General features: G+C 61.8%; 48 protein-coding genes and 2 pseudogenes (2 of these 50 only partly in view). 27 read left to right on the top strand and 23 right to left on the bottom strand.

Translation table 11 applies throughout. The features are described from left to right. Together CXY80_RS14970 and CXY80_RS14965 are read left to right on the top strand one after the other, a co-directional pair. Nucleotides 1-927, top strand: partial view of an NAD(P)/FAD-dependent oxidoreductase gene (locus tag CXY80_RS14970; protein WP_092448035.1) — the 3' portion only. It extends 441 nt beyond the left edge of the window; only the last 927 of its 1,368 coding nucleotides appear in the window; the start codon falls outside the window, past its left edge; it ends in the stop codon at nucleotides 925-927. Between the two features lie 9 nt (nucleotides 928-936). Further along, nucleotides 937-2,436, top strand: coding sequence for a class I adenylate-forming enzyme family protein (locus tag CXY80_RS14965; RefSeq protein WP_092448036.1), 1,500 nt, complete (start codon nucleotides 937-939; stop codon nucleotides 2,434-2,436). On the opposite strand, the gene CXY80_RS14960 is transcribed toward CXY80_RS14965, so the two are convergent. Beyond that, on the bottom strand, nucleotides 2,429-4,468 hold the full coding sequence (locus CXY80_RS14960; protein ID WP_255411860.1) for a 3-hydroxyacyl-CoA dehydrogenase NAD-binding domain-containing protein: 2,040 nt from the start codon (nucleotides 4,466-4,468) through the stop codon (nucleotides 2,429-2,431). The two genes, CXY80_RS14965 and CXY80_RS14960, sit on opposite strands and share 8 nt — an antisense overlap. Nucleotides 4,469-4,688: 220 nt before the next feature. Between CXY80_RS14960 and CXY80_RS14955 the strand changes: the two genes are divergently transcribed. Then, complete coding sequence (locus CXY80_RS14955; RefSeq protein WP_092448038.1) at nucleotides 4,689-5,315, top strand: TetR/AcrR family transcriptional regulator; 627 nt, start codon at nucleotides 4,689-4,691, stop codon at nucleotides 5,313-5,315. 69 nt (nucleotides 5,316-5,384) lie between these two features. Here the strand turns inward: CXY80_RS14955 and CXY80_RS14950 are convergent, their stop codons facing one another. From CXY80_RS14950 to CXY80_RS14940, 3 genes are read right to left on the bottom strand one after another with little or no spacing between them, the layout of a single operon-like run. After that, complete coding sequence (locus CXY80_RS14950; protein ID WP_092448039.1) at nucleotides 5,385-5,747, bottom strand: nuclear transport factor 2 family protein; 363 nt, start codon at nucleotides 5,745-5,747, stop codon at nucleotides 5,385-5,387. Nucleotide 5,748: 1 nt separating this feature from the next. Beyond that, nucleotides 5,749-6,408, bottom strand: coding sequence for a 3-oxoacid CoA-transferase subunit B (locus tag CXY80_RS14945; protein ID WP_198415574.1), 660 nt, complete (start codon nucleotides 6,406-6,408; stop codon nucleotides 5,749-5,751). Further along, nucleotides 6,405-7,097, bottom strand: a complete 693-nt coding sequence (locus tag CXY80_RS14940; RefSeq protein WP_092448041.1) for a 3-oxoacid CoA-transferase subunit A — start codon at nucleotides 7,095-7,097, stop codon at nucleotides 6,405-6,407. Before CXY80_RS14940 ends, CXY80_RS14945 begins: the two co-directional genes overlap by 4 nt. 211 nt (nucleotides 7,098-7,308) lie before the next feature. On the opposite strand from CXY80_RS14940, the gene accB reads away from it, so the two are divergent. From accB to CXY80_RS14915, 5 genes are read left to right on the top strand one after another with little or no spacing between them, the layout of a single operon-like run. Next, entirely contained in the window at nucleotides 7,309-7,818 is a 510-nt protein-coding gene (gene accB, locus CXY80_RS14935) for an acetyl-CoA carboxylase biotin carboxyl carrier protein (RefSeq protein ID WP_158251673.1), read from the top strand. 4 nt (nucleotides 7,819-7,822) lie between these two features. Beyond that, nucleotides 7,823-9,181, top strand: a complete 1,359-nt coding sequence (locus tag CXY80_RS14930; RefSeq protein ID WP_092448043.1) for an acetyl/propionyl/methylcrotonyl-CoA carboxylase subunit alpha — start codon at nucleotides 7,823-7,825, stop codon at nucleotides 9,179-9,181. Between the two features lie 60 nt (nucleotides 9,182-9,241). Continuing rightward, nucleotides 9,242-10,714: a carboxyltransferase gene (locus CXY80_RS14925; RefSeq protein ID WP_104132954.1), complete on the top strand. Its 1,473-nt coding sequence runs from the start codon at nucleotides 9,242-9,244 to the stop codon at nucleotides 10,712-10,714. A 4-nt stretch (nucleotides 10,715-10,718) separates the two neighbouring features. Next, nucleotides 10,719-11,546, top strand: a complete 828-nt coding sequence (locus CXY80_RS14920) for an enoyl-CoA hydratase-related protein (RefSeq protein ID WP_092448045.1) — start codon at nucleotides 10,719-10,721, stop codon at nucleotides 11,544-11,546. A 15-nt stretch (nucleotides 11,547-11,561) separates the two neighbouring features. Beyond that, a complete protein-coding gene (locus tag CXY80_RS14915) occupies nucleotides 11,562-12,485 on the top strand; it encodes a cyclase family protein (protein WP_092448046.1) in 924 nt (307 codons plus the stop codon). A gap of 216 nt (nucleotides 12,486-12,701) precedes the next feature. Here CXY80_RS14915 and CXY80_RS14910 read toward each other — a convergent pair whose 3' ends face one another. Continuing rightward, nucleotides 12,702-14,906: a hydantoinase B/oxoprolinase family protein gene (locus tag CXY80_RS14910; protein WP_092448047.1), complete on the bottom strand. Its 2,205-nt coding sequence runs from the start codon at nucleotides 14,904-14,906 to the stop codon at nucleotides 12,702-12,704. Between the two features lie 21 nt (nucleotides 14,907-14,927). After that, nucleotides 14,928-17,021 carry a hydantoinase/oxoprolinase family protein gene (locus tag CXY80_RS14905; RefSeq protein ID WP_158251672.1) on the bottom strand — a complete coding sequence of 698 codons (2,094 nt, stop codon included), beginning with the start codon at nucleotides 17,019-17,021 and terminating at the stop codon, nucleotides 14,928-14,930. 380 nt (nucleotides 17,022-17,401) lie between these two features. Here CXY80_RS14905 and CXY80_RS14900 point away from each other — a divergent pair, with 380 nt between their 5' ends. The 3 genes from CXY80_RS14900 (at nucleotide 17,402) to CXY80_RS14890 (ending at nucleotide 22,114) form a co-directional block, all read left to right on the top strand. Beyond that, entirely contained in the window at nucleotides 17,402-20,113 is a 2,712-nt protein-coding gene (locus CXY80_RS14900) for a branched-chain amino acid ABC transporter permease/ATP-binding protein (RefSeq protein ID WP_104132953.1), read from the top strand. Next, nucleotides 20,110-20,793 (top strand): ABC transporter ATP-binding protein, encoded by a 684-nt coding sequence (locus CXY80_RS14895; protein WP_092448050.1) that lies wholly within the window; start codon nucleotides 20,110-20,112, stop codon nucleotides 20,791-20,793. The genes CXY80_RS14900 and CXY80_RS14895 overlap by 4 nt, the downstream gene beginning before the upstream one ends. Nucleotides 20,794-20,929: 136 nt before the next feature. Continuing rightward, on the top strand, nucleotides 20,930-22,114 hold the full coding sequence (locus CXY80_RS14890; RefSeq protein ID WP_104132952.1) for an acetyl-CoA C-acyltransferase: 1,185 nt from the start codon (nucleotides 20,930-20,932) through the stop codon (nucleotides 22,112-22,114). Between the two features lie 392 nt (nucleotides 22,115-22,506). Here CXY80_RS14890 and CXY80_RS14885 read toward each other — a convergent pair whose 3' ends face one another. The 8 genes from CXY80_RS14885 to CXY80_RS14850 form a co-directional block, all read right to left on the bottom strand. Next, complete coding sequence (locus tag CXY80_RS14885) at nucleotides 22,507-23,439, bottom strand: hypothetical protein (protein ID WP_104132951.1); 933 nt, start codon at nucleotides 23,437-23,439, stop codon at nucleotides 22,507-22,509. Further along, a complete protein-coding gene (locus tag CXY80_RS14880; RefSeq protein ID WP_233195406.1) occupies nucleotides 23,436-24,410 on the bottom strand; it encodes an electron transfer flavoprotein subunit alpha/FixB family protein in 975 nt (324 codons plus the stop codon). The genes CXY80_RS14885 and CXY80_RS14880 overlap by 4 nt, the downstream gene beginning before the upstream one ends. Before the next feature lie 37 nt (nucleotides 24,411-24,447). Further along, nucleotides 24,448-25,227, bottom strand: coding sequence for an electron transfer flavoprotein subunit beta/FixA family protein (locus tag CXY80_RS14875; RefSeq protein ID WP_092448054.1), 780 nt, complete (start codon nucleotides 25,225-25,227; stop codon nucleotides 24,448-24,450). Between the two features lie 143 nt (nucleotides 25,228-25,370). Next, nucleotides 25,371-26,564 (bottom strand): acetyl-CoA C-acetyltransferase, encoded by a 1,194-nt coding sequence (locus CXY80_RS14870; protein WP_104132949.1) that lies wholly within the window; start codon nucleotides 26,562-26,564, stop codon nucleotides 25,371-25,373. Next, the gene (locus tag CXY80_RS14865; RefSeq protein ID WP_104132948.1) at nucleotides 26,557-27,450 is read right to left on the bottom strand and encodes an acyl-CoA dehydrogenase family protein; all 894 of its coding nucleotides are present in this window, start codon (nucleotides 27,448-27,450) and stop codon (nucleotides 26,557-26,559) included. The genes CXY80_RS14870 and CXY80_RS14865 overlap by 8 nt, the downstream gene beginning before the upstream one ends. Further along, nucleotides 27,447-28,574, bottom strand: coding sequence for an acyl-CoA dehydrogenase family protein (locus CXY80_RS14860; RefSeq protein WP_092448057.1), 1,128 nt, complete (start codon nucleotides 28,572-28,574; stop codon nucleotides 27,447-27,449). Before CXY80_RS14860 ends, CXY80_RS14865 begins: the two co-directional genes overlap by 4 nt. Before the next feature lie 113 nt (nucleotides 28,575-28,687). Further along, complete coding sequence (locus tag CXY80_RS14855; protein WP_104132947.1) at nucleotides 28,688-29,518, bottom strand: cyclase family protein; 831 nt, start codon at nucleotides 29,516-29,518, stop codon at nucleotides 28,688-28,690. Next, nucleotides 29,515-30,603, bottom strand: a complete 1,089-nt coding sequence (locus CXY80_RS14850) for an MBL fold metallo-hydrolase (RefSeq protein WP_158251671.1) — start codon at nucleotides 30,601-30,603, stop codon at nucleotides 29,515-29,517. The genes CXY80_RS14855 and CXY80_RS14850 overlap by 4 nt, the downstream gene beginning before the upstream one ends. A gap of 298 nt (nucleotides 30,604-30,901) precedes the next feature. Here CXY80_RS14850 and CXY80_RS14845 point away from each other — a divergent pair, with 298 nt between their 5' ends. The 3 genes from CXY80_RS14845 to CXY80_RS14835 all read left to right on the top strand — a co-directional run bounded on the left by CXY80_RS14845 (nucleotide 30,902) and on the right by CXY80_RS14835 (nucleotide 33,894). Then, nucleotides 30,902-32,152, top strand: a complete 1,251-nt coding sequence (locus CXY80_RS14845) for an ABC transporter substrate-binding protein (RefSeq protein WP_158251670.1) — start codon at nucleotides 30,902-30,904, stop codon at nucleotides 32,150-32,152. Nucleotides 32,153-32,310: 158 nt separating this feature from the next. Then, nucleotides 32,311-33,069, top strand: a complete 759-nt coding sequence (locus CXY80_RS14840; RefSeq protein WP_092448061.1) for a glucose 1-dehydrogenase — start codon at nucleotides 32,311-32,313, stop codon at nucleotides 33,067-33,069. 66 nt (nucleotides 33,070-33,135) lie between these two features. Beyond that, the gene (locus CXY80_RS14835; protein WP_092448062.1) at nucleotides 33,136-33,894 is read left to right on the top strand and encodes a glucose 1-dehydrogenase; all 759 of its coding nucleotides are present in this window, start codon (nucleotides 33,136-33,138) and stop codon (nucleotides 33,892-33,894) included. A 294-nt stretch (nucleotides 33,895-34,188) separates the two neighbouring features. Here the strand turns inward: CXY80_RS14835 and CXY80_RS14830 are convergent, their stop codons facing one another. Both CXY80_RS14830 and CXY80_RS14825 read right to left on the bottom strand, forming a co-directional pair. After that, a complete protein-coding gene (locus tag CXY80_RS14830; protein WP_092448197.1) occupies nucleotides 34,189-35,340 on the bottom strand; it encodes a glycerol dehydrogenase in 1,152 nt (383 codons plus the stop codon). A 391-nt stretch (nucleotides 35,341-35,731) separates the two neighbouring features. Then, on the bottom strand, nucleotides 35,732-37,168 hold the full coding sequence (locus CXY80_RS14825; RefSeq protein WP_233195405.1) for a GAF domain-containing protein: 1,437 nt from the start codon (nucleotides 37,166-37,168) through the stop codon (nucleotides 35,732-35,734). A gap of 194 nt (nucleotides 37,169-37,362) precedes the next feature. On the opposite strand from CXY80_RS14825, the gene CXY80_RS14820 reads away from it, so the two are divergent. The 10 genes and pseudogenes from CXY80_RS14820 (at nucleotide 37,363) to CXY80_RS14780 (ending at nucleotide 46,604) form a co-directional block, all read left to right on the top strand. Continuing rightward, nucleotides 37,363-38,406 (top strand): amidohydrolase family protein, encoded by a 1,044-nt coding sequence (locus CXY80_RS14820; RefSeq protein WP_104132945.1) that lies wholly within the window; start codon nucleotides 37,363-37,365, stop codon nucleotides 38,404-38,406. Continuing rightward, nucleotides 38,406-39,230, top strand: coding sequence for an iron-sulfur cluster assembly protein (locus CXY80_RS14815; protein WP_233195404.1), 825 nt, complete (start codon nucleotides 38,406-38,408; stop codon nucleotides 39,228-39,230). The genes CXY80_RS14820 and CXY80_RS14815 overlap by 1 nt, the downstream gene beginning before the upstream one ends. Next, complete coding sequence (locus CXY80_RS14810) at nucleotides 39,227-40,261, top strand: NAD(P)-dependent alcohol dehydrogenase (protein WP_198415576.1); 1,035 nt, start codon at nucleotides 39,227-39,229, stop codon at nucleotides 40,259-40,261. The genes CXY80_RS14815 and CXY80_RS14810 overlap by 4 nt, the downstream gene beginning before the upstream one ends. 516 nt (nucleotides 40,262-40,777) lie before the next feature. Further along, nucleotides 40,778-41,557, top strand: a complete 780-nt coding sequence (locus tag CXY80_RS14805; RefSeq protein ID WP_104132944.1) for a carbon-nitrogen family hydrolase — start codon at nucleotides 40,778-40,780, stop codon at nucleotides 41,555-41,557. Between the two features lie 107 nt (nucleotides 41,558-41,664). After that, nucleotides 41,665-41,817 (top strand): annotated as a pseudogene (locus CXY80_RS20830) (DUF2848 family protein); the annotation flags it as partial. Next, nucleotides 41,771-42,016, top strand: coding sequence for a DUF2848 family protein (locus CXY80_RS20825; protein ID WP_158251669.1), 246 nt, complete (start codon nucleotides 41,771-41,773; stop codon nucleotides 42,014-42,016). The pseudogene CXY80_RS20830 and the gene CXY80_RS20825, both read left to right, overlap by 47 nt. 242 nt (nucleotides 42,017-42,258) lie before the next feature. Further along, nucleotides 42,259-42,573 (top strand): annotated as a pseudogene (locus CXY80_RS20295) (hypothetical protein); the annotation flags it as partial. A gap of 45 nt (nucleotides 42,574-42,618) precedes the next feature. Continuing rightward, nucleotides 42,619-43,947 carry a M20 family metallopeptidase gene (locus CXY80_RS14790; RefSeq protein ID WP_092448067.1) on the top strand — a complete coding sequence of 443 codons (1,329 nt, stop codon included), beginning with the start codon at nucleotides 42,619-42,621 and terminating at the stop codon, nucleotides 43,945-43,947. 39 nt (nucleotides 43,948-43,986) lie between these two features. Continuing rightward, nucleotides 43,987-45,564: an AbgT family transporter gene (locus tag CXY80_RS14785; protein ID WP_092448068.1), complete on the top strand. Its 1,578-nt coding sequence runs from the start codon at nucleotides 43,987-43,989 to the stop codon at nucleotides 45,562-45,564. Nucleotides 45,565-45,632: 68 nt separating this feature from the next. Beyond that, nucleotides 45,633-46,604: a RimK family alpha-L-glutamate ligase gene (locus CXY80_RS14780; protein WP_092448069.1), complete on the top strand. Its 972-nt coding sequence runs from the start codon at nucleotides 45,633-45,635 to the stop codon at nucleotides 46,602-46,604. Between the two features lie 95 nt (nucleotides 46,605-46,699). Here the strand turns inward: CXY80_RS14780 and CXY80_RS14775 are convergent, their stop codons facing one another. Next, nucleotides 46,700-47,011, bottom strand: a complete 312-nt coding sequence (locus CXY80_RS14775; protein WP_104132943.1) for a glutaredoxin domain-containing protein — start codon at nucleotides 47,009-47,011, stop codon at nucleotides 46,700-46,702. 161 nt (nucleotides 47,012-47,172) lie between these two features. On the opposite strand from CXY80_RS14775, the gene CXY80_RS14770 reads away from it, so the two are divergent. After that, nucleotides 47,173-48,117, top strand: a complete 945-nt coding sequence (locus tag CXY80_RS14770) for a cytochrome b/b6 domain-containing protein (protein ID WP_104132942.1) — start codon at nucleotides 47,173-47,175, stop codon at nucleotides 48,115-48,117. A 10-nt stretch (nucleotides 48,118-48,127) separates the two neighbouring features. On the opposite strand, the gene CXY80_RS14765 is transcribed toward CXY80_RS14770, so the two are convergent. From CXY80_RS14765 to mmsB, 3 genes are all read right to left on the bottom strand, one after another. Then, nucleotides 48,128-48,886, bottom strand: coding sequence for an EI24 domain-containing protein (locus CXY80_RS14765; protein ID WP_104132941.1), 759 nt, complete (start codon nucleotides 48,884-48,886; stop codon nucleotides 48,128-48,130). A gap of 87 nt (nucleotides 48,887-48,973) precedes the next feature. Continuing rightward, on the bottom strand, nucleotides 48,974-50,458 hold the full coding sequence (locus CXY80_RS14760) for a CoA-acylating methylmalonate-semialdehyde dehydrogenase (protein ID WP_092448073.1): 1,485 nt from the start codon (nucleotides 50,456-50,458) through the stop codon (nucleotides 48,974-48,976). A 30-nt stretch (nucleotides 50,459-50,488) separates the two neighbouring features. Beyond that, nucleotides 50,489-51,391 (bottom strand): 3-hydroxyisobutyrate dehydrogenase, encoded by a 903-nt coding sequence (gene mmsB / locus CXY80_RS14755; RefSeq protein ID WP_092448074.1) that lies wholly within the window; start codon nucleotides 51,389-51,391, stop codon nucleotides 50,489-50,491. A gap of 112 nt (nucleotides 51,392-51,503) precedes the next feature. On the opposite strand from mmsB, the gene CXY80_RS14750 reads away from it, so the two are divergent. After that, a complete protein-coding gene (locus CXY80_RS14750) occupies nucleotides 51,504-52,406 on the top strand; it encodes a LysR family transcriptional regulator (protein WP_233195403.1) in 903 nt (300 codons plus the stop codon). Nucleotides 52,407-52,485: 79 nt separating this feature from the next. Here CXY80_RS14750 and CXY80_RS14745 read toward each other — a convergent pair whose 3' ends face one another. Continuing rightward, nucleotides 52,486-53,874 carry an MFS transporter gene (locus tag CXY80_RS14745; protein ID WP_092448076.1) on the bottom strand — a complete coding sequence of 463 codons (1,389 nt, stop codon included), beginning with the start codon at nucleotides 53,872-53,874 and terminating at the stop codon, nucleotides 52,486-52,488. A 180-nt stretch (nucleotides 53,875-54,054) separates the two neighbouring features. On the opposite strand from CXY80_RS14745, the gene CXY80_RS14740 reads away from it, so the two are divergent. After that, nucleotides 54,055-54,708: a hypothetical protein gene (locus CXY80_RS14740; RefSeq protein ID WP_104132939.1), complete on the top strand. Its 654-nt coding sequence runs from the start codon at nucleotides 54,055-54,057 to the stop codon at nucleotides 54,706-54,708. Between the two features lie 65 nt (nucleotides 54,709-54,773). On the opposite strand, the gene CXY80_RS14735 is transcribed toward CXY80_RS14740, so the two are convergent. Further along, entirely contained in the window at nucleotides 54,774-56,231 is a 1,458-nt protein-coding gene (locus tag CXY80_RS14735; protein WP_104132938.1) for an MDR family MFS transporter, read from the bottom strand. A gap of 173 nt (nucleotides 56,232-56,404) precedes the next feature. After that, a protein-coding gene (locus CXY80_RS14730) for an excinuclease ABC subunit UvrA (RefSeq protein ID WP_104132937.1) crosses the window boundary here: on the bottom strand, nucleotides 56,405-57,671 show its 3' portion. 1,202 nt of this gene lie beyond the right edge of the window; only the last 1,267 of its 2,469 coding nucleotides appear in the window; its start codon lies off the right edge, out of view — the gene reads right to left on this strand; its stop codon occupies nucleotides 56,405-56,407.

Genomic DNA, 57,671 nt, shown 5'->3' with positions numbered 1-57,671 from the left:
GTTCCGGTCATTCCCAAGTTCTCCGGGTCCGAACGGTTCACCGGCACCATCATGCACAGTTCGGAGTACGACGACATCGATGTCTTCCGAGGCAAGAAAGTGCTGGTGGTCGGCGCCGGCAATAGCGGCGTTGACATCGCAGCGGACGCGGCGTTCATGGCGGAGAAAGCTGTTCTCTCGACCCGTCGGGGATATTGGTTCCTCCCCAAGCTCGCCTACGGCGTCCCGGTGGGAGACCTCTTGCAGGGAAACATCCCCGATGAGAAACTGCCCGCGGAACTTGTCGGGCTGGATTCAGCGGGAATCATTCAGAAAGTCCTGGACGCTGTCGTGGGTGACGTCACAAACTACGGTCTGCCCGCGCCGGATCACCCATTGGGCGCGACGCACCCCATCACCAACTTCCAGGTACTGCACGCTCTGGCGCACGGCTTGCTCTCCTATCGCCCTAATATTCAGGAGATCACTCCAACCGGGGTGATATTCGAGGACGGCAGCTTCGAAGCGATCGACGTCATCGTCTTTTCAACGGGGTACGACAACAGCATTCCCTGGCTGCCCGAAGGAATGCTCGAGTATGAAGAGGGGCAGCCGAAGTTCCTGCTCGGGGCACTCGTCGACAACGTGGAGGGACTGTACGGCGCGGGAGTGCTGCACTTCGCGGGCAACACCTACCCGGTCTTCGATCAGCTCGTTCAGCTTGCGGCAGCAGACGCGAAGGCACTATTGTCTGGCGAAAATGGAGCTCGTCTCAAGGAATTACGGGCGTCATATCGGCCCAGCTTCAAGCACGACGGTACGTTCCTGGATGTGCGGCGCAACGCGAATCATGTCGATATAGAGGCTGTCAACACCTATCTCAAAGAACTGGAAGAGGACTTCGGGGTTCCCGTCCCGTACTTCAACACTCCTGACTTCTATGTGTAAGTTCGACGGATGGCCCGTCGAACCTGGGCTCTCGAAGGTGGCACGCGCATGAACCGGGCTCTGCCGATTCTCGACTGGGCTTTCTCACAACCGGACAAGGCATGCCTGGTCACCGATGAACGTTCCTACAGCTACCGCGAAGTCAGCCTCGCGATCCAACAGGTCGCGGCCAGCCTCATGAGCGCTGTCGGCATCGGGACGCGCGTGGGCCTGTTCATCGACAGCACGCCGAACTTCATCGTCTATCAACACGCGGTTTTCTATCTTGGTGGAATCGTGATGCCCCTCAATCGGGCGTTGACGGAGCCGGAAGTTGTCGAAGTCGTGACACTCGTCGGTCTGACGATCGTCGTGAGCGATACGCCGTTAGAGCTTCCTGACGGCGCAACAAACATCGTCGTCGCGGGGGAGTTCGATGTGCCGCCGCCGGGCGCCGTGATCCCCACCCCTGCCGTTCTTCACCCTGACGCTGGCGCCTGCCTCCTGCAGACATCGGGGTCGACCGGCCGTCCCAAGGGCGTGCTCCTATCCATGGGAAACCTCAGCTCCAACTATGACGCGACCTATCGTTGGATAGGCATCGGCAAGGAAGATCGCATTCTGCTCACCCTTCCGGTCTTCAACACCTACGCGCTGAACCAGGGCATTAATATGATGGCGATGACCGGTGCCACGCTGCGCTTGGTTCGTCGCTTTTCACCCGAGCGTCTGCAAGAAGTAATGAATGAATTCCTGCCCACATTCATCCCTCTCGTCCCCACCATGGTGACGCGCCTGCATCAAGCCGGCGTGCGCTTTGACGGTGACGTGCGGGTGGGTATCGGCGCCGCTGCGTCGCCGTCTCAAATCTCAGCCGATGCATGGTCGGTGTTTCCCAGAGCCCATATTTACTTCGGCTATGGATTGACGGAGGCCACCGCGATCGTCAGTACGAACCACGTGGGCACGAAAGAGAACAACACCGGGGACTATCTCTCAGCGGGCGCAGTCGTACCGGGCGTGCGGGTCACGATCCGGGACCCATCCGGTGAAGACGCCCGCGGCGAAGTTCTGGTTTGGGGTCGAGCCGTGTTCAGCGACTATGTGGGGACTGCTGAGCCGCGCCCCGTCGAAGATGGATGGTTGCTCACGGGGGATATCGGTCTCTTCGATGAGAAAAGACGATTGCACATCGTCGACCGAAAGCGGGAGTTGATCATTCGCGGTGGACAGAACATCTACCCCGGTGAGATCGAACGCGTCCTGTCGTCCCATCCAGCCGTGAGTGAGGCCGCAGCAGTCGCCCGCGCTGATGCCGACTTCGGCGAAGTCCCTGTTGTGTACGTCGTGCTGCGTCGCGGGGAGAACGTCTCCGGCGCGAAACTCCTGACGTGGGCGGCGGCCCGGCTTGCACCGTTCAAGGTGCCGGAGGATGTCTTCGTCATCGATGTGATGCCGAAGACTCCCACCGGCAAGATTCGCAAATTGGATCTGCGCCGAGGCAGGGAAGTGGAGAACGCCGTCAGCTGAGGGGAGAGCCCACTGCGGCCAGCAGGGCGACAACTTCTGGGGGCATGACGCCCGTGGTCGCAGGCCGGGCCAAGGCGAAGATCAACGGGCAGGACTGGTAGGACGCTGCGAGCCCCTCCATCAGCCAGGTGGGGGACTGCGCGGCGGCGAAGCGGATGGGGCCGCCCAGCGCTTTGGGAAATGCGAAACCTGCTGTCATCACCACGTCGATGTCGCTGGCGCGCTGAGCAACGCCGCTCGCGAGAACTTCTGCGGCTCCGACCAGCATGGAGGAGATGATGCGCTGCTGGATCTCGGCCGATGTGAAAAGGCGAGGCGTGATGCACTGGGCGGCTCGGCTTTCCGCGATGACCTTCGCGGTGTTTTCACTGGGTATTCCCCGTTTCGCTCCATCGGGATAGGCGTACCAGCCCTCGCCCGTCTTGGTGCCCAGATGGCCTTGTTCGCAGAGAGAATCGGCGATGGTCACGTAACGTTCGAGCGGATTTCGAGAGCTACTCAGACGTTTTCTTCGCGCCCAGGCGATGTCGAGGCCGGACATATCCGACACGGCGAAAACGCCGATGGGGAGGCCGAGATCCACCATGGCAGCGTCGACGTCCTGAGGTGTGGCGCCCTCTTCGACAAGGAATTCTGCCTGCGCTCGGTAGTCCGTGTAAATGCGGTTACCGATGAAGCCTTCACCGACCCGCGCCGGAACGCCGGTTTTCCCTAGCTTGCGAATAAGATCCGCCAGGGTGGACGCGGTGGCGTCGTTTGTGAAGCGTGTTCGGATGACTTCGACGAGTGGATTCTTCTCTGCGGGGTTGAAGAAATGAAAACCGGCCAGGCGCTCCGGATAGCGAAGGCTCTGGGAGATTTCATCCAAATTCAGATACGACGTATTGCTGGCCAGAACCACGGTGGACGAAACAACGGTTTCAAGAAGCCCCAGAAGGTCCTTCTTCACCTGCATGTCTTCAAAAACGGCATCGATGATTAGGTCAGCGGTGGCCAGATCCTGGACATTCAACGTCATGGTGATGGTGCCGTTGTTTTTTACGTCGCTGTGGTCCTGTGCCAGCGATGTCATTGCGCGGTCGAGTACCTCTGGGTTGGAGTCGAAGAGCGTGACCGCGAAGCCCGCCGTTCGGCATACCTGAGCGATCGAGGAGCCCATTGTTCCCGCGCCGGCGATTCCGATATGTGACAGTTGTGCGGCGGTCGCAGTTGTGCGGAGGCCTTTTGCGGCGGCTCTCGTGGCGAAGAATAGATACCGGAGGTTGATCGCTTCGGTGCCGGATCGCAGCTCGTTAAACGCTTGACGCTCGAGGGCCAAAGCCTCGGCTGAGTCGCGGGTGAGCGAGCCAATAGTGAGTTCGACCGCCCGGGTGATATTGGGGCGAGCGCGGCCCCGGCCGGAGGCTCTTTCAACGGCACGCTCAATGAGATCGGGCGGGTCAACGGGAGGGATCAGATCGAGGGTCCGTCGTTTGGAGGCCATGGTCCGTGCGGCGAAAATTGCTGAATCAAGGAGGGCCTCTGCGGAGACGATGCTGTCGACCAGCCCCATGCCGAGTGCCTCTCTGGCCGTGATGTGACGCCCGGATGAGATGAGGTCAATCGCCGCCGCGACTCCCACAAGGCGAGGGAGCCTGACGGTGCCGCCGGCGCCGGGGAGAATTCCCAGGGTCACCTCTGGGAGGCCCAGCACCGCCGTGGAGTCGGAGATTCTGGCGTCGCATCCCAGAGCGACCTCCAGGCCGCCGCCGAGAACGAAACCCGTGAGTGCTGCAACTACAGGGCAGGGGAGTGCTTCCAGCGCTGCGATGACGGTCGGGAGTTGGGGTGCCTCTATAGCGTTCTCGAATTCCTTGATGTCAGAACCTGCATAAAAATGTGCGCGCCCGCTGGCCAGGACGACCGCACGGACATCGGACATGGTCGCGACGAGTTCCAGCGCTGCGAGCAGGTGTCGCCGCAACAGGCTGTTGCCCATGTTCATGGGGGGACTGTCCAAGGTAATGATCGCCACACTGGAGCGTACGAGCATTGAGACGACTGTCATGTGGTGATGCCTCATCCTTGAGTTAGTTTCAATTCACCCGATCGATACGCGGTGCACGGATCATATTATCAAACAATCATTTGGTTGTCATCGTATGGAAAAACAAGTTCGAGATACCGACTAAACACCAAACAATCGGTAGTATGTCTTTCTAAGGACTAGAGGTATCGCGGCGCAGTCAGCCCTGGCTGAGAAATGGGTAATCATGAAAAAGAAACCATCTGAACGCCCCTCCGCGGAGGGGCGGAACAGAGACGGGAACGTCATCGCTGCAGCTATTTCCGTCATGTCGGAAAAAGGGTATTCCGGCACCTCAATTCAAGAGGTCGCCGATCGCGTCGGTGTGCTCAAGGGCAGTCTCTACCACTATTTCTCCTCCAAAGAAGAGCTCCTGTTTCGCATCCTCGACGAATCGCACTCGGAGTCAATGGTCATCGCCGACGCGGTTGCCGCTTTGGGCCTGGATCCGATCGACGAGTTGCTGGAATACGTGACGCGACAGAGCGTGTGGTATCTGGCCAACGTTGAACGCGCCAACATCTTCTTCACGGAGTCGCGGAACCTCACGGGGGAGCGGAAGGCGCTGACGAAAGACCGCGGCCTGCAGTTTGAACGGCATGTGCGTGATCTGATCACCGCGGCGCAGGAAAGCGGACAGATTCGCAGTCAGCTGGATGCGAGGCTGCTGACCCGCTTTGTGATCGGCGCGATGAACAACGTTCGTTTCTGGCCATCGCGAAGTGCGGGGAGCTTCTCGGACGAACAGCTCGTTTCCGCCCTTGTCGAGCTGACGTTCAACGGGCTGGAAGCCCAACCGGCCGCGCACGATTAGCGGTCGGCCGCCGGATGAGGGGCTGCCTCACTCTGGCCAGGGCGGCGCGTTCGCCTGACGTAACCCGGCTCAGGCGGAGGTGAGTTCCGCCGTGTCATAGAACGACCGGACGGCGGCGAACTTGCCGCCGATCACCGTCATGCAGTTGATGCCCCGAAGCGGGTATCTGATGCCTGCCGACGTGATGAGGACGGACTGCCACTCAAATGCGGACTCGGCACCCGATGTGGTTTCGTGCACGATAGCGACCTCAAGGCCCGGATAGAGGTCGCTCGCGTTTGCATAGAAGCCACGAATGGCGTCGTGACCCTGGAGGTTCCAACCCGGTGTCACAAAAGTTGCATCGTCTCGGTAGAAGGCCATTATGGCATCGAGATCTCGCGTGATTTCGGCATCCCAGTAGGCACGGGCTATGTCGAAGTTCGTTGACATGTCAGTTCCTTACGGTTGCGGACGTTGTCGCGTCGATGAGGGTGAATCCCACCAGCGTCGAGAGCTGACCCGCATCCAGATCATCGAAGATTTCGAGAATCCGAACGCCGGCAGGAATGACGTCGAACACGGCCACGTCCGTGTATATCCGTTCCACGCACTCGGCGCCGGTGAGCGGGTAGCTGCAGTTCTGCACGAGTTTGCTCTCGCCGGTCTTAGAAAAGAGGTCCATCACGACGTAGACGTGTTTCGCTCCCGCTGCCAGGTCCATCGCCCCGCCAACGCCGGGAATGGACGTGGTCGAGTTCGTGCGCCAGTTGGCAAGGTCGCCCCGCGCCGACACTTGATAGGCACCCATGACGCAGAAGTCGATGTGTCCTCCACGCATCATCGCGAAGGAATCGGCATGATGGAAATACGACGCGCCGATCTCTTCGGTGACGTAGACCTTTCCCGCGTTGGTCAGGTCCGCATCTTCTTGTCCGGGGAGCGCGGCGCCTCCCATTCCCAGCATCCCGTTCTCTGTGTGGAGAATGATCTCCCTGTCCTCGGGTAGATAATCCGCCACGAGTGTCGGTACGCCGATACCGAGGTTCACATAGGCGCCGTCGGGGATGTCTTTCGCCACTCGTGCCGCAATTTGGTGGCGCGAAAGCCTCATGATGTCACTTTCGGGTTGGTCGGGGCGTAGCCCGTGCTTATGAAACGGTCCACATAGATTCCGGGGGTCACGATGATCTCGGGATCCAGTTCGCCGAGTGCCACCACGTGATCGACTTCGGCAATGGTTACCTTGGCTGCGGCAGCCATCACGGGGCCAAAATTTCTCGCCGTCTTGCGGTAGACGAGGTTGCCCCAGCGATCCGCACGGGATGCCCGGATTAGGGCGAAGTCTGCATGCAGGGGTGTCTCGAACACGTAGTGTTCCCCGTCGATGAGGCGCACTTCCTTGTCCGCGGCCAGCTCTGTGCCATAACCGGTCTTGGTGAAGAAACCTCCGATTCCGGCACCCGCAGCACGGATGCGTTCGGCGAGGTTGCCTTGAGGGACGAGCTCGAGCTCAATCTTGCCGGCGAGAAAAAGTTCATCGAAAACAGTGGAACCGATTGCTTTGGGGAAGGAGCAGATCACTTTGCGAACGCGGCCGGCTCCAAAAAGTCGGGAGATGGCGTCCCCGCCCGCCCCGGCATTGTTGTTGATGACCACGAGGTCGCTGACCCCGCGGTTCAGGAGTGCCTCTATCAGCGCGATGGGCTGGCCGGGAGGGCCGAACCCGCCGATCATGATCGTGGCGCCGTTTTCGATTCCCGAAACGGCTTCTCCCGCGTCGTGGACTTCTTTGTCAATCACCGGACACCTTCACTTCGTGTTCTTGGCTGGGTCTTGAGCTAGTCAACCATACGTCTGTTCGATAAACCAGAATCAGTATGTCGAACTTCGTATAGACAACAATGCTTGACCGCCTTGTTCTGGTGACCATATACTAAAACTGCCAACCGATTGTTTGATTCAAGCACGTCGGTCTTAATCCGGCAGACCGAGAATGGCAAAGGAGCCCACAGTGAGTCTTTCGTCCGCTGATATCAATAGCATCGTCGCAGCCCTGCACGAATCGGACTGGGATGAGGCCGTCGTGAGCGTCGGCGACGTAAAGATTTCCGTTGCTCGTAACGGCGCCCACCTTCCCGGCGGATCAACCGCGATGACGACTCCTGCACCGGTCGCGGAGCCGGTCGTCGCCCCTGTTGCGGCCCCCGCAGTGGCGGTTTCCGCTCCGATTCCGTCCTCGCCGGCAGCAACGGCACACGCTCCGGCCAATGCCACGGACTTCGCCATCACGGCACCCAGCATTGGGGTTCTGTGGCGTTCCCCCGAACCCGGCGCCACTCCCTTCATTGAGGTCGGTCAGCGCGTTGAGGTCGGGGACACGGTGTGCATCGTTGAAATCATGAAGCTGATGAACAACGTTGCCTCCACGGTTACCGGGATCGTGACGGCTGTGCATGCCGAAAACGGGGCGACCGTTGAATATGGAACACCCCTGTTCAGCGTTGACGTCACCGCGAACTGACCCCGTGCGCAGCATTCTGATTGCCAATCGCGGTGAAATCGCCGTTCGTATCATCAAGGCTTGCTTCGACGAAAATATCGAGAGTGTCCTCGCCGTCTCGGCCGCCGACGTTGATTCGCTCGGGGCCAAACTCGCAGATCGAATCGTCGTCATCGGGCCGGCAGCAGCGGGGGAAAGCTACCTCTCCGTTGAACGGGTCGTGGCAGCGGCGCGTCACGCGAACTGCGATGCACTCCACCCTGGCTATGGGTTTCTTTCCGAGCGGCCGACTCTTGTTGACGCCTGTGAAGAAAACGGGATCACGTTCATCGGGCCTCCGGCTGAGGTCATGCGTCGCGCGGGCGACAAGCTTCAGGCACGCGCGGTGGCGGAGTCCATTGGTATTCCCACGGGCAAGGGATCTCCGGGGCTGACCAGCGTCGAAGACGCGATCCGGACGGCCGAGCACTTGAACGCATACCCTCTCCTGCTCAAAGCGTCGGCCGGCGGTGGTGGACGTGGAATGACGGTCGTGAGGAATCCCGATGACCTCAGCCAGGGTTTTGTCCGGTCGAGCACCGAGGCACTGCGTGCCTTCGGTGACGGAACCCTCTATCTCGAGCCCTACATCGAGAAGGCTCGACACATTGAGATTCAGATCCTCGCCGACTCCCAGGGGACCGTCTGCCACCTCGGCGAACGTGACTGCTCAGCGCAGCGTCGATACCAGAAGATCATCGAGGAGGCACCCAGTGTCGGTCTTCCGGATGACCTCATCATCCGGATCAGGCAGGCTGCAGTTGACCTGGCGACAGCCCTCAACTATGTCGGGGCAGCAACAGCCGAGTTCCTGGTTGACGTAGAAAGAAACGCCTTCGTCTTTCTGGAGGTGAATGCCCGAGTTCAGGTTGAGCATCCCGTCACTGAGGCAGTATCGGGAATCGACATCGTGCGCGAACAGATTCGTATCGCCCAAGGCTTGCCCCTGTCGTTTTCGCAAGAGGATGTTTCTATTACAGGGCATGCCATCGAGTGCCGGATTAACGCCGAGAATTCTCGCAATAATTTTCTGCCCAACCCCGGCCTGATCGAGGAGTGGACGATGCCTCAGGGCACGGGCATTCGCGTGGATACCTACGCACACAACGGAGCTCACGTACCCCCTTACTATGACTCGCTGATCGCGAAGATAATCGTTCATGCGACCGACCGACAGCAGGCAGTAGACCTGATGGCCCGCGCGCTGGCCAAAGCGACCGTTCGCGGCGTCGACACGACAATCGACCTTCAGCTCGACATTATGCGTAACGAGACTTTCCGCACCCAACCCATCACCACCAAATGGCTCGAAGAATCATTTCTTCCGGCCCGGCCCGCAGCCTAAGCACGTTCCCTTGTCACCGCTCACTATGTGTGCATGCCCCGACGCTTCGAAGGAAATAGCATGAATGTCGAATTTGTAGACCAGACCCTGCGCGATGGAACTCAGAGCCTCTGGGGATTGCGGATGCGTGCCTACGATGCCGCAGATGCCCTGCCGTACCTGGCCAAGACGGGATTCGAGACCATTGATCTGACGGGCCCAGGTGTCTTCACCGTCCTCGTTCGGGAGTTCAACGACGATCCATGGGACACGATGGACTTCCTCGTCAAGGGCCTGCCGGGCAACAAAACGCGCTGCGGAATGCGCACCCACAGCGTGATGGGATTCGCCCGCGCCCCTGAATCGATCATCGACCTGTGGGTCCAAACGCTGATCAAGCACGGCGTTGAGAATTTTTGGATTTACGACTGTGCCTTCGACCTCCCGGTGATGAAGCGCTTGGTCGATGTGATTGCCGCGGCTGGCGGGGAGGCGCTCCCGTCGATCATGTACGGCTTGACCTCGATTCACGACGACGCGTTCTTCGCCGCCCAAGCAAAGGAAATGGCATCGTGGGCAGGAGTGCGTTCCATCTATGTAGAGGATGCGCCCGGCATTCTGAAACCGGAACGCGCAAAGACCCTGTTACCGGCAATCCGCGCGGCGGCTGGCGATATGCCTCTTGAGCTTCACTGCCATAACAACGCCGGGATGGCCCAGCACAACTACATGGTGGGGATTGAGAGCGGTTTTAACCGTATCCACACCGCGTCACGCCCTCTCGCCAATGGGGCATCTCTTCCGTCGACGGAGAGCATGGTCGACATCGTCGAATACATGGGCCACACCCATTCGCTCGACCGGAACATGTTTGCGCCCGTTGCCGAGAATTTCATTCGAGCAGCCAAGGCCGGAAACCACTTACTTGGAGTGCCTGCCGAGTTCGACCCCCGGATCTACGATCACCAGCTTCCCGGTGGCATGACGGGCACGCTCATCAACCAGCTCGGCAAGCATGGGATGGCTCACCGGCTGAATGAGGTCCTGAACGCGATCCCTCAGGTTCGTTTGGATTTCGGCGAACCGATCATGGCTACTCCGTTCTCCCAGTTCGTCGGAATACAAGCGGTGCTCAATATTGTTACGGGCGACCCCTACAGCCTGGTTCCTGACGAGGTCATCCACTACCTTCTCGGTCACTATGGGCCCATCCACGGCACCGTGAACCAGAACGTGCGCGACCGCGTTCTCTCCAGTGCGCGCGCCAAGCAAATTGCCCAGTGGGAGCGCCCCGAGCCCAGCCTGAAGGAGATTCGTTCGCGCTTTGCCGCCGGGATCTCGGACGAGGAGCTGCTGCTTCGCTACATGAACTCCGAAGATGAGGTGAACAAGACCCTCGCGGCGGGACCTGTGCGCAAGGACCCTCGCCGGAGTGCAAACAGGATCGTCGAGAACATCGTGGACTTGGTCGGAGAGAAGAGCACGGCCACAGCCTTCTCGGTGTCATCTCCTGACTTCAGCGTTCACCTCAGCAAATTGATCGGAAGCAAGTAAGGCCATGACCGCAGACTACGAAGCCATCACCCTCCTCGAGGAAGACAACGTCGCCTGGATCACGTTCAACCGGCCTGATCGGCTCAATGCCCTGAATGATCAGCTCTTGGAAGAACTAGGCCACGCGTTGGATTTCCTGGCAACGTCAGACAGCAGGGTCATCGTCCTCAGGGGCAGCGGCCGAGCATTTTCGGCGGGCTACGACGTCGGTTCGGACTCTAATGAAATCGGCTACGCGCACGAGCGAAGCCCGGTTGAAGACCGTGACCGTCAGCTCGCGAACATCGATCTGTTTCTGAAAGTGTGGCGCCACCCGCTTCCTGTCATTACCTCCGTTCACGGCTTCTGCATGGCCGGAGCGACGCAGCTCTGTGTGTTCTCCGACATCACCATCGTGGCTGAAGATGCCGTCATCGCCGCTTCCCCGGCTGTTCCCATCGGGGGTGGGTTCATCTCCCCGTTGTGGGCCACCATCGTCGGTCCCAAGCGCGCAAAGCTCATGAGCTTCGACGCCGGCCATCGCATCAGCGGTGTGACGGCTGTCGAATGGGGCTGGGCCACGGAAGCGGTCCCTGCGGATGCTTTGGATGAACACGTGCGAGCGCTCGCGGTCTCCATCGCTCGCACGCCGACGGCGATTCTGAAGCTCAAGAAGGAGGCCATTAATCGGGTTTCCGAACTTCAGGGTCTCGTCACGATCGGGCGGATGGGCGCCGAAACAGATGCGCTCCTCCATCTCACGCCCGAGGTTCAGCTCCTGCAGAACCTGATCAAGGAACGTGGCCTCAAGGGCGCCATCGCTCACTTCAACTCCGGCGAAATGAAATTCTAGCCAAGAACGGATCCCATGATTCCCGCATTCGATGACCTCCCTGAAATCGGCACCATCGGCATCAAGCACTCGTGGGGGGTCCTTCCCGTTTCGTTGGGAACGCTCGCGTTTCTGAGCCCGGCGGCGACGCTCGAGGCCAGCCATGCCGTCCGTACGGGGGAGACGATTTCTCTCAATGTTCCCTTCGACGACTTCGCACCGCCCCTCTTCGGCCGCCCCAGCCTGGGGCATCTCGTGACGGAGACCGGGAAGAACACGTTCGAAGACACCTTGAACGATTTCAATCCTCAGTCCGCATCACAATGGGACGGCCTAACCCACATCCGGGCCCGAGAATTCGGATTCTACGGTGGCATCACCGACGGCGACGAAGCCCGAACAACACTGGGAATGCACCACTGGGCCCAGCACGGCATCGTTGGCCGCGGATTGCTCGTCGACGTCGTTCGGTATCGGGCCGCGCAGAATATCGCGTGGGACCCGTTCGTGGAGGACGCCGTTGAAGCGTCTGAAATCGCCGACATCATCGCCTGGCAAGGACAGCATCTGCAGCCCGGAGATATCCTCTGTGTTCGCACCGGGTGGATGGGTGAATATCGACGTCGAGCTTCCACCGACGGAGATGTCTCCCGCGTCGGGGACCAGTTTGCCGGAATAGCGTCCACCGAGGCAATGGCGCGATTCCTCTGGGACAACAAGGTTGCTGCCGTCGCATCGGACAACCCGGCTGTGGAGAGCGCTCCTGGCGATCCTCGCAATGGCTCGCTTCACCGGCGACTGATCCCCGGGCTGGGCTTCGCCTTGGCAGAGCTCCTCGATCTGGATGCCCTCGCTGACAGGTGTTTCGAGCTCAACGCATACAACTTCCTCTTTTCCGCCGCACCGCTTCCCCTGACCGGGGGAGCGAGCTCAACGGCAAACGCACTCGCCATTCTCTAGACGAACGACCGCTGCTCTGGCTGCTTTCGCTGCTCGGCGCGGTCGTTTGGCGCGCCTGCGTGTCTCCGCGATCGCGAACATGGCAGCCCATCGGGGTGTTGTCGCAAGCCGGTTCTGATCCGGCTTCCGCTCGTGAACCGGACACCCCGCGCGGGCCGAACGCACTACAGCCCCGGACCTTCAGGTCCGGGGCTGTAGTGCGTGGTGTGTGGTTCTTTACGCTTCCGCGGGGAACCGCTCGAAGATACCGGGACGACTGGACTGAACCAAGGGGTGCCCGTCCAGGGTGACGTCGACCACGAGCGAACTTGCGCAGCCCGGGCAGCTGTTTTCGCGAAGAACAACCTCTTCGAACTGCACACGCTTGCGAACGTTCGACTTGAGCTCCGCGAAACGGCCGGAAATCTCTTGTTCCTTCGTCACCGCCTGGGTGCGCCAGTTGCCCGTACTGGCGCCTAGGTCCTCGCCGCACATGTTGCAGGCCCAGCGCTCATTGACGATACCCAGAGGCGCGAAGGCCGTCGCGTTGCTCAGGATCGGGCGCTTCACTTTGCCGCCGATTCGCGCTTCACGGATTGACTCACGAAGAGCCATGGTTCCGAGCTCATCAACGCTGCCATTTTCGGCGAGCTCGACACCATAGACATCGTGGGCGACTCCAGCGGAGACGTAGCCGTCGGAGACGTCCGCACTCACACGGTGCGTTTCCCGCAGGAGCGGGTCACCGGCACCGCCGCCGCCGCCGTGGATAACGGTGTAGACGTCACCTCGGTTGAGCGTGAGCGACGCGGATTGCGTGGGGCCGGGGATGGAGTGTCCCTGAAGCGATTCTTCAGTGGGGTAGGTTCCCGTCTCCAGGAGATCAAGAATGTTCGTGTCGCGAAGAAGCTTCCACGTGCCGGCCGAACCGGCGAATCCGCCGGCAACGCCACGAGGAGGAACATAGGCGCTGTTCGTGTAGGCGCCGGCATTCATCCGGTCGCAGTGCAGGATGGCGAGACAGGTGTTGACGCCGTTGCCACCTCGGAACACTCCGGCACCACCGGTGTCGGGCTCCACGCGGCGCCAGAGGATCATTCCGGGCTGGCTCATCTCTTCAGCCTCAACGTCGGGCATGTCGCACCCGGCCATCGCCTGTGCGGCATAGATTTCCATGCCGTCGCCAACGCTTTGTCCCGCTCCGCCCGAGGACATACCCACGGACATCGAGAACGAAACAGTGGGGTTCCCTGTCCGGCGATCAACGCCGAAGGCGGTGAAATAGGTTTGATTCTGGGCAGGCTGTCCGGCAACACGAGCGCCGATGACGGGATTCTTGCTGAAGGAGCAGGCCTGGGAGAACACATCGATGAGCAACTTGTTGACGCGCATTCCCGTCTGGATGTGTGACATCGTGACGGGAGCCGGGGCCACCGCGTTGACAATGGAACCCTTGGGTCCCAGATCGAAGTGGACCGGACGCCAAATTCCGGCATTGATGGGGATGTCATAGGCCAGCTGCGCCAAGATCGTCGTCCAGGACTGGCCGAGAACCGACGGTTCGACACCGTTGACGAATGAATCCGTCTGAGGTCCACCGCGGAATTGCAGTGTTATCTCATCATCTTCCACGATGAGGCGGCAGTGAATCTCGTGGAGTTCTTCAATGCCGCGGGCGTCGAATTCGACCCAGTCGCTGCTGTCATACGTGCCGTCCGGCATTGACTTGATGATGGCACGCAGGCCGATCTCAGAGAGCCGCTTGCTCTCTTCGTTCAACGTTGTGAAGCGGTCAAGGCCGATTTCAGCCAATGTCGCTTCGAGACGGCGTTGGCCGGCGTTGTTGGCGGCGATCATGCTGCGAATGTCGTTGAGGACTGTTCCCGCCATGCGTACGTTATTAGCGATGAAACCTTCCCATTCAGGATCGATGGCGCCATCACGAGCAATTCGCGTTCCGGGGAACGCGAGGGATTCCGAGAAGGAGTCCACGGCACCCAGCGCGAAACCGGAAATGGCAGAACCGCCGATGTCGAGGACGTGTTCGTTCACATAGCCCCAGGCCACGAGCTTGTCCTCGAAGAAGAAGGGCATAACGATACCCACGTCGCCCTGGTGCACGGCGCCGGAGGTGTGCGGGTCGTTGCAGGCGAAGGCGTCACCGGGCCGAAGGTTGGCGGGGTCGACTCGACGCATAACGGCCTGAACGCCCAGGAGAGCGGTGCTGACGTGGAACGAGACGAATCCCGAGAACGCGAGCTGCTCACCGTTTGCATCCAGGATGCAGGTGCTGAAGTCTTTGGCGTCGGTGACGACCGGGGAACCCGATGTCCGCATCAGGGTGATGGCCATTTCGTTGGCAATGTTGCGAATCGACTTCTGGTGAACCTCGACATCGATTAGATCGTATTCGAGGGTTCCCTGCGTCTTTGCAGAATTCATGACTGTCTTCTCTCTGGTTCTTTACGCGGTGAGCGTGAAATTGAAGTACTGGTCACGGCCACATTCGGAGCCTTCGGGTACGTAGATTGTCGTATCTCCGACGTCAACGATGCAGGGGCCGTTGACCACGGCGCCGGGGATGAGGTCTGCTTCGGCGTAGATGGGGAGCACTGCGTCGCGTCGCTCGCTGGGCAGGAAGACGGAGCGTTCTCCGACAGGCTGCGGCGTGGGGGCTCCGACGACAACCGCCTGCTGACGCTCAGTCGGCTTCGGGCGGTGGTGGATGACCCGGGTCGAGAGGGTCATGAGAACAACAGGTGAGCCCTTCCATGCCGTTCCTTCGCCGTAGTTGCGCTCGTAGACGCGAGGGAAATCCTCCGCGAGGCGAGCAGCGTCGGCTGGAACGAAATCCACGTCCTGCAAAGGAACGGTGACTTCATATGTCTGTCCGAGGAAACGGAAATCACCGCTTCGTTCAACCGAGAGATCCTCTGGAGCAATCCCCTCGAGACCAGCGTCGTGCTTGGCCTGGCTGAGCATGACCGCCATGGCTTCGTTAATCCGATCGGCCTGGCTTGGGTCGCTGAGATCCCAGTTGACTGTTTGCTCGTACTGACGCACGTAGTCCGCGATCAGAACGCCATACGCGGAAAACGCCGAGGAATTATCGGGGATGACGATACTCGGGCAGCCCAATCGGCGGCAGATTTCCACGGCAAACAAGCCGAGCCCTCCCCCGTACGAGAAGAACGTGAAATCACGAGGGTGATGGCCTCGTTCGATGCTGACCACACGCAGTGCATTGGCCATTTCGATGACGGCAAGGTCATAGATGCCTGCTGCGGCTTGCTTGACATCCCAGCCCAGCGGATCCCCAATTCGGTTCTTCACAGCTGCTGACGCATCCGCAACGCTGAGCTGGTGGCGACCATTGAGGTAGTTTCCTGGATCGATCAACCCCAGGATGACGTTCGCATCGGTAACCGTCGGTTCTGTTCCGCCGCGTCCGTAGCAGGCGGGGCCGGGCTCGGAACCCGCGCTGTGCGGGCCCACCTGGGGAACGCCTCGTCCGTCGAGCCATGCCACGCTGCCGCCGCCGGCGCCGACTGAGACGATGTCCAACATGTTGATTCCGGTGTGAAACGGTCCGAATGTTGCCTGCTTGGCGATGGACGGCTCGAGGTTGGGGAGAACCGCCGTGTCGAAACTCGTTCCACCCATGTCACCGACGAAGATATTCGTCAGTCCGAGTCGGGCGGCAGCGTGCCGGGCCCCCATCACGCCGCCCGCCGGGCCGGATTGCATCAGGGTGACAGGCTTGGCCTGAACGGCCTCGGCGCCGACGGATCCACCGATTCCCTGAAAGAAGGTGAGGGTGCCGGTGAAACCCGCATTGCCGAGCTGTGTCTGCAGGCCTTCGACATATCGTGTCGTTGCCCGGTGTGACAGGCAGTTGAAAACCGCGGTCATGAATCGCGGATACTCGCCGACGACGGGGTGAACCTCAGAAGAGAGGGTGATGAAAATTCCGGGGATCTCTTCGAGAACAATCTCGCGGGTTCGCTTCTCGTTCGTGCCGTCGCTGAACGACCACAGGTAGCAAATTGCAATGGCTTCAACACCATTGTCGCGAAGACGACGGACGGCGGCACGGACTTCGACTTCATCGAGGGGAACGGCGATCTCGCCATTGCTCATCACGCGTTCACTTATTTCTTCAATGCAGTCCCGCGCAACGACGTCCGGCGGGGGAGTCTGGAGATGGTCGTCGTATTCAACGCGGCGGGCGCCGCTGGCCAGACGAAACGTGTCCTTGAATCCGCGTGTGATGAGCACGCCTACTTTGGCACCACGCAACTCGGTGATGGCGTTGGTGACAATAGTTGAACCGTTGATGAACGCATGGCATTGGGCCAGAACTTCATCGCGTTCCTGGCCGAGCTGGTTCGCTGCAAGCTCAAGCGCATTGAAGATGCCGACACTGTAATCACCATGTGTCGTGAACGACTTACTGCGTACGAGACCATTGGGCCCCGAGAGGACGAGGTCGGTATGGGTCCCCCCGACGTCGACTCCAACGGCATAGTCACCTTTTTCAACCAGCTGCGATTTCATAGTCCTTGTGTTCTCCATTTCATAGCAACGCCTCGCTGCGTCATGATCACATTTGCCCTGTTGCGCTTCGACCGCTTGCGCGGAAACGACGGGTCTGTGAGCTCTCGATAAGTGTCGCAAAGGCGAGATAAATCTGTCAAGCGTTTGTTTGAATTACTGTTTGTTTCCGGAGGGACGCCAGCCAGAGAATCCCGGCGTGATCGAGTAGAAACAATAGTTGACTTTCCACCATACGATTGGTAGAAATATCAAGTAGCCTGTGGGATCGTGCAGCAGGTCGAGCGTTGACCCCCTGTCCAACCCCGATCAATGAGGATCGAAAGGAGCTTCATGCCCTTCCGGCCTTTTGTTGAATCTGAATTTGATGGAAGAAGGACCTGATGGAAGAAGTTCTGCGGTTTGCACTGATCGGCCTTGGCCTGGGTGCAATGTACTCACTTGCCTCGCAAGGTCTTGTTCTCATCTACCGAGGTTCGGGTGTTCTCAATTTTGCGCAGGGTGCCGTCGGCATGCTCGGGGCCTACGTCTATTACGAGGCTCGCACGACGTTCGAGCTTCCCTTCCTGGTATCGGCATTGATCGGCATCGCCGCTTCGGGAATTGTCGGTGTTCTCGTGCAGGTCGTCATCATGCGCCGGCTCAAGAACGCCTCGCCGCTGGCGCGAATCGTGGCGACCCTCGGGATCCTGCTCACCCTGCAGTCCCTCGCAGTCTTGAAATACGGCGGCCGAACGACATTCGTGACGCCCGAGTTGCCCCAAGGCGTCATTCCCCTATCCGGATCGATAGTCCTTCCTTGGGACCGACTCATCATGGTCGTCATCGCCGTGGTCTTGACGGTCATCCTCTGGGCTGTCTACAAATACTCACGATTCGGACTCGGCACCTCAGCGGTGGCTGAAAATGAATTGGCGGCCTCGACCCTGGGCTGGTCGTCTGATCGCATCGCCATGATCAACTGGGCCGTTGGTTCCGCACTGGCCGGTCTTGCCGCAATCCTCGTTTCGCCCATCATCACCCTTCAGGTCTCGGTGATGACGAACCTTGTACTTGCGGCCATGGCAACGGCGCTGATTGCCGGCTTCCGTTCGTTCCCGATCGCACTGGTGGCAGGGCTCGTCATCGGCATGATGCAGACCGCTGTGGGACGCTTCTCAGCAGACATCCCGGGGCTGGCGGACTCGCTTCCCCTTGTCGCCATCGTTATCATCCTGCTGGTGCGGGGCAAGTCTCTTCCGCTCCGCGATTACATCTTCCAGAAGCTTCCCCTGGTTGGATCGGGACGCATCCGCTGGAGAATCGTCGTTCCTGTTCTCGTTGCTGCCGCAATCCTGATCATCGCCGTTCCGCCTCGCTGGCAGGATGCCTTGACCATCACCATTGCCGCGGCCATGATAACGCTGTCCATCGTGCTTCTTACCGGCTATGCCGGACAGATTTCGCTGGCCCAATTTGCGATGGCAGGTTTTGGCGCATTCATCGCCGGTCGAATGGTTTCCATTTGGCATGTCTCCTTCGAAGTGGCTCTCATCTCCGGCATCTTGGCCACCATTCCGGTCGGGATTCTCATCGCGCTCCCCGCGGTGCGAACCCGGGGGATCACCCTGGCCGTTGTCACTCTCGGGTTGGGCACGACTCTCGAGTTCATGGTCTTCAACAGCGACTTCTTGACGGGCGGCTTCTTCGGGACCCAAATCGGGCAACCCCTGCTTTTCGGCCTCAACATCAGCGCCATCGTTCATCCCGAGCGATATGGACTCGTGGCCTTGGGGCTCCTGCTCCTGATGACCCTGGTCGTGGGCAACATCCGTCGCGGCCGAAGCGGCCGCAAGCTCATTGCGGTGCGAACGAATGAACGAGCCGCCGCCGCACTCGGAATCAGCATCACGTCAGCCAAGCTGTACGCCTTCGGTGTCGCTGCCGGCATAGCGGCGTGCGGCGGTATCATCCTCGCGTTCCGCAGCGAATCGATCGTCTTCGGTTCGACCTTCACGAGCTTCAACTCGATTTCGGCTGTGGGCTGGGCGATGATCGGCGGAATCGGATTCCTCCTCGGCCCGCTCTTTGGTGCAACGCTGGCTCCGGGATCCATTGGTGCCGCTCTCCTGAACGCAATCCCGGGAGAGTTCAGCACGTTCCTGCCTCTCGTGAGCGGTGTGCTGATCATCTTCTTCGTGATCCAGAACCAGAACGGTGTTGCCAAGGAAATGTCGACTCTGTTCAAGGGACTTCTGCCCAAGCTGGCCCGTGATGCCAAGGCGCATTCCTCCAAGGAGCTGATGGTTCCCAACGCAGCTCCGGTGCGCGTCAGCCAGAAGGTATTGGAAGTCAGGAACCTGACCGTTCGATACGGCGGAACGGTCGCCGTGGAAGGCGTGACCCTGACGGTCCGCCCTGGCCAGGTTCTCGGCCTGATCGGGCCCAACGGTGCTGGAAAGACCTCCATCATCGATGCGATCACCGGTTTCGCCCCGCAGACCGAGGGCGATGTCATCCTCGATGGAGTCAAGATGAATGATCTCTCGGCCATGCGTCGAGCACGGGCCGGAGTCAGCCGTTCATTCCAGTCTCTTGAGCTTTTCGAAGACTGTACCGTTCTCGACAATCTGCTTACGGCTGCCGATCCATTCGAGTCGGGTTCATACTTCCTGGAGATTTTTCGGCCGAGCAAACCGCGACTCTCCCCGGCCACAATCGAAGCGATCCGTGAGTTCGACCTCGCTGATGAACTCGACACGGTGGTTGAGAACCTGCCCTACGGCAAGCGTCGACTTGTCGCTCTCGCCCGCGCTGTTGCCATCGAACCCAGCATTTTGCTGCTGGACGAGCCCGCAGCCGGATTGGGCGATGTCGAATCGGCGGAGCTCGCAGAAATGGTTCGAAAACTTGCAAAGAACTGGGGCATAGGAGTCCTGCTCGTGGAGCATGACATGAACTTCGTCATGGGTCTGTGCGACGAGATCGTTGTCGTCGACTTCGGAAAGAAGATCGCCGAAGGAAGCCCCGCTGAAGTTCGCGGGGACAGCCTTGTTCTCGAGGCCTACCTCGGAGCTCCCTCGTCGGAAGAAATCACGGAAGGAATGAATCGATGAGCGCACTTGACGTTATCGGGATGAGCGCTGGATACGGCACCCAACCCGTTGTGGAAAACATCAACCTGACCGTTGAATCGGGAACCGTCACCGCTCTCTTCGGGGCAAATGGCGCGGGAAAGTCAACCACGCTCAAGGCCATCAGCGGGGCCATCGGCGTCCTGGCGGGAAGTGTGGCGATCAACGGCAGCGCAACCACAGCCCCTTTGTACCAGCGTGCACGCAATGGGCTCTCGTATGTCACGGAAGAACGGTCCGTTTTCAAGGGGCTGACCGTTGAGGAAAACCTCCGAGTCGGCGGTGTAGACATTCCCACCGTGCTCGCGCTTTTCCCAGAACTTGAGAAACGTTTGCGCATTAAGGCCGGACTCATCTCGGGAGGCGAGCAGCAGATGCTCTCGCTCGGTCGGGCCATGGTGCGAGGACCCAACCTGATTCTGGCCGACGAACTGTCACTCGGTCTCGCCCCGCTCGTCGTGACACGCCTCTTCAAGGCGTTGCGCACTGCGGCGTCTGAGACAGGGTTGGGTGTTCTCCTCGTTGAACAACACGTTCGGAAGGCACTCGACTACGTTGACCACGTCTACGTCATGAGGCGCGGGCGAGTCGAACTAGACCTTCCGATTGCCGAGGCGAAGAACCGCATTGAAGACATTGAGAACGCCTATCTCTCGGCCTGACGAGCGAACGGTCCGGCCGTTGAGATTCGGACCGAGAACCATCCCGTCAGCTTGCTGACACACGCTGATATTCTCAGCCGAGTCAAACAGAGTGCCACGGCACAGACCCATAATTACATCGTCGTCAGGAGAGGACATGGCAGAGGCCTACCTCGTTGGAGGAGCACGAACTCCCGTCGGTCGTTATGGTGGGGTGCTGGCGGGGGTGCGTCCGGATGACCTCGCGGCGATCGTGGTGGCGGAAGCGGTGCGTCGTGCCGGGATCGATCCGGCCCTGATTGACGACATCATTTTCGGCGCTGCCACGCAGGCCGGGGAGGACAACCGTAATGTGGCGCGGATGGCGGCTCTCCTGGCCGGTCTGCCCGATCACGTGCCGGGGATCACGGTCAATCGCCTGTGTGCGTCGGGTTTGTCGGCGATCACGATGGCGGCGCAGGCCATTCGCGCCGGCGATGCCGACGTGATGGTGGCCGGCGGTGTGGAATCGATGACGCGGGCGCCCTGGGTTCAGGGTAAGCCGGACCGGGCGTGGGCGAAGCCCGGTGCGCAGTTCGATACGTCCATCGGGTGGCGTTTCATCAACCCGAAGTTGGCGGCGCGGGATAAGGCCACGTTTTCGATGTCGGAAACGGCGGAGGAGGTCGCTCGCATTGACGGCATCACCCGTGATGAGGCGGATGCCTTCGCCCTTCGCAGTCAGCAGCGGGCGGCGGCGGCGATTGATGCCGGTCATTTCGTGGACGAGATCGTCGGCGTGCCGACGAAGGCCGGCGAGGTGCGCGTGGATGAGGGCCCGCGCCGGGATACGAGCCTGGAGGGGCTCGCCGGGCTGCGCCCAATCGTCAGTGGCGGTTCTGTCGTGACGGCCGGGAATGCCAGTTCGCTCAATGACGGGGCTTCGGCGGTCGTGGTGGCGAGCGGCGAGGCGGTGAAGCGTTATGGCCTCATTCCTCGCGCCCGCATCGTGTTCGGTGCCAGCGTGGGTCTCGCGCCGGAGATCATGGGGCTGGGTCCGGTTGCGGCTACCCAGAAGGTGCTCGCTCGAACGGGACTGCGGGTGGAGGACCTGGGCGCGATCGAGCTGAACGAGGCCTTCGCCACCCAATCGCTGGCGTGCATCCGGCGCCTCGACCTTGACGAGGAGATCGTGAACCGCGACGGCGGCGCGATAGCCCTCGGGCATCCGCTCGGATCGAGTGGGGCGCGACTCGTCGTTACTCTCCTCGGACGCATGGAACGTGAAAACGCCCGGCATGGCCTCGCCACGATGTGTGTGGGCGTCGGCCAGGGCTCGGCCTTGATCCTGGAGCGTGTCTGATGACCACAATGGGACTCGAACTCGCCGCGACGAGAACCTTCAGTTCTCCAGAGGTTTGGCTACAGCAACTCCGCTTCTGAGGCGGAAGCCCGACGCATGGGACGGCTGCCTTCGAGGCCGGCCTGAATTGCCTCAACAGCATCTCCCGCGTCACCGCCGACGCTAACTGACTGGCATCTTTGGGTTTCTTCCCTCCGATGGTGGGATTCTGCGTTCTGGCGGTTCGCCCGAGGATGGTAGCCGCATCGTGAACTGTGCAGGGTTCGGCGGCCTTCATGAGGTGGTGGCCGGCCTGTCCCTCTGTTGTTCCCAACCCGTCGCACTCCGGACGCATTCCGCGACCGGCTCGCCGTGATCGGTCACTTCGCCCAGGCAAGCCCGGAAAATTACCGCTAGCGAGAAACTGTTCCGGTCAGTGCGGCAACGGAGCGCAGCACGAGCGGTGTCGCTGCGAACCAAGCCGCAATCATGACCACCAGTGATCCTGCGAAAATCCAGAACCCCAACCATGTTGTGTTGTCCTGGGAGGCATACATGTGATTGAGGTTGCGCAGCGCACCTGTTGCGAGCACGAGTGTCACGTGAAGGATCGTGAACCCAGCGAACCAGAGCATGACGGGAAAATGAACTGCTCTGGCCATCGCCAGGGGGAATACGGCGTTGATTCTTCGGGCACGCTGTGGCCAGGCTGAAGACATCCGGAGCCCGGTTGCGATCGCCAGGGGCGCGGCGACGAAGATTGTCGCCGAGTAGCTCAGAAGCTGAAGACTGTTGTAATTGACCCAACCGTTGTCAGTGGGCCAATTCAGCGATAAATACTGAATGCCCACGGAAACAGCGTTCGGAAAGACGTCCCAACCCAGGGGGACAACTCTCATCCATTGGCCGGTGACGACGAGCAAAACAATGAAGACAATACCGTTGAGAATCCAGAGGAAGTCCAGGCTGAGGTGTAGCCACAGCATGATGCTGACTCTTAGCGGTGCCGATTTCGTGCGGAAGATACCGGAATTGCGTCTGGTCCAATAGGCCGCGGGGCGACGCTCGGTGCGTACCTGCCATCCCGATCGAATGATCAGCAGGATAAAGAAGGCATTGAAGAAATGTTGCCACCCCAACCAGACGGGCAGGCCCACCGGAGCGTTGGCGGGTAAGGAGGAATGCCCGGGGTAAGTCTGCATGAAAGAACGCACCTCGGGTACGTCGCGCACGGCCTGGGCACCGAGAACTGCGGCGAGGAGAAGAAGGACACTTAGCAGCGCTAACCCGGCGGCCTTGACCCATCGGCGGCGTACCGGCTCCCGCACCTTCAGGGAGGAGCTCAATGCCGGAGCCGATGCAGGGCTTCAATGGTCTGCGGAATGACCGTGAAGATATCACCCACGATGCCGAAGTCGGTGAAGTCGAAGATAGGGGCGTCGGGATCTTTGTTCACGGCCACGATGACCTTGGCCGTTTGCATTCCGGCCAGATGCTGAATTGCGCCGGAGATACCCAGGGCGATGTAGAGCTGGGGTGACACGATGGTTCCGGTCTGGCCTACCTGCAGAGAATGCGTGACGTACCCGGCATCCACCGCGGCGCGTGAGGCCCCCACGGCTGCACCGAGAGCGTCGGCGAGTTGCTCAACGAGGAGAAAGTCTTCCTTCGAACCGACACCGCGTCCGCCGGAAACCACAGTTGCGGCCCCACGAAGGTCGGGCCGGCCCGAATCGGTGGGTGCTTCCGTTCGGGATGTGATCGTGGCGGCGGCAACGCCTGTGAGGGACAGGGTGATGGTGGTCAGGTCGGGAGTGTGGGCCGTGACCTCCTCGTCGATCGAGCCCTGTCGGAGCGTTATGACAGCCGGCCCGCCGTGGATGGACGACTCGACGTCGAAGGCTCCTCCGAAAACGGAGTTGCGGGTAACCACTCTGTCGTTGACGAGCGCGATGTCTATGGCATCGATTGTGAGGCCTCCACCGATTCTGACCGCGAGTCTTCCCGCAATCTCACGGCCTTCGACGGAGTTCGTCACGAGCACAGCGGCTGAGGTATCGAAGTGGGAGAACGCTGCCGCGAGGGACTCCACGGCAGGAGTCGCCAACAGGGAATCGGTCTGGGTCGACTCCGCGATGAAGACATGGTGAGCTCCGAGATCGCCAAGCTGTTTCACGTGTTCGCTGTGGTCGCCCGGCGTGGTGCTGAGGACGGCGACGGGAGTTCCGAGTCGCGTCGCGGCGGCAAGCAGCATCTTCGCGCTTCCGCGAATCTCTCCCGACGGAGACACTTCAATCAAGGTCAGTGCAGTTGACACGGTGTCATTCCTTATGTTTGATCGAGGTTTGGCGGGGTTAGACGAAGCGCCCGGCGGCAAGAAACTCTGCCAGTTCGACGCCGGCATTTCCCGAGTCGACAATCTTGATTCCAGCGGTGCGTGCGGGGCGACGCGTGACGGTCGTTATCGTCGATCGGCCGGTTGACCTGAATGAGGTTTCCGGGTTGATGCTCAGGTCGGAGAGGGAGAGGGTTGCCAGGGGCTTCTTCTTCGCCTTCAGGAGGCCCTTGAAACTGGGAAAGCGAGCGTCAGGGGATTGTTCCGTCACCGAGACGATGGCAGGAAGCCGTGCTGTCACGGTGAGGGTCCCGTAATCGGTTTCGCGTGAGCCGTTGACGACATCGGCGGCTATGTGGACCTCGGATAGCGATGTCAGGTGAGGCACCGATAAATGCTCTGCAACCATGGCAGGGATTACGCCCCCGCGGCCATCGGTTGACTCGTTTCCTGCAATCACCATGTCGAAGCCCGCGTGGGTAATGGCAGCAGCAAGCACGCTTGACGTCCATGTGACATCGGCACCGGCGAGGGCGTCGTCCAAAACGTGAACCGCCGAATCCGCGCCCATCGCAAGGCAGTGGCGCAGCGCGACCGCGGCGGAGGCGGGGCCCATGGTGAGAACGATGATTTCTGCGCCGGTCTCGTCTTTGTGTCGGAGGGCAACCTCCAGGGACCGATCACTGATCTCGTCGATGATGTTGTCGGGTGCGGAACGATCAAGCGCCCCGGTCGCTGAATCGAGGGATCGTTCGCCCCAGGTGTCGGGAACCTGCTTCACGAGCACAATGATCTTCACGGGGCACTCTTCCTGCTGTTTGGAGGACGGATGATGATGAGATGCTCGTTGTTCAGGGACAAGAAGCTTGTTCTCCATTGAACACCACGTATGTCGAAAAATCAATCAATCGTTTGTTTTATTCTCACGCTTTTGAAAAGTTGTCAGGACAGCCGCTCGATAACCATGGCCATGCCCTGGCCACCCGCAACGCACATCGTCTCCAGACCGAATTGCTTGTCATGCCACTGCAATGAGTGGATGAGCGTGGTCGTGATCCGCGCGCCGGTCATCCCGTAGGGATGACCGATGGCGATGGCCCCACCGTTAACGTTCACCTTTTCGAGCGGGATGCCCAGCTCTAGGTAGGAAGGGACGACCTGCGCGGCGAAGGCTTCGTTGATCTCTACGAGATCCAGGTCCTGGGCGCCGAGCCCAGCGAGGACCAACGCTTTCTTACTCGCCTCGACGGGGCCGAGGCCCATGATCTCGGGGGAAAGCGCGGAGACGGCCGTTGAGACTATCCGCGCGAGGGGCGTCAGGTTCAGTTCTTTTGCCCGCTGAGCACTCATGATGACGAGGGCCGCCGCCCCGTCGTTCAGACCACAGCAATTACCAGCCGTGACAGATCCACCCTCGCGGAAGACGGGTTCCAACCCGGCTAGTTTCTCCATCGTCGTGCCGGGACGCGGTCCGTCGTCGCGGCTGACGACGGTGCCGTTCGGAAGCGTGATGGGTGTGATGTCGAGGTCCCAGAAGCCAGATAGACGCGCCTGCTCTGTCAGCGCCTGGCTCCGAAAGGCGTACTCGTCCATTTCCCGACGCGAAACGCCTCGAATGCCCGCGATGTTCTCGGCTGTCGTTCCCATATCGACAAATGCATTGGGCATGTCCCCGGTGATCCTGGGGTCAACCCAATCTCCGGGCTGCGGTGTTCCGGAGGTGAAGGCACTGTTGCCGTACTGAGGGTCATCTGGGTTTCCGTCGCGGATGCGGGAGACCATCTCGACGCCGGCGGAGATGAGCACATTGGCTTCACCCGCTCTGATGGCGTGCATGGCCATACGCGTCGTTTGCAGGCTGGACGCGCAGAACCTATTGACCGTCGTCCCGGGGATGTCGTCGTAGCCCATCAAAAGCGGAACAATTCGGCCGAGGTTGGCGCCCTGTTCCCCTCCCGGGAGGCCGCAGCCGAGGAGGAAATCCTCGATGGTGGCAGGGTCCAGCTCGGGGATCTGGGCCAGGGCGGCGATCGTGATCTGCGCGGTGAGGTCATCACCGCGGATCTCGGTCAGTGATCCCTTGAAGGCGCGACCAATCGGCGATCGAGCTGTGGCGACGATGACGGCTTCAGGCATGTTCACCGAGCGCCGTGACCATTTCTCGCAGGGTGATGAGGTGGCGCAAGTAAAAGTGAAGACCCATCTCCCAGGTGAATCCGATGCCTCCGTGAACTTGAATCGCCAGCTCAACAGCGCGGATGCTGAGGTCGAGCGAGTAGACAGCACTGCGATGCGCGTTGGCGGGATCCAGGCTGCCCCAGACGACGGCGGTTTCCGCCTGTTCGGCGTCCATGTGGGCATTCGATAAGTGATGTTTGACAGCCTGGAACGAGCCGATCGGCTTACCGAACTGCATGCGCTGCTTGGCGTACGTCACGGCATCGGCCACGGCGCGTTTGGCGATACCGCTGCCCTCCGCAGCCCACACGACAGATATTTCACGGGCGGCCTCCGCAGTGAACGTTGTGATGTGCGATGAGTGGGCGGCTCGCAGACTGGGAGCGAAAATGTCACTGGCGAGGCTCTGCACGGCAACGAGGGAGCTCGTCTCGGAGATGAAATCAGAGACCACGTGCATGTCTGCGATCTGACCAAAAGGCACCATCCCGGTGCCCGCGGAGAGAGCGCGTGTGGGAATGCTGAAGGTGACGGGACCATCGTGCTCGGCTGCGCTGGCGCAGTGGCGCTTCGCCATGATCGTGGTCAGCAGAGGGAGCTGAACGGTGATTTCTCCCCAGGCCTTGGCGATTTCCACAAGGTCGCGAAGGGTCGCGGACTCGTCGTCCTCGGTGACGCCGACAAGGTCCCAGCCGGCATCAGAAATGTCGCTCCAGGCGAGAGGGGACTGCCCTTCGATATAGGAGGAGATGTTCGCCTGGTCCGTGGCCTTGACGAGGGCTGAACGGATCGCTCCGGCGGCAAGCAGACCGATCTCGCCCGGACGCGTGGTGAGAAGTGTCATCGCGGCAACCCCAATACTCGTTCGCTGATAATGTTTCGTTGGATTTCATTGCTTCCCGAATAGATCGAGGAGGCGCGGGTTTCGAGATACTGCAGACGCCAGTGATCCGATGTTTCGGGGGTCATGTTCTCGAGTCCGAGAATGGAGGTTTCTTGCCACAGCTCGCTCCACAGCAGCTTCAAAATGGATGTCGCCCGGAAGAAATCCGGTGAGTCGAGCTCAAGGTCAACCGCTTTGGAGACCTGCCAGTGGACCAGTTCGACCCGAATGTCCAACTCGTCGAGTTGCTTTCGCAGGTCTGGCCGGTCACCGAGCGTCGCGAGCAGGAGATCCATGTCGGAGCGAATCTCGACATAGCGGCTTGTCGCTTCGACGCCTCCGCGTTCATTCATCAGGGTCGTCATGGCGACTTTCCACCCTGAGCCTTCCGTGGATACCCGGTCGGCGTCGGCGACAAAGACGTCATCGAACTGGACCTCGGCAAAGTGTGTCAGTCCGGAGGCTTGTTTGATCGGGCTGATGTTCACGCCGGGCTGCTTCATGTCCAGCAGGAACATGGTGAGATTCTTGTGGCGGGGCGCGCTCGGATCCGTCTGGGCCAGAAGGAGGCAACGATGGGCCATCTTGGCGAAGCTGGTCCAGGTCTTCCGGCCCGAGATGAGATATCCGCCGTCGACTTTGACTGCTCGGCAAGATACGCCTGCGAGGTCTGATCCGGCATTGGGCTCGGAGAATCCCTGGCACCAGATCTCATCCCCGTTGAGGATCTTCGGCAGGAAGCGCGCAAGTTGCTCATCCGTTCCGTGGCCGATCAGGCTGGGTGCCGTCAGGATACGGCCGATGCGGGCCAGCCCGTCGGGGGCCTGAGCCTGGGCGGCGAGATCGTGGAAGATCACCTCTTCAACCATGGAGAGCCCCTGGCCACCGAATTCCTTAGGCAGGGAGAGTCCGGCAAACCCGCCGCGGTGAAGCTGACGGTCCCACTCGTGTCGGATCTCGTCCGTTTCCTTCTCGCTCAAGCTGCCTCTGTGTTCCCTCCAACGCGCGGGGACGTTCTCTTGGAGCCACACGCGGGCGGCGCTGGTGAACACTTCCCTCGCATTGCGCTCTTCTGTGGTGGGCATTTGTACTCCTTATAATTCAGCCAAACGATTGTTTGAATAATACACCCGGATTTCCTCCCGTGACTAGTGCTGCGGAAGAAACCTGGGAAATTATTCGGCCCTGACGGTTGTGGTTATTGCGGAACAATCGCGAGAGGCCGAATGGGGGAGCCGGTCCCTCCACCGATGCGCAGTGGTGTTGCGATGAATGTGAATTCAGAGACGCCTGCCTTGCCCAGTTCTTCGAGGTCCATGGATTCCATGATGGGAATTCCCATTTCAACCAGGTTGTGAACGTGCACGGGCAGGTTGATGATGGCGGAAGAAGGCTTGTGCTCGTAATTCATGGTGTCGGATCCCGTTGCGAGAATGCCTTTCGCACTGAGCCATTGAGCGCCCTCGAGGGTTACTCCGGGGAGTCCCGTTGAAAGCCCGATGTAGCGTTCGGAATCCGCCCAGTACTTCATCCAACCCGTGCGGATGAGCACGATTGATCCGGGGATGGGGAGAGTGCGACCGGTGAACCACTGCTCCAGTTCCCTGGGGCCGAAGCTGTCGGCCGGGGTGAGGTCGCGACCAAAGAGCTCAGGGCCGTTGACAAGGTAGCCCGGACCAATGATTGGTGGCATCTCCTCGATGCTGCCGGCGTCGAGGCCGCCCAGCCCTTCGGTGCCCATGAGCACGTCGCGACACCCAAAGGTCATGCCGTCTTTCGACACATGACCGAGGGCGTCAATGTGCGTGCCGACGTGAGCGCCCATGGCGATCATCTCCATCGCGGCAGAGACGCCGTCACGGTATCCGTGCCCGCCATGCGTTTTGGCCATGGCGAAAGAGTAGGGCGGGTGGTGGGGGTGTCGAGCCATACCGTTTTCCAGACGTACCGCAAGGTCGAAGACGCGAACTCGTCCTTTCAGCGTGATGTCGAGTTCGGTATCGAGAAATGATCCGGACCAGTGGGTCATGGGGTGGTCTCCGTTTCGGTAGTAGGGAGGAATTGAGAGATCTCGATTTCCTCGGTGAGAGTGGTCGTGAAATATATTCTTCCGTCGGTGACAACCCGACTCAAGTGTCCCCAGGCCAGCAGGAGATGGGCGTAGGCAACGACGCGCGACACAACGAATCCGAACCAAGTCGAACCGGGGTCGGATCGGCTCAGCTGGGAAACCAGTTCCCCGGCGGACTGAGGTTCGTGGGCCGCCTTCAGTAATCGGTTGCAGACCTCGGTGTGTTTGGTCGCCTGTCTGGCGAGTGCGGCGGCAACGCCCCTGAATGGCTCCTCGTGTCCGGGGAGGATGAGCGTGTCTTCGGGGATGGTCCGTCGGATAAGGTCCATGGATGCAATGAACCCAGCGTAGGGATTTGCGTCGGGCTGGTCGGACATGACGGCGACGGGAGGCACGAGCCGGTCTGACAGTTGGTCTCCACAGATGAATATGTGGTCTTCGGAGCAGTGCAGGCCAGATGCAAGAGGGGAGTGCCCGGATAGCGGGAGGATTTGAAACGTCCGTTTCCCCACTCTCACCGGATCACGAGGTCCGATCGGAATGTAGGTTTCGGGAAGGGGAGAGATCATCGACATGTTCTGAAAGCCTTCAGCAAGCCATCGGTCAAGCACTGGGACGGCGGCGCCATGGGCCAGCAGGTAACGCCGCTCCCGGGCATCGCGAGCGTGACGTGTCTGATCCGCTTGACTCGCTCCGCGCTGGTGCTCCTCGTCACTGATCAGCAGGGTTGCTCCCGTACGGCGAGCGAGCCAGCCGGCCATTCCGAGGTGATCGTTGTGCCAGTGCGTGACAAGAATACGAGTGATCGGCTTGGACGCCAGCGGTCCGGAGATGAGGGAAAGCCAACTTTCTCGGCTGGCCGTGCTGTCGACTCCGGTGTCGACAACGAGCCAAGCGTTACCGTCGTCAAGAACGTAGATGTTGACGTGGTGAGGGGCGTAGTGAAGGGGAAGGCGCCCCCAGAAGATCCCGGGAGCGATCTGGGTGAGTTCGCCGTCGCGGGGCACAGCAAAGGTGTTGGGCGCAGATACTGTGTCATGCACGGATCCTCCTGAAGTGATGGCGTGAGAGACAGCTTGACCCAGACATGCACTATCCGTCAATCGTTTGTTTGATTAAGTGCTGAGCCTGCCGGTTCGCCTGGCCCGAGATCACCGGAAAAGAATTCTCTTGACACCTGTTGGAGGGGGTGGTAAAAAATAAATCAACCAATCGTTTGCTTGAGCAACTGGATGGTTGTCGCTTATCCCACAGCATCCTCACCCCCATCGGGAAACGAGCGACATGACTCAAACCTCGCGGTTCGGCCCGCACCACATTTCAGCTCAAGGAGGAGCTCAATTGATCAATTTCCGTAAATCCACCCAGAAGCTGGGGGTCGTGGCTGCTGTCGCCGTTGCCGCCCTCATGCTGTCCGCTTGTAGCTCCGGTTCCGCCATCGATGGCAGCGCGTCCGTGGCTGGCGCAGCGGTCGGCACCCCCATCAAGACAGTGACGGTGGCTGCCGCCGACTGGAACGGCCCGACGTACGAGAACATCTTCGTGGCCGCAAAGGCATACGAAAAGTGGATCAACGACCAGGGTGGTATCGCCGGACACCCGCTCGAAATCACCGTGTGCGATGACAAGGGTGACCCTACGCTCACCGCCGCTTGTGCGCGTGACGCAATCGCCGCGGGTGCAATCGCTGATGTGGGTTCATTCAGCTACAACGCATACGTCAACGTCCCTATCTATAGTGCCGCGAGCATGGCCATCCTAGGCGCGTGCTGCAACCTTGCCGCCGCTGAGTACACGAGTCCGAATACATTTCAGATGGGCAACAACCCGGTGCTGAACCCCGCCGGTGTTGCTCGTGCGGTTCAGGACGGGTGCGAGGACATCGCGGTTCTTGAGCTGGACATCCCGGGCGTCACCGACGACACGAACATCATTTTCAGCAATATCGCCAAGGCGTACGGCTACGAGAAGGAACTCAAATTCATTCGCGTTCCCCTCACCGCCACCGACTACAGTTCCGTTGTCGCCCAGGCCACTGACGGCACTGACTGCATCAGTATGTTCCTCGGAGAGAACAATATCTCGGGCATGATGGCGCCGTTCGCTCAGTCCGGCGGAACGCAGACTCTGTACGGAGCACAGGGAAACCTGAACGCCGTTTCGACCAAGGGATATGAAGACCTTGCCGGCGTCAAGAACAGCGTTGTAACCGGCGCTTACATGCCTTTGAACGACGCCGTCTGGGACGACTTCCGTGGAGCGCTCACGGCCAACGACGCTCCGGACACGTTCGACTACAGCTCCCTGGGAGCCTTGTCAGCTTGGTCTGGATACAGCGCCTTCACACAGATCGCCGAGTCGATCACGGGGGACATCACGCCGGAGAGCTTCCTCGCCGCCGCTTCGACAACCGTTGTGGACAACGGCGGCATGACCCCTGTCATCGACTTCTCCAAGACTTGGGATGCCTTCGACGGCCAGTACGCACGGTCCTTCAGCCGGCAGGTGACCTACATGAAGATCGACGGCACTCCTGTTGACGGTGGCGGATGGATTGACCTTTCCGGGCCCATGCAGGGACTGGCACCGTAACGCGCGGGGCATCGTTTGCCGATGAACTGGCGAACGACAAGTTGTAACGAAACATAGCCACGGGGCCTTCGCTCGGAGTCGATCAGTCAGAAATGATTGCTTCTCCGAATCAGCGAGGGCCCTCCGTGCATCAGCCCTCAACGATAGGAAGTAGTGAAATGAATCGTCTACAAGGCAAAGTCGCACTCATTACCGGGGCAGCTCGCGGCATGGGCGCAGAGCATGCACGCCTCTTCAGCGAGGAAGGCGCACGCATTGTCATCGGCGACATCCTTGACGCTGAGGGGCAGGCCCTTTCTGCCGAGCTGGGAGACAACGTTGTCTACGTTCATCTGGACGTGACGAAACCGGACGACTGGATCCACGCGGTCGACACGGCCGTCCAGCGATTCGGCGGCCTCGACATCCTCGTGAACAACGCGGGCATCGCAGAGTTCGCGCCCATCGCGGAGACCTCCATGGCCTTGTGGGATCGAACCCTCGCGGTGAACCTCACTGGCCCGTTCCGCGGAGTCATGGCAGCCCTGTCCGAACTGAAGAAATCAGGACGTGCGTCCATCATCAACCTGTCCTCCACGGCAGGCTTTGTCGGCTACGAAGGGCTCAGCGTCTACAACGCCTCCAAATTCGGAGTCCGTGGACTGACGAAATCCATGGCCCTGGACCTGGCGAAGCACGGTATCCGCGTGAACTCGGTACATCCTGGCGTCATCAAGACCCCGCTGTCGGAGGGACTCAGTGAGAGCCCCAGCCATGTGGCCATGCGCCGCATGGGCGAGCCACGAGAGGTCTCCTATCTCGTGCTCTTTCTTGCCAGCGATGAGGCTTCGTTCTGCACGGGCGCTGAATACCTAGCTGACGGCGGGGAAATCGCCGGCCTAGCTAACAACGCCATCTTGTCGCGCCACACCGTCTGACGGCCGCACGCGGGTGCGCTCAAGCCAGACAAATTCGAAAAACACGAATGTTGAAGGAGCAGAACCATGGCACGTTTAGCTGGAAAAGTTGCACTGATCAGTGGGGCCGCACAGGGAATGGGCGCCGCGCACGCGCGCACCATGATTCGGGAAGGAGCCCGTGTCGTGCTCGGTGACATCGGAGATGCCCAGGGTGAAGCGCTCGCCGATGAGCTCGGAGTTAATGCCAGATACGTTCATTTGGATGTCACCGACTCTGAGGACTGGGACCGGGCCGTTGCGGTCGCGGTTGAGAGCTTCGGGGGACTGGACATCCTGGTGAACAACGCCGGAATCGCGGAATTCGTGAGCCTGGAAGACACGACAATGGAGCTGTGGGACCGGACGATCGCAATCAACCTCACCGGTGCTTTTCGGGGGATCCAGGCGGCCCTGCCCGCACTGAAGCAATCCGAGCACGCATCCATCATCAATATCTCCTCAATCGCCGGATTCGTCGGGTTTGAGGGTTTGGGCGTCTATAACGCTTCGAAGTTCGCTCTGCGCGGGCTGACCAAGTCGGTGGCCCTCGACCTCGCGGCCGATGGTATCCGAGTGAACTCGGTGCACCCCGGTGCTGTCAGGACACCGATGACTGTGGGACTGAGCCCTAACCCCAGCAACACGGCCATGCATAGACTAGGAGAGCCTGAAGAAGTCTCCAATCTCGTTCTCTTTCTCGCGAGTGATGAATCTTCGTTCTGTACCGGAGCGGAGTACCTGGCTGACGGTGGCGAAGCAGCGGGCCTTTCCAATCTCATACCTCTGTCGCGGGTTGTCGTCTAATCCGGCACGTTAGCCACGGGACCTGCTGGCTGGACTTCCCTAGGCAAAGTCGACGCGCGCCGATCATCTCCGATCCGCTCACCGCACCCGAGGTGAACGAGATCTGAGCGGCGATCGTGGAGGCGATGCTGGGCACCTCGGCTGGGATCGGCGAGGTGCCCGCCAGCTGATACGAAGTTGATTCCAAGCGAGGTCTCTGATCCGTCCGCATATGATTTCAGCAAATCGAAACCGCTAAACAATCAGGTCGTCGGCGGCCTCAGCCCGGTTGGACTGGAGAAGCCCAAGAACACGTCAGTGAGCAGCCACGTATGGCGTCGGAACCGGGAGGCTGGCTTCCTCGCGGACCCGGCGAGAGAAACGCTCTATCGACTTAAGGGCCGAAACAACATCGGCCGGCCGCACGTCGAAAGGCATCGCGTGAATGGTCTCGCCTTTCTCGGTAGCCGCACTGGCGACCAATGCGAGTTCCTGGGAGCTTTCCACCGTCAGCCCGACTTCGGTGAGAGTTGTGGGGAGGCCCACTCGAGTGGTGAACTCGATGAAATCCCGGATGTCGCCGGTTGGTGCCCCCTCAAGTACCAGCTGAGTGAGTGAACCGATGTTGACCTTCTGCCCATGAGCCAGTCCATGTGTTTGCGGTACCGCCGTCAGCCCGTTGTGGATGGCGTGGGCTGCGGCTAGACCACCGGACTCGAACCCCATGCCCGAAAGCAGAGTATTCGCCTCGATGACTTTCTCGACTGCCGGGGTTACGAGGTGATCGCGTACAGCGTCGAGAGCTGGCAGCGCGTTATCCCAAAGGACATCCCAGCTAAGTCGGGCCAGGGCGGTGCCGGTGAGGGTAGGAAGGCCCCCGGCCATCGTCAGCGAGTTTGAAGCTGCCGTTGCCCGTGCCTCAAGCCAGGTGGCCAAAGCGTCGCCCACTCCCGCTGCGAGAAAGGCCGCCGGGGCGTTGGCAATAATCTGCGAATCGACAAGGACGAGGTCCGGGTTGCGAGGAAAGAAGCGGTACTCCTCGAATGCACCTTCTTCGGTGTAAACCACGGCCAAGGCGGAAGTCGGCGCATCCGTGGAAGCGACCGTTGGTACGGTCACCCACCGGATACCTGCGAGAAATCCGGATGCTTTGACCGCGTCGATCGTACTTCCGCCGCCGACGGCGACGACGACGTTCGCATTCGTGCTCTTGATCACGGCAACGAGGCGATTGATCTCTCTTGCAGACGGGATTCCACGGAACGTTTCTCGGGTGACAGGCAGCCCAACCGTCTTCAAGGATGAGGTTACATCGTGCCCCACGAAACCCCAGACGGCATCATCGGCGACGATCAGGGGTGTGTCTCCGATGGGTGCGAGGAACTCGCCCAGACGGGAAATGGCTCCCGGCCCTTGGACGTAGCGCCCCGGGCTGATGACTGTGCGGATGGGACTTATTGCGGACATGTGGGGCTCCTTGACGTCGTTGTCGATGCAGGCCAAATGGCGGTCCCGGAGCCTTTTTTCTGAACCCCGGTGTGACGAGAGTATTAGGCCGATGGAGTTCCGAGTGATGGCGACTATCTCAACTTGAGACGGGCACTGCGCGTTGTTGCAGCCCCGCGGTTTCGTCCAGTCGGGAGTGTGGACCCGATTTATACGATTGTGTCGTCTCGGATCATGGTGGAGAGGACGTCGCAGCGGCGGCGGGCTCCGGAATGAAGGCTTGGCTGTGATGTTTGCCTTGGGCGATCTTCGGGTGCAGCCATTGCGTGAGACTGGTGCGTTGAGCGCGGCGAATGCGGCGAGCAACAGCGCGCGGTTGAGGCCTACGGTGCCTCGTCTCGAGGGATGTTGTTCAGTCGTGGCGGGGGAGCTGAATTCCGTATTGCGCCAGTTTGCGGTACACGGTGGCGCGACTCATTCCCAGCTCGGCCGCCGCACCTTCTGAGGTGGCACCGGGTCTACTGAGCACGCGCACGATCTCGTCGCGCTCAAACGCCTTGATGCGCGAAAGGTGCTGGCCGCGGGACAGTATCTGTGGCGGAAGGTGGCGCACGTCGACTAAATCGGTGCGGCTCGCGGCCTCTCTGACGGCCTGAGCGAGTTCCTCGACGTTTCCCGGCCAGGCGTAGTCGGTGAGCGCGCGTGAAGCGGCGGTGGTGAAATCGACCTCGCGGCGGCGTGCCCGCCAGGCTAGATGGTTGGCGAGGGGGAGGATGTCGGCCGCCCGCTCACGCAGCGGAGGCACCTGCACCACCGTTTCGACAAGGGTGCGAAGTGGCAGCGGAATGGCATCGAAATGCTCTGCGGACACTGGGCAGGCAGCCGCGTCGGAGGTGCGCTCGCCGACCAGCATCGCGCGCAGGTGCTCGGCGGCGGGAGAGGAGAGATCATCAACGTCGCACAGCACGAACCCGGTGTTGGGACGGCTGAGCTCGGGTGTCCAGACCGAGAACCACGAATCCGTGTCGCGCGGCGCTGGGGCGCGTACGGCAAACAGCCGGTCGTGAGGGTACACCTGCCGAACGGCTTGGGCCAACAGCGTAGCTCGTCCCGAACCTCGCTCGCCCACCGCTGCAACCATACGGCCCGCGGTGAGGGCTTCGACGGTGCGGGTGACGGCATTGTTCCAGGCGTCCGACAGATCGCGCAGTGGAGCGTTCCCCGACTGCTCCCGTAGACCCTCGATGCGAAAGACCTGGCCGCGCGATACCCGCCGCGGGTGGTGGCCCTGCGATCGAGCGAGCATGAGGTTCGCGGTCGACGTGGCAGCCGTCTGCGCCAGCGCGAGCAGCAGGTCAGAGCCTTTCTCCGACCAGGTCGTCAGGTTCACCGCCCCCTCGAGCCGACCGCTCACCGGGTCGAAAACCGGGGCAGCGGCACAGCTGTACAGGCGCAGGCTCAGCGTGTAATGGTCTTCCGCGCGCACGAGGGTGGGTACTCGATCGGCGAGGGCGAGGCCGAGGCCATTAGTGCCCGCCTGCCGCTCGGAGTACGAGAATCCTGGTGCTAAGTGCACATCGTCGAGCGCGAGCAGCAGCTGGCGGTCTCCGCTGAGTCGGTTGAGCACGAGTCCCTCCGCATCGGTGAGCATGAGTCCGACCGGTTCGGACGAGAGGGTGTCGTGCAGTTCTGTCAGGACCTCACGCCCACACTCGACGAACAGCGATTCGTCGTCGTACGTGCCCGAGAACATGGGCTGGACGTCGTCAAGGGAGACGCCGTAGTCTTCACTGCGCCGCCACGAAGCGAGAAGGCGGGGGGAGATCGCCGCCATCGGTGCGTTATGCACGTGTACACGAGAAGGAAGATCGTGAGCGTCCATCAGCACCTTTGCGGTAGTCGGTCACCATCAGTTTAGGTCTTCCCGCCACCGAGGTGCCCAGACCGATCTCAGAATGAGACGGCGCCATCGCTCCGCTCCGGTAGGCGTCCGTTAGCGTGACGTAGGTAATCACGATTCCCGCATGCAGCAAAGGAGCAGGTATGTATCAGAAGGATGGCGAGAGCTACTTTATTGTCGACGCCCATGTGGCGCTCTGGGACGCGCGCCCTGAGAATCAGCGCAACATCCACGGCAAGCAGTTCATCGACTGCTTCTACGATTACCACGCCAACCTGTCCCCAGCTTCGGAGAAGTGGCCATATGAGGAGTACCTCTATCAGGGCGGCGAGCGTTTCATCAAGGACATTTTCACCGACGGCTACGTCGACCACGCCATTTTCCAGCCTGCCCACCTCGGCGAGTTCTACAAGACCGGCTTCGGGCAGACCGAAGAAGCGTTCGCGCTCACCCAGGCGAACCCTGGGCGGCTCACCTACAATCACAATTTCGACCCACGCAACGGCGAGGCCGGCCTGGACCAGCTGCGCGCCGACGCCGAGCGTTTCAACTTGAAGGGTGTGAAACTTTATACCGCCGAGTGGCACGGTGACTCCCGGGGCTACAAGCTCAACGACCCCTGGACCTACCGTTACTTCGAGTTGTGCCGCGAGCTCGGCATCCGCAACATCCATGTGCACAAGGGGCCGACAATCCGCCCACTCGATCGAGATGCCTTCGACGTGGCCGATGTCGACCACGCAGCGACCGACTTCACCGACCTCAATTTCATCGTCGAGCACGTGGGCCTGCCCCGCCTCGAAGATTTCTGCTGGATAGCCACGCAGGAGCCTAATGTGCACGGGGGGCTTGCAGTAGCGATGCCCTTCATCCACACGCGCCCGCGCTACTTCGCCCAGATCATGGGGGAGTTGATCTATTGGATTGGCGAAGACCGCATCCAGTTCTCCTCCGACTACGCGCTGTGGACCCCGCGCTGGCTTATCGAAGCCTTCGTGGACTTTCAGATCCCGGAGGACATGACGGAGTACGCTCCCATCACGATCGAGCAGAAGCGAAAAATCCTCGGGCTTAACGCGGCGAAGATGTACGACATTCCGGTGCCGGTCGAACTGCAGTTGCCGAGTGCAGATGAGACGGCGACGGGGCCGCGTCAGCCCGAACGGGCCGATCTGGCTGCAGTGTGATGGGTACCACGACGATGCCAGCCGCAGTGGCGGCCACTCTGCACTGGGAGGCAGGGGCACCAGAGCCGCTCACGGAGGGCGACGTGCTGCGGGCTTTGGATTCGGTCATCGACCCTGAGCTCGACGAGCCCATCACCGACCTCGGATTCGTGCGCTCGGTGACGCTGACGGGTGCGAGCGTTGAGGTTCACCTGCGTCTGCCCACGTCATTCTGCGCACCGAACTTCGCGTATTTGATGGCGTCGGACGCCAAGGACGTGCTCACAGCACTCCGCAATGTCGGGGTGGTGACAGTCGAGCTCGACGACCACCATGACTCCGACATCATCAACAGTGGACTGGCAGCGAACGCCGGCTACAAGGGAACGTTCCTGCACGAGGCAGAGAGTGATCTCGATGAATTGCGGGCCACGTTTCAGCGCAAGGCCCACACCGCGGCGATGGAACGCTCGCTCACCGCGTTCCTGCGCGCTCGGCCTGAACTCGCAGAGACGGCGGTCGCAAACGTGGTGTTGGGCGATTTGCCCGACGACTCGGCGAAGGCTGCCTTGCTGAGGCGGCGGGCGACGATCGGCCTGAGCACCGTCGATTCCGCATCGGTGCTGGTTGACGACAGCGGATCACCTTACCCTGCAGTATCCGTTGCTCTCGCCCTTCGCCGGGCTCGCTCGACTCGTATCTCGATCGACGGCAACGCTCATTTCTGCCGGGGTTTGCTCACAACGCGGTATCCGGGCTCCGAGGTCGATCAACTACCCAGGGCAGAAGAGAATTTCTTTCCCTTGTCTTCAGTCATCCGCACGCACAAAAGGAAAATTGCATGAGCACCATGAGAGCCGTTCAGGTCGTCGACTACCACCAAAACCTTGTAATGACCGAGGTTCCAAAACCTCAGATCACCGGTCCGTTCGACGTGATCGTGAGGATCGGAGGCGCAGGGGTGTGCCGCACGGACTTGCACATCCTCGAGGGACAATGGGAGCAGAAGTCAGGAATCACCCTCCCGTACACGATCGGCCACGAGAACGCGGGATGGGTCGACGAGATCGGCAGTGCGGTGACGAATGTGGCTGTCGGCGACAAAGTGATCGTGCATCCGCTCATCACCTGCGGGTTTTGTCGTGCGTGCCGATCCGGTGACGACGTACATTGCACCGCGAGCGCTTTTCCAGGGATCGACACCCACGGCGGCTACGCCGAGTACCTGAAGACCTCGGCTCGTAGCCTCGTGCCTATCGCTGATTCACTCGAACCGGCGGATGTTGCAGCGCTCGCCGACGCGGGCCTCACCGCCTATCACGCAGCGGCCAAGGCCGCCCGGCACCTGCGCCCCGCCGATCGGTGCGTCATCATTGGGGCGGGCGGGCTCGGGCACATCGGCATCCAGGTGCTGAAGGCGCTCACGGCGTCGGAGCTGATCGTCGTCGACCGTAACCCGGCCGCGCTCGAACTCGCGATGTCGCTTGGTGCCGACCACGGGGTGATTGCCGACGGATCACACGTCGATCGCGTTCTTGAACTGACCGGTGGCGCCGGGGCTGAGGCCGTGATGGACTTCGTCGGCGAGGGCGGATCGACAGCGGAGGGCATTCGCATGCTGCGCCAAGCCGGCGACTACTACGTCGTGGGCTACGGCGAGAACATCGACGTGCCCACGATCGACATCATTTCGAGCGAGATCAACTTCATCGGCAACCTCGTGGGTAGCTACACTGACCTCACCGAGCTAATGGTGCTTGCTGCACGAGGCCAAGTCACACTGCACACGACGTCCTACGCTCTCGACGACTTTCAGCAAGCTGTCGACGACCTCGGGGCCGGGCGCGTGCGCGGGCGCGCCATACTCATCCCCTGACACCGGGTGGGATGTAATGGGCGCGGTTTCACTATTGTCGGGCGATCGCGAGCACATCGCTGTCGGCCGTCGCAAGCCAGGTTGCGCGCTGCAGAGAGACGAGATGTTCCAGATGGGCAGCAGTCGCGGCCAGAGTGGCTCGTTAGCCGAGTGGATCCAGGCTCTCCGGGCAGCGTGAACGGGTGATTCTCTGCGCCATTTTCCACAGGCTGAGTGAGGGAAGTGTTCCAGCGTTCTGGAGTACGTCCTCGGCTCGGTCGACGTGATGGTCACGCAGCGAGGTGCTGCGTTCGGCGACACCGAGGAAGGGATACTCGTGCGCCGGACAGGCCTAGGACCCATCCCACGAAGTCCACGGATCCCAAAGTGACGTCCTCGTTTGTGGCGCCGGAACTTGAGCCCGTGAGACGGTGGATTCCCGCGCAATTTCGTACAAGGCCTCGAGATCGGAAGATGGGGAAGGCGAAATCGACCGCTTAGGAACCCTGCTTCGCAGAATCTAGAAGGGCACTGACAATGCGTATTAGCCTCATCCAAGTAGCCAGCCCCGACAACGAAACAAGCAACGAGCGCCGTGACAGAGTATCAAAAATGGTGCTCGGAACCGACGCAGATTTGGTGGTTCTGCCTGAACTATGGGCTGCGGGGTACTTCAACTTCGATCGATACTCTGAAGAGTCCGAGCCGTTCGAGGGCCGCACAGTCACTGACGCCGCCGCGTGGGCTCTCCAACTCGAATGCTACGTCCATGCGGGAAGCTTCATTGAACGGGGCTCCAACGGCGGCTACCACAACACTGCAGTCCTGCTCAGCCCTGAAGGCCGCGTAATTCACTCGTACCGGAAAATCCACGTCTTCGGCTACGAATCCCGTGAAGCTGAACTATTGTCGCCCGGAACCACAGTCACAACGAGCCCATCAAGGTTGGGTCGGATCGCGGCTACTACTTGCTACGATCTCCGATTCCCGGATCTGTGGCGATCGCTCGTAGACTCGGGAGCAGAAATTGTGGTGACCCCCGCCGCTTGGCCTCTGACCAGACTCTCGCACTGGCGCCTCTTCACAGCGACACGCGCCGTCGAAAGCCAAATACTGATGATCGCCTGCAACGCAGTCGGCGAGCAGCAGGGGGTGGTCCTCGGCGGCCATTCCTCGGTCATCGATCCCTGGGGAAACATCCTCCTGGAAGCACGAGACCGTGAGGGGGTCTTCAGCGTAGACGTATCCGACGACATCGTGAAGTCCGTCCGTAGTGAATTCCCGGTGCTCGGCGACCGTCGCCCGGTACTCCCCTGAAGAGCAAAGAAAGTAATCTATGAAATTCCGACCTCGCCAACTCTGCTGAGCGTAGCTCTGCCCAATTACACAATTCCACGGGCACCGTCGTAGGCTCTGCCGAACGCGATCAGGCTGCCGTTCAACGCCACATCGATGAGCTTGCCGCCATGGGCGTAGCCGCGCCACCCCGAGTCCCTATGCTCTACGCGATGGCGACTAATCCGTTCCAATTTGGGAAATCGTGTCTGCCTCGGCCGAGCAGGCTCTGGTGGAGTTGAGTCCGTTCTCCCCCGGGCCAGTGCGGAGTGGCTCCTCACCGTCGGTTCCGACCGTACCGACAAGGCTATTGAGCGCGAAAGCATCCCTCACTTGAGGGAGAGGCCTGGGGAACCCTGCCTCTCTTCGGCCATCCGCCTCCAGAGCGAACGGCTTAGCCTGAATCCACTGGTCGACCTGAGATTTTTCACGGCGCGTTAAACCGAGAATGCCACTCTGACCAGCGAAAATAGTTGTTAGTAAGACAAATTATTTTACGCTCAGGGAGACATCTCGTAGATGCAACTTTCTCACACTCACCGGGGCGGATTCCATGGACGATATGGCCATGCTCCGACACGGTGCTCTCCGGAAACTGGTCAAGGGAACTTACGCACCGTCGACGTTGGGATCGTTTCTGCGGGCGTTCACCTTCGGCTACTCCGGTGTTCGCGGCCTCAACAACCGTCGACGCCGACAAAACCCACCGCGACCATGCAATCATCGAAAATTTGGACGCCGATATGAAAGCGTCGGCGATGGCGCACTTCCCGTCCAGCGTATTCACCGCCAACGCCGCCTGACTCGTGCTGGCCTGCATCGCGTTCAACCTCACCCGCGCCGCCGGTACTCTCGCCAGTCCCGCCCTCGGAAAAGCTGTCACCGCGACCGTCCGCCCCAAACTCATCAACGTCGCTGCGAGGATCTCCACCGATTGGCGACCTCAGTCCAAGTCCACCGGCGGCAAACCGGCGCAACGGCCGGAGATTGCGGCGTAGGTCAGGATGGTGCCACGAGATAATCACCTTGTCTAGTGTGGATATATGAGTCATTCGATAGTGCCGACCACCACTTATCTTCAGAAGCTTCAGGCCGACACTGCGCGGAGGATGCAGACCTCGGTGCCGGTGCCATCGCGGTTCGCCGGGGCCCCGGAGGAACTGGTAAGCGTTGTCGAAGCCCACGTCGAGGCGCTTGCTAAGGATCTGCGGGACGTCGTTCACAGCCTGCACGCCGACCCGGAGACCGCGTTTCTTGAGCACCGCAGCGCCGCCTATTTGGTGGAGCTGCTCGGTCGCCACGGGATAGCCGCACAGCTCGGCGTGCACGGGGTTGATACCGCAATTCGCGCCGAGATCGGGTCGGGCGACGGCCCGGCCATCGCGATTCTCAGCGAGTACGATGCTTTGCCTGACGTGGGGCATGGCTGCGGCCACAATGTGATCGCAGCGGCCGGAGTCGGTGCCTTCCTCGCGCTGGCGAACACACTCATTGAGAATCCCAACGCATTCACGGGCCGGGTGGTATTGCTCGGCACCCCCGCTGAGGAAGGCTTCTCGGGCAAGGAGGTGATGGCCAGGCACGGTGCCTTCGATGGTCTCGACGCCGCGATCATGGTGCACCCCTACGGTTACGACCTCGCCGACCAGGTGTGGCTCGGCCGCCGGGTGCTCACCGTGACGTTTACGGGCGTCGCGGCGCACGCATCCGCTCAACCTTTTATGGGACGCAATGCCCTCGATGCGGCAACCTTGGCGTATCAGGCCGTTGGCCTGCTGCGTCAGCAGCTGCCGCCGGTGGACCGCGTGCACGCCGTGATCAGCGAGGGGGGAACTCGGCCGAGCATAATTCCTGAGCGGGCGGTGCTCGAGTTCTACGCCCGCTCCAAATTCGCCGAGACCCTCAAGGACCTCAGCGAACGGCTGAACGGCATCGCCCGAGGCGCGGCCTTGATGACCGGAACCAGCGTCGAGGTCGACTGGGATGAACACGCCCCCACCCTGCCGGTGCGAACGAACGACGCGCTCACCGAACGGTGGGTCGCTGCCCAGCAGCGCCGCGGCCGCCAGCCGCTGCCGCTCGGTGTGGTGTCGGAAACCATCGCAGCGTCGACCGACTTCGGCAATGTCAGCCATCGCATCCCCGGTATCCACCCACTGATCAAGATCGCGGCACCAGACGTTGCCCTGCACACCCGAGAATTCGCGGCGGCTTCAGCAACGGATGCCGCCGAGCTCGGCGCCCTCGACGGAGCCTGCGGCCTCGCGCTCACCGCCCTCGACTTTCTCTGCGACGCCGAGCTGCGCCGGAGCGTGGCCGAGGAGTTCGCGGAGCAGGGCGGCGCGATCGATGTGCCGCACTTCTTCGACTGACTCCTCATTCACCGATCAACGCGAAGCAAGGTGGGCCCCATGTCTTCACAACCGTCCCTAACCCGGCGCAGCGCCCTGATCGATCGTGTTCTCGGCGGAATCGAACGCGTCGGTAACAAACTGCCAGACCCGTTCATTCTCTTCCTCCTGCTCTTTGGCATCACGGCGGTGGCGTCGACCGCGATGGCGTGGGCAAATGTCACGGTGCAATTGCCCGGAACCGACGAGATCACGATGGTCAAGGGCTTCTTCACTGCGGAGGGGCTCACCTGGTTCACCCAGAATATCGGGGTCAACTACCTGGGCTTCCCGCCGCTCGCGACGGTGCTGCCCATCCTGCTCGCGGTAGGTGTAGCCGAGAAGTCCGGTCTGCTCGCGGCGCTGATCCGCAAGGCCTTCGGATCGGCGCCGCGCTGGTCACTGCCCTATGCCGTGGCGTTCGTGGGGGTCGTTGGATCGATCATGTCTGATGCGGCCTTCGTAGTCATCCCTCCGCTGGCCGCAATGGTATTCAAGGCAGCCGGCCGGCACCCGGTGGCTGGGCTGCTCGGCGGGTTCGCGGCCGTGGGTGCCGGCTACTCGACCTCGCTGTTCGTGACGAGCCTCGACGCATTGTTCGCCGGAATCACAACGTCTGTGACGCAGAACCTGCCCAACGCCGGTTCCGCCGTTACCCCGGTGTCGAACTATTTCTTCAATGTGGCCTCCGCGCTCGTACTCATCGCCCTGGCCGGCTTCATCATCGACAGAATCCTCGAACCGCGTCTGGGCCGCCAAGGGATTGCTCGCGAAGAGATCCTCGACGATGACGCCGTGTTGGTTCCCACCGTGATGAACACGCGACTCACGGACACCGAGAATCGCGGCCTGTTCTGGGCGTTCGTGGCCGGCGTCGTGGTCGCCGGAGTGATCCTCATCGGCGTGCTCTTGCCCGAATCCCCGTGGCGCAACGAAGACGGCGAGTTCTTGCCGCGCTCGCCCTTGTTGAGCTCGATCGTGTTCATCGTCTTCGCCATGTTCGTGATTCCGGGTCTGGTATATGGCAAGATCACCGGTTCCATCGCCAGGGGCAGTGACGTGCCCCGCGTGATGGGGCAAGCCATCAAGGACATGAGCGGATTCCTCGTGCTCGCGTTCATCCTCGGCCAGTTCATTGCCCTGTTCAATTTCTCCGGAATCGGGAGTTGGCTCGCCGTTGCAGGAGCCGGGGGCCTTGAGTCCATCGGCCTCACCGGATTTTCGGCCGTCGTTGCCTTCGTACTGCTCGCCTCGCTGCTGAACCTTTTCATCATTTCAGGCTCGGCGATGTGGACGCTGATGGCCGCCGTGTTCGTGCCGCTGTTCGTGCTCCTTGGCTACGAACCCGCGTTTATCCAAGGTGCCTTCCGAGTGGGAGATTCAGCCACCCAGGTGCTGACGCCCCTCAACCCGTACATGCTCGTGCTGCTCACGATGCTGCGCAAATACGAGCCACAGGCGGGGCTCGGTACCATAATTGCCCGCATGCTGCCCTTCGCTGTCACGTTCTGGCTCGCCTGGGTAGCCGTGCTGAGTGTCTTCTTCTTTTTCGACCTGCCGATGGGCCCGGGCAACGGCATCATGATTCCGCAGCAGTGACAACGCAAGACCCAAGGAATACGCCGCGCCGGAGCCTCCTTAAGTTCATTGCAACCGAAAGGATTTACATGACTTCCAGCCTGCCCACGGTCTATGCCCTGCACGAGAACCCCGAGTGGTTTCCACCGTTCACCCGGGCGTTTAAAGCAGAGGGTATGGAGGTGAAGGAATGGCTGCTCACCGACGGGGTTCTCGACCTGGATTCGGTGCCGCCGGAGGGAATCTTCTGGTCGCGCATCAGCGCATCCGCTCACACCCGCGACCACGGAATGTCGAAAGACTACGCGCGCGCCGTACTGGCCTGGCTCGAGGCCCACGGCCGCCGCACGGTGAATGGCCGGCGCGTACTCGAACTGGAGATGAGCAAGGTCGAGCAGCTGGTCGCGCTCAAGGCCGCCGGTATCGACACCCCGCGCACCGTGGCAGCGGTGGGCCGCGAGCAAATTCTCGCCGCGGCGCAGGACTTTGCCGCCCCGTTCATGACCAAGCACAATCAAGGCGGCAAGGGCCTGGGGGTGCGCAAGTTCGACAGCCAAGACGAGCTCGCCGAGTATGTGGCCTCCGACGAGTTCGAGGAGCCGCAGGACGGCATCACACTCATTCAGGAATACATCCAGGCCAAGGAGCCCTTCATCACCCGGGTCGAGATCGTGGGGGGCGAGTTCATCTACGCGGTCAAGGCCGATACCGCGCGGGGCGGCTTCCAACTCTGCCCCGCGGATGCCTGCGCCATCGACCCCATCACGCGCGAGCTGATCATGCCTCCCGGCGCCACCATCGCACCCGTAGCCGGTCAGCAGCTGTTCAGCCTGCGCGAAGACTTCGACCACTCAATCATCGAGAAATACCTTGAGTTCGCACGCCGCAACGGCTTGGAAGTCTGCGGCATCGAGTTCATTGAAGCTGAAGACGGCCGTGTGCTCACCTACGACGTGAACACCAACACGAACTACAACGCGCTCGTCGAGGCCGAGGCGCCTCGCTCGGCTCCACTGGCCCTGGCCGGCTACCTCAAGGGGCTCGCGACCGGCCAGAAATAAGCCGAGACGGTCGAACCCGCGCCGACGCGCCCGTCACGGTCGGCAGCGGCGGCCGCCGCTCCCGCGGTCACGCCGCGCCACGTGGTGGCTTCAGGCTATGAGATGACGCCGAGCGCGGTGAGCTTTGCGTGCAAGGCGGCGTCGGTGGGCTCGACGACGTGGGTGTTGTCGGGGAAGGCGATGACCGGAATCTTGGTGAGGCCGCTAATGGCCTTGGCCCGGTCGGCACCACCTTCGACGGCCTCAAGGTCGACATAGTCGTAGTCCACGCCCAGGGTGTCGAGCAGCTTCTTGGAGCGACGGCAGTCGCCGCACCACTCGGCACCGAACATAGTGATGCGCTGGCGCTGGCGCTGGCGCTGGCGCTGGCGCTGGCTCTGGACTGTGGGTGCGGCTGTGTCAGTCATTCTCTGAGTCTAAAGGTGTCACATCCGCTTATGCCGAGTGCGGCACTGCGCGACCGGGCAGGATTTGTGACCTACCGCGTCAGTGATCTACACCCCGGCCCGAGGGACAAGTAGCCTTGCGTGGACGCCGCGGCAAACCGCCCGCGCGGGAACGGATCAGGATGACGACGGGTGCCTCCCGGGCGAGTGCATTTCAGGCGAGTCGGTGGTTGCGGCTGGTCTGGATCGTGCCTGCGATTCTGGTGGCACTGGCCCTCGTCGCGCTCGCAGCCCACGGACTGCGTACCCTTCCATCCATCGAATCCTTCCTGCGCAGCTATCCCGGCGTCTCCACCCACCCGGCGGCCACCCCGATCGGAGTGCCGGCCTGGCTGGCCTGGCAGCACGGGCTCAACGCCTTCTTCATCCTGTTCGTCATTCGCACCGGCTGGCAGGTGCGCACGACCAAGCGCCCGTCCATTTTCTGGACGCGCACGAACACCGGTCTGGTGCGCACCAGGAATCCCCCGATTCGGATCACCCTCGACCTCTGGCAGCACATGGTCTTCGACACCCTGTGGGTGATCAACGGCATCCTTTTCTATGTTCTGTTGTTCGCGACCGGGCAATGGCTCAAAATTGTGCCCACCAGCTGGGACGTCTTTCCCAACGCCGTGTCTGCCGGCCTGCAATACGCCTCGCTGAACTGGCCGACCGACAACGGCTGGGCGTACTACAACGCCCTGCAACTGCTCAGTTACTTCACGGTCGTGTTCGTGGCAGCACCCATCGCGCTCGTTACCGGCCTGCGCATCTCTCCCGGACTCTCCGCCCGGTTTCGGCCCCTGGACCGGGTCTTTCCCCTGCCCGTCGCACGCAAGCTGCACTTCGCGGCTCTTATCTTCTTCGTGGCATTTATTGTCGTGCACGTTCTGCTCGTGCTCACGACCGGTGCCCGCGCCAACCTCAACCACATGTATGCGGCACGCAGCGACACGGGCTGGCTCGGCGTCTGGATCTTCGTCGGCTCGATCCTGCTGACGGTTGCAGTCTGGGTAGGGGCGCGCCCGGTCGTGGTGCGCGCCATCGCCGCGCGCAGCGGGCGCATCATTCACCGCAAGCGCTAAACCGCAAGCGCTAAGCGGTCCGGGCCTCGGCCTCAAGAACGTCCCGGCTCAGCAGTGCGGCGCCCGCGACCGCGGCGGGCATCACGATGACCGCCGCGCCCGGAATCAGGAACAGCAGGTAGGTGAGTACGCCGAAACCGAGGCTGCGGGATCGGCGGGCGCGCAGCATCCGTCGTCGCTGGCTGAGGGTGAAGCCACGGGCGTCGAAGGCGAATCCGGTGAGTTCAAGCGCGAGGATCCAGCCGCCCAAAACGGCCCCGAGAACGAGCGCGAGCAGCTGACCGAGACCGGGAATCAGGCCGCAGATAAGCAGCAGCAGAGCGACCAATGCCGCGAGGGCGATGAGTCGCACTGCGTCACCGATCGACCATAGCAGGCCGCGCTTCGCTTCGACCGGCGCGTCGCCGAGGCTGGTCTCGACCGCGCGCCAGATGCGCTCGTAGAAGGGGTCGCCGACCAGCAGCGTCACGGCCACAAAGGTGTACGCGAGCAAGAGGATGCCGGCCGCCGCGACCGCAACGCCGGTCACGACCCGCATCCCCGTGCGCCACGGCTCATCCCACCCGCTCGCGAATGGACTGATAGCGACGGCAATCGTCTCGAGGTTGACCAGCAGCACCACGATCCCCGCCAGATAGACGAGGCCGACGATGAAGGCGGGCAGGGCGCCGAGCAGCATCAGGCGGGGTGAGGTAATCCACATTCTGAGGCCGCGACCGAGAAATGCGGCTCCGGCGAAGAACTCGATCCTGGCGGGTGGACGGGTCATAGGTGTGGGCGTGGTTGAAGGCGGCACCCCCACACCCTAACCCGCCGCCGTGAAAGCCAGGCGGATCCCCGCGGGGACCCGCCTGGCTTAGGCGAGCTGCGGAAACCCGAGGTCGATCTCGGAGCTGGCCGGGTCAGGCCAGCGGGTCGTGACGACCTTGCCCCTGGTATAAAAACGGATGCTGTCTGGCCCGTACATATGCGCGTCACCGAACAGCGAGTTCTTCCACCCGCCGAACGAGAACGATCCAACGGGCACCGGAATGGGCACGTTGATGCCGACCATTCCCGCTTCGATCTCGAACTCGAACTGCCGGGCAGCCCCGCCATCGCGGGTGAACAGGGCGACGCCGTTGCCGAACTCGTGCTCGTTGACGAGCGTCACGGCCTCGTCGAAGGTGTCAACGCGCACGACCGAAAGCACCGGGCCGAAGATCTCATCGTCATAGACCTGCATTCCGGGGGTGACATGGTCGATCAGGCTGACGCCGAGAAAGAAGCCGTCGCTGTCGAAGTTCTGGGCGCGGCCGTCGACGACCATCGTGGCGCCGGCTGCCTCAGCGCCGGCCAGGTAGGACGCGACCCGGTCGCGGTGTTCTCCGGTGATGAGCGGTCCCATTTGCGAGACCGGGTCGGTTCCGGGACCGACGGTGAGGGTCTTCATGCGCTTTTCGATCGCGGCGACGAGGTCGTCGGCGATGCCGCCGACGGCCACAAGCACGCTCACGGCCATACAGCGCTCCCCGGCCGATCCGTACGCGGCGTTGATGGCGGCATCCGCTGCCATGTCGAGGTCGGCATCGGGCAACACGACCATGTGGTTCTTGGCCCCGCCGAGTGCCTGCACCCGCTTGCCGTTCGCGGCTGCCCGGCTGTAGATAGATTTCGCGATCGGAGTGGACCCGACAAAGCTGATCGCCCGGACTTCCGGGTTGTCGAGCAGCTCGTCGACGGCCTCCTTGTCCCCCTGCACGACGTTGAGCACCCCGGCGGGCAGTCCGGCTTCCGTGAAGATCTCGGCGATGAAAATAGCCGATGAGGGGTCTTTCTCGCTCGGCTTGAGCAGCACGGTGTTGCCGCAGGCGAGGGCGCTGCCGATCATCCAAAGCGGCACCATGGCTGGAAAGTTGAACGGGGTGACGCAGGCGACGACGCCGACGGGCTGGCGCACCGAGTGCACGTCGATCCCGTGCGAGACCTGCTGGGAGAAGTCGCCCTTGAGCATGTGGGCGAGCCCGGTCGCGAACTCGATGTTCTCGAGCCCGCGGGTGATCTCGCCGGCCGCGTCGGAGAGCACTTTGCCGTGCTCGCTCGTGAGAATCGCCGCGAGTTCACTGGTGCGCTCGGCGAGCAGCTCGCGCACCTTGAAGAAGATGGCGGTGCGCTTGGCTAGACTGCTGGCCCGCCACTCCGGCAGTGCCGCCCTAGCCGCCTCGATCGCGTCGACGACGACAGCGCGGGAGGCCAGGACCACCTGCTTCTCCTGCACGCCGGTTGCCGGGTTGAACACCGGGCCGAACCGTTCAGCCGACTCGACGCGCTGGCCGTTGATGTAGTGGGGAATTGTTTGCATGGGGGTGCTCTTTCTGATGGGTGACGTGGTTCAGGCGCTCGGCTGCAGGGTGCCGTCGACGAGTTTGACGATCATCGAGCAGTCCTTGCCTCCCTCGCCCTCATCGATCAGCCGCTGAAACAGCTCGGCAACGTGCTCGCCGATTTCGAGCGGGGTGTTGGTCGCACGGGCGGCCGCTATGGCGAGGCCGATGTCCTTGCTCGCGAGCGCGGTGGTGAATGTGGGGGCGAAATCCTGGTTGGACGCGGCCGTCGCGACGACATCCTTGATCGGATACCAGGTGCGCAGCGCCCAGCTGTCGCCAGAAGAAACGGATGCGATATCCCAGAACACCTGCTTGTCCAGTCCCAGCCGCTCGGCCAAAACGGCGCCCTCGGCGGTCGCGGCCAGGTTGATGAAGAGCATCAGGTTGTTGCAGATCTTCGCAGCCTGACCGGTCGTTGCTGCCCCGGTGGGGATGATGTTAGCCGCCATCGGCTTGATAAACGCGGTCGCGTCGGCCACCGCGCCGGCCTCGCCGCCGATCATGAAGGTCAGTGTTCCGGCCTTCGCACCGCTAATGCCGCCGGAGACCGGGGCATCGACGAACCGAGAGCCCGCCGCTGCTGCGGCATCGTGCAGCGCCTGGGCGGTCGCGATGTCGATGGTGGAGGAATCCACCAGCAGAGTTTTCGTGTCAGTGTTGGCCAGCACGCCGTCGGCACCGAAATAGACCGAGCGGGCATGCTCCCCCTTGGGCAGCATGGTGAAGACGACATCAGCCCCGGCCACGGCCTGGGCAATGCTGCCGACGGCGGTGACGCCCCCCGTCACTGCGGTGGCGACGGCATCCGGATTCAAATCGAACCCGCGTACCTCGTGGCCGGCGGCCACCATATTGGCTGACATGGGTCCACCCATGTTGCCCAGCCCGATCCAGGCGACTACTGACATGTGAAGCTCCTTTGCTTGTGTTCCTCCACCCTCGCAGCCGGATAGAGTGCAATCAAGGCAAAATTTCACAGGGGGTATGTGCGCAGATGCACAGCCTCGAAGGGACCATTCCGTGAGTTCATACCAGCTTCCGAGCCCGAACGACCTGCTCGTACTGCTCACCGTGGCCCGGCTGGGCCGGTTCAACGCGGTCGCCGAGGCACTCGGCACCACCCACACGACGATTTCGCGGCGCATCCTCTCGCTCGATCGCGAACTGGGCGGTCGCACGCTCGAACGCAGCCCGCACGGCTGGGAGCTCACCGAGCTCGGGCGGCACGCGGTCAGCGCGGCCGAAGCGATCGAAGATCGGCTCGGCGCGCTCAGCACGGCGATCAGTCAGACAGATCCGCTTTCCGGGCTGCTGCGCATCAGCACGATCGACGGATTCGGGGCTGAGGTCGTCACGCCGGCGCTCGTGAAGCTGCAACAGAGTCACCCGCGCATCAACATTGAGATGTTCAGCGCCACCCGCAAAGTGAGCCAGAACCGGTCGGGGGTCGACCTGGAAATCGTGGCGGGGCGCAACGACGTCAACAATGCACAGGCTGTTTTTCTCACCAACTACTTTCTGCGGCTGTACGCGAGCCGCGGCTACCTGCTCGCCCGCGGTGTTCCCGCGTCGCTCGACGATATTCCGTCGCACGGTTTTGTGTCCTACGTCGAGAGCGCACTGCTCGTCACCGACCTCGGCTACCGGTCCTCTGAGCTGCCCGAACCCGCCACGACCTTTCAGGCGACCAGCCTGTTCGCGCAGCTGGAAGCCGTGCAGGCCGGCGCCGGAATCGGCCTGCTGCCCAATTTTCTCGTACACGACCGGCCCGAATTCGTGCCCGTCCTGCGCGACGATTTTCAGCGTCAGCTGCCGATTTGGGCCGTGGTGCGGGCCGAATCGCTACGCTCCCCGGTGGTGCGCGCCGCGATCGAGGCCATCTCGCTCGAGATCGCGGATCGACCGGCGGCCTTCACCGATTGACCGGGCGAGCGGATGTGCGTCACTCGCGCAGCGAGATGGCCCGATCGACGAGATCGGGCCATCGCTTCGTTCCGCCGAGCTAGCGGCGACCGGCCCCAGCCAAATCGGCGGCGGCGGCGCGATCGGCCGATTCGGCGGCATCCGCTGCATCAATGTCGTGCAGCGAGAGGCCGCGCGTTTCCTTGAGGGTCAGCACAACGAGGGCCGTCAGGAGGCAGGCTGCCGCGAGGTAGATGGCCACCGGCACCGAGGAATCGAAGGCGGAGAGCAGGCTCACGGCGATGATCGGGGCGATCGAGCCCGCGATGACCGAGGTGACCTGGTAGCCGAGCGAGACGCCGGAGTAGCGCATGCGGGTGGGGAACATCTCCGCCATGATGGCGGGCTGGCCGGCATACATGAGGGCGTGGAACAGCAGACCCAACATAATCGCGACGATGATGATGAAGTCGTTCGCGGTATCCATCATGGGGAAGGCGAAGAAGCCCCAGGTGCCGGCGAGGACGGCACCGAGGAAGTACACCGGGCGGCGGCCGACTCGGTCGGACAGGTGGCCGACGAGCGGAATGACACTGAAGTGCAGGGCGTGGGCGAGGAGTAGAAGCAGCAGTACCCGCGAGGTGTCCATCTCGACGATGATCTTCAAGTAGGTGATCGAGAACACCACCACCAGGTAATAGAGGATGTTCTCGGCGAAACGCAGGCCCATTGCGGTGAAGACGCCGCGCGGGTAGCGACGGAAGACCTCGACGATGCCGAAGCCCTTGTCGCCCCCCATGACCTCTTTCTGCGCCTTGAGAAAGATCGGCGCATCGCTGACCTTGGTGCGAATGTAATACCCGACCAGCACGATCACGGCGGAGAGCCAGAACGCGACGCGCCAGCCCCAGCTCAGGAAGGCCTCATCGGAGAGGGTCGAGGCGAGTACGAACAGCACGCCGGTGGCCAGTAGGTTTCCACCGGGCACAGCGGCCTGGGGCCAGCTGGCCCAGAATCCGCGCGACTTCTCCGGGCTGTGCTCGGCGACGAGCAGCACGGCACCGCCCCATTCGCCGCCGACCGCGAAGCCCTGAATGAAGCGCAGGAGCACGAGCAGAACGGGCGCGAGGTAGCCGATCTGCTGGAAGGTCGGCAGACAGCCCATCAGGAAGGTGGCGACGCCGACGAGCACGAGGCTGAACTGCAGCAGTCGTTTGCGGCCGAACTTGTCGCCGAAGTGTCCGAACACGATGCCGCCGATGGGGCGGGCCAGGAATCCGACCGCGTAGGTGGCGAAGGCGGCGATGATGCCCTCGAGCTCACTGCCCGCGTTGGGAAAGAACAGGGTGCCGAAAACCAGGGTTGCCGCGGAGGCGTAGAGAAAGAACTCGTACCATTCCACGACCGTGCCGGCCATGGAGGCTGCCACGACCTTTTTCAGTCCGGACGTCTGTACGTCCTGTCGGGAATTGGATCTGGTCGTGCTCATGGGATTCCCCCTCGTGTCGTCATTGACACAACGTGCGTGCACGTCGTCTGGCTCGTCTTAGCTTGCGCTTCGCACTGCTGACTGTCAAAGGCGATTCGCACAGGGGCGCCGTGCAGAAATGCACACGTGGTCTGAGGGAACGAACTCGGCAACGGTATTCTCAAAGGAACAAACAGTGAGGTGGGAACAACCGTGACGCACGCGCATCCGTTGCACGTCGACGTGGAGGTGCCGTGCCTGTGCTGCCTCGCGCCGCAGCCGTTTCACTTCACCGCGCTGAGCGACCAGGTGGTCTGCGCGCAGTGCGTGCACCACATTGGGGCCGAGAAGAGTGAGCGTCGCGACGCTGAGCACGTCAAGCTGTGGGCCGCTCGCTGGGCGGTTTCCGAGTCCGCGCACGAAGAATATATCGCCGAAACGGAGGCTCTCCTCGTCGCCCGCGACATTGATCTGACCGCCCTGCGCGCCCAGGTCACCGAGCTCAGTGCCGTCGTGGAAGGTCAGTTCGCGGACGGGATCGACGGGGTGCGTGCCCTGCTGCAGAATGATCTGGTCAAGCGGGCCGAACGCAATACCGAGCTGGCCCGGCGCCAGATTGACTGGGCGATGGGCGGCCTCTGGCGCATCGCTGGGCTGCACCACGACGACCCGGCTCAGCCGGCGAAGTGCTCCTGCGGACGCACGGCCGGCAGCTGCGCGGAGAGCAGCGCAATCGACGCGCTGAGGCAGGCGCTAGACGACTGGGAGAAGAAGAACGTGCTGCTGCTGCAGGGTGGCCGCCGGCATGGACTGCCGGCGGACCACCCTGCGGTGCTGAACCAGCGCATCCGCTGAACCAGCGCATCCGCTGAACCAGCGCATCCGCTGAACCAGCGTGCTGCGCTGTGCAGGTGCGCGGGCTAGTGCCCGATCGGAACCGGCGCGTCGAGCGGCGGACGCCGTACCAGGAATGCTGCCGGAATGGCGAACAGCGAGATGATCGCGCCGCACAGGAACGCACCGCGAATACCGGCGGCCGTCGCCGACACCTCGTTGACGCCCTGCGCGATCAGCGCGGCCGACTGCGAGGTCATGACGGCGATGAACAAGGCTGTGCCGATGGCGCCGGCGAGCTGCTGGACCGTGCCGACGACCGCGCTGCCGTGGGAGTACAGGCTGGGCTTGAGGGAGCCGAGACCCGAGGTGAACAGCGGTGTGAACAGCAGGGACAGGCCGGCGCTCATGCCGATGTGGGCGACCATGAGCATCCACGGTTCGGTGGTCTCGCCCATCCTGGTCATCGCCCAGAACGCCGCGCTGACGAGGATCGACCCGGGAACCAGCAGGATGGTCGGGCCGCGACGGTCGTAGATACGGCCGACGAACGGCGCGAGCAGGCCCATGGTCAGCCCTCCTGGCAGCAGCAGCAGCCCGGTAGCGAGAGCGGTCATGCCGAGCACGTTCTGCATGTACAGCGGCAGCAGAATAATGGTGCCGAACAGGGCCAGCATGCTGATGCTGAGCATGGAGATCGACAGGGTGAACGTGCGCGAGGTGAACACGCGCAGGTCGAGCAGGGCACGATCGGTGCGCTGCAACTGCAGTTGGCGCAGCACGAACAGGGCCAGGGCAACCAGGCCGATGCCGAGCGGCAGCCAGCCGGCCATTGCTGCGCCGCCCAGGTTGCTCAGACCGTAGACGAACCCGCCGAAGCCGAAGGCCGAGAGGATGACCGAGAGCACGTCGATCGGAATCTGGCGCGGCGTGGTCACGTTCTGGATCCGTGAGGCGCCCAGGACGAGGGCGCCGATGGCGATCGGCAAGACCAGGATGAACATCCATCGCCAGTCGAGCACGCTGAGGATGATGCCCGAGATGGTCGGGCCGATCGCCGGGGCGACCGAGATGACGATGGAAATGTTTCCCATGGTCTTGCCGCGGGAGCTGGGTGCGACGAGGGTCATCACGGTCGTCATGAGCAGGGGCATCATGATGGCCGTTCCGCTGGCCTGCACGATGCGGCCGAGCAGCAGCAACTCAAAGCCGGGAGCGAGCGCGGCGATCAGGGTGCCGGTGCTGAACAGGGTCATCGCGGCGATGAACACCGGGCGGGTGTTGAAACGCTGAATGAGAAAACCGGTGATCGGAATGACCACGGCCATCGTGAGCATGAACGCCGTGGTCAGCCACTGCGCGGCGGTCGCCGTGATGCTGAGGTCGTCCATGAGGTGCGGCAGGGCCACACCCATGATGGTCTCGTTCAGAATGACCACGAACGCCGAGACCAGCAGCAGTCGAATCACCAGCTGGTTGCGCTTGGCATCGGCATCGGGGCGGCGGTCCACCGTGGTTGTGGGCACGCTGGCTGTTGTGGTCATAACTGGTCCTGACAGTGGTACGAAAAGGATATGCATAAAACGACATGCGAAAATGAGCGGCCGCCGCCCCCGAGCCGGCTCGCTGTGTGCGCCTCTAGGTGCAGCGTTTTGCAGGGTGTGAATTATTCCTGGGCACGCGAATTAGCCACCGAGAACCGGGTGAGGCGCGCGATTTAGGCCAGGCGGAGCTTGAGATAGGGCGCGGTGCGGCTGGTCGGGTGGGCCGCCACGGTCGCGGGGGTGCCGGCCGCGATGATTTGGCCGCCCTGGTCGCCACCGGACGGGCCGAGGTCGATCACCCAGTCGGCGGCGGCGATCACGTCCATCTCGTGTTCAACCACGACGACGGTGTTGCCGGCTTCGACCAGGCGTCCGAGCTGCTGCAGGAGCAGCTCGACGTCGGCCGGATGCAGCCCGGTCGTCGGCTCGTCGAGCAGATAGAGGGTGTGGCCGCGGCGGGCGCGCTGCAGCTCGGTCGCGAGCTTGATGCGCTGGGCCTCGCCGCCGGAAAGCTCGGTGGCTGGCTGCCCGAGTCGCAGATAGCCCAGGCCCACCTCGCGCAGGGTTTCGAGGCTGCGCGCGGCGACGGGGACGTCTTCGAGAAAGTCGAGTGCGGCATCCACTGTCAGGCCGAGTACCTGGGCGATGTTCTTGCCGCGGTAGGTCACCGCGAGGGTCTCGGGGTTGTAGCGCGAACCCCCGCAGTCCGGGCAGGGCGCGTAGCTGCCCGGCAGAAAGAGCAGTCCGACCGCCACGAAACCCTCACCGAGGCAGGTCTCGCAGCGGCCGCCGGCCACGTTGAACGAGAACCGTGACGCGGTGAAGCCGCGCGCCCTGGCGTCGTCGGTGGCGGCAAAGGTGGCTCGAACGGCATCGAACAGGCCGGTATAGGTGGCGAGGTTGGAGCGCGGGGTGCGGCCGATCGGCTTCTGGTCAACCTGCACCAGGCGATCCACGGCTTCGAGGCCGGTGACCGCGGCGACCGGGCTCGAGTCGAACTCGACTTCGGTATCGGGGTCGCCCAGATCGAGCACCGGAACGTCGTCGGGGTCGGGGTGCAGGTGTCGACCGACGGCCTCGGCGAGCACCTGGCTGACCAGGGTGGATTTGCCCGAGCCGCTGACGCCGGTGACGGCCGTCAAAACCCCGAGCGGAATCTGCGCATTGAGACCCTGCAGGTTGTGCCGGGTCACGTCGTGCAGGCCCAACCAGCCAAGCGGATGCCGCAGCTCGGCCCGCGCCACCGGCTCCCGGTCCGCAGCAAACAGGTACCGCCGCGTGACCGAGGCGTCGACCTCGGCCAGCCCCGCGGTCGGCCCGCTATAGAGCACCTCGCCGCCACCCTCGCCGGCCCGAGGACCGACGTCGACGACCCAGTCGGCGCGTCCGACGACGTCCATATTGTGTTCGACCACGAAGACGGAGTTGCCCGAAAGCTTG

Source organism: Cryobacterium sp. M91 (assembly GCF_002929615.1).
Classification (GTDB): domain Bacteria; phylum Actinomycetota; class Actinomycetes; order Actinomycetales; family Microbacteriaceae; genus Cryobacterium; species Cryobacterium levicorallinum.
The sequence above is the reverse complement of the archived record's forward strand: the minus strand, read 5'-3'. Positions and strand labels throughout refer to the sequence as shown.

Excerpts from the sequence above, each read along its gene's own strand:
- CXY80_RS14965 (WP_092448036.1), top strand. The coding sequence starts at position 937 with ATGGCCCGTCGAACCTGGGCTCTCGAAGGTGGCACGCGCATGAACCGG.
- CXY80_RS14960 (WP_255411860.1), bottom strand. The coding sequence starts at position 4,468 with ATGCTCGTACGCTCCAGTGTGGCGATCATTACCTTGGACAGTCCCCCC.
- CXY80_RS14955 (WP_092448038.1), top strand. The coding sequence starts at position 4,689 with ATGAAAAAGAAACCATCTGAACGCCCCTCCGCGGAGGGGCGGAACAGA.
- CXY80_RS14950 (WP_092448039.1), bottom strand. The coding sequence starts at position 5,747 with ATGTCAACGAACTTCGACATAGCCCGTGCCTACTGGGATGCCGAAATC.
- CXY80_RS14945 (WP_198415574.1), bottom strand. The coding sequence starts at position 6,408 with ATGAGGCTTTCGCGCCACCAAATTGCGGCACGAGTGGCGAAAGACATC.
- CXY80_RS14925 (WP_104132954.1), top strand. The coding sequence starts at position 9,242 with ATGAATGTCGAATTTGTAGACCAGACCCTGCGCGATGGAACTCAGAGC.
- CXY80_RS14920 (WP_092448045.1), top strand. The coding sequence starts at position 10,719 with ATGACCGCAGACTACGAAGCCATCACCCTCCTCGAGGAAGACAACGTC.
- CXY80_RS14915 (WP_092448046.1), top strand. The coding sequence starts at position 11,562 with ATGATTCCCGCATTCGATGACCTCCCTGAAATCGGCACCATCGGCATC.
- CXY80_RS14910 (WP_092448047.1), bottom strand. The coding sequence starts at position 14,906 with ATGAATTCTGCAAAGACGCAGGGAACCCTCGAATACGATCTAATCGAT.
- CXY80_RS14905 (WP_158251672.1), bottom strand. The coding sequence starts at position 17,021 with ATGAAATCGCAGCTGGTTGAAAAAGGTGACTATGCCGTTGGAGTCGAC.
- CXY80_RS14900 (WP_104132953.1), top strand. The coding sequence starts at position 17,402 with ATGGAAGAAGTTCTGCGGTTTGCACTGATCGGCCTTGGCCTGGGTGCA.
- CXY80_RS14895 (WP_092448050.1), top strand. The coding sequence starts at position 20,110 with ATGAGCGCACTTGACGTTATCGGGATGAGCGCTGGATACGGCACCCAA.
- CXY80_RS14890 (WP_104132952.1), top strand. The coding sequence starts at position 20,930 with ATGGCAGAGGCCTACCTCGTTGGAGGAGCACGAACTCCCGTCGGTCGT.
- CXY80_RS14870 (WP_104132949.1), bottom strand. The coding sequence starts at position 26,564 with ATGCCTGAAGCCGTCATCGTCGCCACAGCTCGATCGCCGATTGGTCGC.
- CXY80_RS14865 (WP_104132948.1), bottom strand. The coding sequence starts at position 27,450 with ATGACACTTCTCACCACGCGTCCGGGCGAGATCGGTCTGCTTGCCGCC.
- CXY80_RS14860 (WP_092448057.1), bottom strand. The coding sequence starts at position 28,574 with ATGCCCACCACAGAAGAGCGCAATGCGAGGGAAGTGTTCACCAGCGCC.
- CXY80_RS14855 (WP_104132947.1), bottom strand. The coding sequence starts at position 29,518 with ATGACCCACTGGTCCGGATCATTTCTCGATACCGAACTCGACATCACG.
- CXY80_RS14840 (WP_092448061.1), top strand. The coding sequence starts at position 32,311 with ATGAATCGTCTACAAGGCAAAGTCGCACTCATTACCGGGGCAGCTCGC.
- CXY80_RS14835 (WP_092448062.1), top strand. The coding sequence starts at position 33,136 with ATGGCACGTTTAGCTGGAAAAGTTGCACTGATCAGTGGGGCCGCACAG.
- CXY80_RS14830 (WP_092448197.1), bottom strand. The coding sequence starts at position 35,340 with ATGTCCGCAATAAGTCCCATCCGCACAGTCATCAGCCCGGGGCGCTAC.
- CXY80_RS14820 (WP_104132945.1), top strand. The coding sequence starts at position 37,363 with ATGTATCAGAAGGATGGCGAGAGCTACTTTATTGTCGACGCCCATGTG.
- CXY80_RS14815 (WP_233195404.1), top strand. The coding sequence starts at position 38,406 with ATGGGTACCACGACGATGCCAGCCGCAGTGGCGGCCACTCTGCACTGG.
- CXY80_RS14810 (WP_198415576.1), top strand. The coding sequence starts at position 39,227 with ATGAGCACCATGAGAGCCGTTCAGGTCGTCGACTACCACCAAAACCTT.
- CXY80_RS14805 (WP_104132944.1), top strand. The coding sequence starts at position 40,778 with ATGCGTATTAGCCTCATCCAAGTAGCCAGCCCCGACAACGAAACAAGC.
- CXY80_RS14790 (WP_092448067.1), top strand. The coding sequence starts at position 42,619 with ATGAGTCATTCGATAGTGCCGACCACCACTTATCTTCAGAAGCTTCAG.
- CXY80_RS14785 (WP_092448068.1), top strand. The coding sequence starts at position 43,987 with ATGTCTTCACAACCGTCCCTAACCCGGCGCAGCGCCCTGATCGATCGT.
- CXY80_RS14780 (WP_092448069.1), top strand. The coding sequence starts at position 45,633 with ATGACTTCCAGCCTGCCCACGGTCTATGCCCTGCACGAGAACCCCGAG.
- CXY80_RS14775 (WP_104132943.1), bottom strand. The coding sequence starts at position 47,011 with ATGACTGACACAGCCGCACCCACAGTCCAGAGCCAGCGCCAGCGCCAG.
- CXY80_RS14770 (WP_104132942.1), top strand. The coding sequence starts at position 47,173 with ATGACGACGGGTGCCTCCCGGGCGAGTGCATTTCAGGCGAGTCGGTGG.
- CXY80_RS14765 (WP_104132941.1), bottom strand. The coding sequence starts at position 48,886 with ATGACCCGTCCACCCGCCAGGATCGAGTTCTTCGCCGGAGCCGCATTT.
- CXY80_RS14760 (WP_092448073.1), bottom strand. The coding sequence starts at position 50,458 with ATGCAAACAATTCCCCACTACATCAACGGCCAGCGCGTCGAGTCGGCT.
- mmsB (WP_092448074.1), bottom strand. The coding sequence starts at position 51,391 with ATGTCAGTAGTCGCCTGGATCGGGCTGGGCAACATGGGTGGACCCATG.
- CXY80_RS14745 (WP_092448076.1), bottom strand. The coding sequence starts at position 53,874 with ATGAGCACGACCAGATCCAATTCCCGACAGGACGTACAGACGTCCGGA.
- CXY80_RS14735 (WP_104132938.1), bottom strand. The coding sequence starts at position 56,231 with ATGACCACAACAGCCAGCGTGCCCACAACCACGGTGGACCGCCGCCCC.